General features: G+C 43.9%; 48 protein-coding genes. 30 read left to right on the top strand and 18 right to left on the bottom strand.

Annotated elements, in window-relative coordinates:
• The first annotated feature begins 37 nt into the window (after positions 1-37).
• The 8 genes from priA (at position 38) to G3569_RS14445 (ending at position 9922) form a co-directional block, all read left to right on the top strand.
• On the top strand, positions 38-2473 hold the full coding sequence (gene priA, locus G3569_RS14480) for a replication restart helicase PriA (RefSeq protein WP_165270442.1): 2436 nt from the start codon (positions 38-40) through the stop codon (positions 2471-2473).
• 91 nt (positions 2474-2564) lie between these two features.
• Entirely contained in the window at positions 2565-4511 is a 1947-nt protein-coding gene (locus tag G3569_RS14475) for a glutamate-cysteine ligase family protein (protein WP_165270440.1), read from the top strand.
• Positions 4501-5454 (top strand): succinylglutamate desuccinylase/aspartoacylase domain-containing protein, encoded by a 954-nt coding sequence (locus G3569_RS14470; protein ID WP_165270438.1) that lies wholly within the window; start codon positions 4501-4503, stop codon positions 5452-5454. The genes G3569_RS14475 and G3569_RS14470 overlap by 11 nt, the downstream gene beginning before the upstream one ends.
• Positions 5455-5531: 77 nt before the next feature.
• Positions 5532-6377, top strand: coding sequence for an SMC-Scp complex subunit ScpB (gene scpB / locus G3569_RS14465; protein WP_240894732.1), 846 nt, complete (start codon positions 5532-5534; stop codon positions 6375-6377).
• Entirely contained in the window at positions 6355-7158 is an 804-nt protein-coding gene (locus G3569_RS14460) for a pseudouridine synthase (RefSeq protein WP_165270434.1), read from the top strand. The genes scpB and G3569_RS14460 overlap by 23 nt, the downstream gene beginning before the upstream one ends.
• Positions 7159-7223: 65 nt before the next feature.
• Positions 7224-8099 (top strand): alpha/beta hydrolase family protein, encoded by an 876-nt coding sequence (locus tag G3569_RS14455; RefSeq protein WP_165270432.1) that lies wholly within the window; start codon positions 7224-7226, stop codon positions 8097-8099.
• Between the two features lie 36 nt (positions 8100-8135).
• Positions 8136-9293, top strand: coding sequence for a tetratricopeptide repeat protein (locus G3569_RS14450; protein WP_165270430.1), 1158 nt, complete (start codon positions 8136-8138; stop codon positions 9291-9293).
• Between the two features lie 137 nt (positions 9294-9430).
• The gene (locus G3569_RS14445; RefSeq protein ID WP_165270428.1) at positions 9431-9922 is read left to right on the top strand and encodes a metallophosphoesterase; all 492 of its coding nucleotides are present in this window, start codon (positions 9431-9433) and stop codon (positions 9920-9922) included.
• A 40-nt stretch (positions 9923-9962) separates the two neighbouring features.
• On the opposite strand, the gene G3569_RS14440 is transcribed toward G3569_RS14445, so the two are convergent.
• The 9 genes from G3569_RS14440 to G3569_RS14400 all read right to left on the bottom strand — a co-directional run bounded on the left by G3569_RS14440 (position 9963) and on the right by G3569_RS14400 (position 17518).
• Positions 9963-10964: an isocitrate/isopropylmalate dehydrogenase family protein gene (locus G3569_RS14440; protein ID WP_165270426.1), complete on the bottom strand. Its 1002-nt coding sequence runs from the start codon at positions 10962-10964 to the stop codon at positions 9963-9965.
• A 98-nt stretch (positions 10965-11062) separates the two neighbouring features.
• The gene (locus G3569_RS14435; RefSeq protein WP_165270424.1) at positions 11063-12055 is read right to left on the bottom strand and encodes a zinc-dependent alcohol dehydrogenase family protein; all 993 of its coding nucleotides are present in this window, start codon (positions 12053-12055) and stop codon (positions 11063-11065) included.
• A gap of 26 nt (positions 12056-12081) precedes the next feature.
• Positions 12082-12519 (bottom strand): DoxX family protein, encoded by a 438-nt coding sequence (locus tag G3569_RS14430; RefSeq protein ID WP_165270422.1) that lies wholly within the window; start codon positions 12517-12519, stop codon positions 12082-12084.
• Between the two features lie 13 nt (positions 12520-12532).
• Positions 12533-13672, bottom strand: coding sequence for a PQQ-dependent sugar dehydrogenase (locus G3569_RS14425; RefSeq protein ID WP_165270420.1), 1140 nt, complete (start codon positions 13670-13672; stop codon positions 12533-12535).
• A 260-nt stretch (positions 13673-13932) separates the two neighbouring features.
• Positions 13933-14532: a DJ-1/PfpI family protein gene (locus G3569_RS14420; protein WP_165270418.1), complete on the bottom strand. Its 600-nt coding sequence runs from the start codon at positions 14530-14532 to the stop codon at positions 13933-13935.
• Between the two features lie 68 nt (positions 14533-14600).
• Positions 14601-15071: an NUDIX hydrolase gene (locus tag G3569_RS14415; protein ID WP_165270416.1), complete on the bottom strand. Its 471-nt coding sequence runs from the start codon at positions 15069-15071 to the stop codon at positions 14601-14603.
• A 60-nt stretch (positions 15072-15131) separates the two neighbouring features.
• A complete protein-coding gene (locus G3569_RS14410) occupies positions 15132-15854 on the bottom strand; it encodes an SDR family NAD(P)-dependent oxidoreductase (protein WP_165270414.1) in 723 nt (240 codons plus the stop codon).
• Positions 15851-16798 (bottom strand): cobalamin-binding protein, encoded by a 948-nt coding sequence (locus G3569_RS14405; RefSeq protein ID WP_165270412.1) that lies wholly within the window; start codon positions 16796-16798, stop codon positions 15851-15853. The genes G3569_RS14410 and G3569_RS14405 overlap by 4 nt, the downstream gene beginning before the upstream one ends.
• 93 nt (positions 16799-16891) lie before the next feature.
• Positions 16892-17518: a YceI family protein gene (locus G3569_RS14400; RefSeq protein ID WP_165270410.1), complete on the bottom strand. Its 627-nt coding sequence runs from the start codon at positions 17516-17518 to the stop codon at positions 16892-16894.
• Between the two features lie 230 nt (positions 17519-17748).
• On the opposite strand from G3569_RS14400, the gene G3569_RS14395 reads away from it, so the two are divergent.
• Entirely contained in the window at positions 17749-18255 is a 507-nt protein-coding gene (locus tag G3569_RS14395) for a DUF4168 domain-containing protein (RefSeq protein ID WP_165270408.1), read from the top strand.
• A gap of 57 nt (positions 18256-18312) precedes the next feature.
• On the opposite strand, the gene G3569_RS14390 is transcribed toward G3569_RS14395, so the two are convergent.
• Positions 18313-18918 (bottom strand): DNA-3-methyladenine glycosylase, encoded by a 606-nt coding sequence (locus G3569_RS14390; RefSeq protein WP_165270406.1) that lies wholly within the window; start codon positions 18916-18918, stop codon positions 18313-18315.
• Between the two features lies 1 nt (position 18919).
• The gene (locus tag G3569_RS14385) at positions 18920-19825 is read right to left on the bottom strand and encodes a YihY/virulence factor BrkB family protein (RefSeq protein ID WP_165270404.1); all 906 of its coding nucleotides are present in this window, start codon (positions 19823-19825) and stop codon (positions 18920-18922) included.
• A 120-nt stretch (positions 19826-19945) separates the two neighbouring features.
• On the opposite strand from G3569_RS14385, the gene mutS reads away from it, so the two are divergent.
• From mutS to G3569_RS14340, 9 genes are all read left to right on the top strand, one after another.
• A complete protein-coding gene (gene mutS / locus G3569_RS14380; RefSeq protein WP_240894731.1) occupies positions 19946-22627 on the top strand; it encodes a DNA mismatch repair protein MutS in 2682 nt (893 codons plus the stop codon).
• A gap of 145 nt (positions 22628-22772) precedes the next feature.
• Complete coding sequence (locus G3569_RS14375) at positions 22773-23258, top strand: GbsR/MarR family transcriptional regulator (RefSeq protein WP_165270402.1); 486 nt, start codon at positions 22773-22775, stop codon at positions 23256-23258.
• Between the two features lie 57 nt (positions 23259-23315).
• Positions 23316-24269 carry an alpha/beta fold hydrolase gene (locus G3569_RS14370; RefSeq protein WP_165270400.1) on the top strand — a complete coding sequence of 318 codons (954 nt, stop codon included), beginning with the start codon at positions 23316-23318 and terminating at the stop codon, positions 24267-24269.
• A 15-nt stretch (positions 24270-24284) separates the two neighbouring features.
• Positions 24285-25028: a 3-oxoacyl-ACP reductase FabG gene (gene fabG / locus G3569_RS14365; protein WP_165270398.1), complete on the top strand. Its 744-nt coding sequence runs from the start codon at positions 24285-24287 to the stop codon at positions 25026-25028.
• Positions 25028-26017 carry a 3-oxoacyl-ACP synthase III family protein gene (locus G3569_RS14360; protein WP_165270396.1) on the top strand — a complete coding sequence of 330 codons (990 nt, stop codon included), beginning with the start codon at positions 25028-25030 and terminating at the stop codon, positions 26015-26017. Before fabG ends, G3569_RS14360 begins: the two co-directional genes overlap by 1 nt.
• Positions 26018-26069: 52 nt before the next feature.
• On the top strand, positions 26070-27620 hold the full coding sequence (locus tag G3569_RS14355; protein ID WP_165270394.1) for a sodium/pantothenate symporter: 1551 nt from the start codon (positions 26070-26072) through the stop codon (positions 27618-27620).
• Position 27621: 1 nt separating this feature from the next.
• Positions 27622-29139 carry a class I adenylate-forming enzyme family protein gene (locus G3569_RS14350; protein WP_165270392.1) on the top strand — a complete coding sequence of 506 codons (1518 nt, stop codon included), beginning with the start codon at positions 27622-27624 and terminating at the stop codon, positions 29137-29139.
• Positions 29132-30214 carry an alpha/beta hydrolase gene (locus G3569_RS14345; RefSeq protein WP_165270390.1) on the top strand — a complete coding sequence of 361 codons (1083 nt, stop codon included), beginning with the start codon at positions 29132-29134 and terminating at the stop codon, positions 30212-30214. Before G3569_RS14350 ends, G3569_RS14345 begins: the two co-directional genes overlap by 8 nt.
• A gap of 87 nt (positions 30215-30301) precedes the next feature.
• Complete coding sequence (locus tag G3569_RS14340; RefSeq protein ID WP_165270388.1) at positions 30302-32773, top strand: TonB-dependent receptor; 2472 nt, start codon at positions 30302-30304, stop codon at positions 32771-32773.
• A 91-nt stretch (positions 32774-32864) separates the two neighbouring features.
• Here the strand turns inward: G3569_RS14340 and G3569_RS14335 are convergent, their stop codons facing one another.
• Positions 32865-34157 (bottom strand): M48 family metalloprotease, encoded by a 1293-nt coding sequence (locus G3569_RS14335; protein WP_205720222.1) that lies wholly within the window; start codon positions 34155-34157, stop codon positions 32865-32867.
• Between the two features lie 10 nt (positions 34158-34167).
• The gene (locus G3569_RS14330) at positions 34168-36303 is read right to left on the bottom strand and encodes a CHASE2 domain-containing protein (RefSeq protein ID WP_240894733.1); all 2136 of its coding nucleotides are present in this window, start codon (positions 36301-36303) and stop codon (positions 34168-34170) included.
• A gap of 272 nt (positions 36304-36575) precedes the next feature.
• On the opposite strand from G3569_RS14330, the gene G3569_RS14325 reads away from it, so the two are divergent.
• The gene (locus G3569_RS14325) at positions 36576-37469 is read left to right on the top strand and encodes a GntR family transcriptional regulator (protein WP_165270379.1); all 894 of its coding nucleotides are present in this window, start codon (positions 36576-36578) and stop codon (positions 37467-37469) included.
• A gap of 137 nt (positions 37470-37606) precedes the next feature.
• Positions 37607-39586 (top strand): DEAD/DEAH box helicase, encoded by a 1980-nt coding sequence (locus G3569_RS14320; RefSeq protein ID WP_165270377.1) that lies wholly within the window; start codon positions 37607-37609, stop codon positions 39584-39586.
• Here the strand turns inward: G3569_RS14320 and mnmC2 are convergent.
• Together mnmC2 and G3569_RS14310 are read right to left on the bottom strand one after the other, a co-directional pair.
• Complete coding sequence (gene mnmC2 / locus G3569_RS14315) at positions 39583-40365, bottom strand: tRNA (5-methylaminomethyl-2-thiouridine)(34)-methyltransferase MnmC2 (protein ID WP_165270375.1); 783 nt, start codon at positions 40363-40365, stop codon at positions 39583-39585. The genes G3569_RS14320 and mnmC2 overlap by 4 nt on opposite strands.
• Positions 40365-41654 carry a DUF4097 family beta strand repeat-containing protein gene (locus G3569_RS14310; protein ID WP_165270373.1) on the bottom strand — a complete coding sequence of 430 codons (1290 nt, stop codon included), beginning with the start codon at positions 41652-41654 and terminating at the stop codon, positions 40365-40367. The genes mnmC2 and G3569_RS14310 overlap by 1 nt, the downstream gene beginning before the upstream one ends.
• Before the next feature lie 157 nt (positions 41655-41811).
• On the opposite strand from G3569_RS14310, the gene G3569_RS14305 reads away from it, so the two are divergent.
• From G3569_RS14305 to G3569_RS14295, 3 genes are all read left to right on the top strand, one after another.
• Complete coding sequence (locus G3569_RS14305) at positions 41812-43005, top strand: M20 metallopeptidase family protein (RefSeq protein WP_165270371.1); 1194 nt, start codon at positions 41812-41814, stop codon at positions 43003-43005.
• Positions 43006-43066: 61 nt separating this feature from the next.
• Complete coding sequence (locus tag G3569_RS14300) at positions 43067-44161, top strand: NAD(P)/FAD-dependent oxidoreductase (RefSeq protein ID WP_165270369.1); 1095 nt, start codon at positions 43067-43069, stop codon at positions 44159-44161.
• 28 nt (positions 44162-44189) lie between these two features.
• A complete protein-coding gene (locus G3569_RS14295; RefSeq protein WP_205720220.1) occupies positions 44190-45164 on the top strand; it encodes an isoaspartyl peptidase/L-asparaginase family protein in 975 nt (324 codons plus the stop codon).
• Between the two features lie 6 nt (positions 45165-45170).
• On the opposite strand, the gene G3569_RS14290 is transcribed toward G3569_RS14295, so the two are convergent.
• On the bottom strand, positions 45171-45842 hold the full coding sequence (locus G3569_RS14290) for a sulfite exporter TauE/SafE family protein (RefSeq protein WP_165270367.1): 672 nt from the start codon (positions 45840-45842) through the stop codon (positions 45171-45173).
• A 47-nt stretch (positions 45843-45889) separates the two neighbouring features.
• Positions 45890-46522, bottom strand: coding sequence for an NUDIX hydrolase (locus G3569_RS14285; protein ID WP_165270365.1), 633 nt, complete (start codon positions 46520-46522; stop codon positions 45890-45892).
• A gap of 390 nt (positions 46523-46912) precedes the next feature.
• Between G3569_RS14285 and G3569_RS14280 the strand changes: the two genes are divergently transcribed.
• The 5 genes from G3569_RS14280 (at position 46913) to G3569_RS14260 (ending at position 52755) form a co-directional block, all read left to right on the top strand.
• Positions 46913-48151 carry a S8 family peptidase gene (locus G3569_RS14280; RefSeq protein WP_165270363.1) on the top strand — a complete coding sequence of 413 codons (1239 nt, stop codon included), beginning with the start codon at positions 46913-46915 and terminating at the stop codon, positions 48149-48151.
• Between the two features lie 342 nt (positions 48152-48493).
• Positions 48494-49708: a S8 family peptidase gene (locus tag G3569_RS14275; protein WP_165270361.1), complete on the top strand. Its 1215-nt coding sequence runs from the start codon at positions 48494-48496 to the stop codon at positions 49706-49708.
• Positions 49709-49860: 152 nt separating this feature from the next.
• On the top strand, positions 49861-50865 hold the full coding sequence (locus tag G3569_RS14270; RefSeq protein ID WP_165270359.1) for an adenosine kinase: 1005 nt from the start codon (positions 49861-49863) through the stop codon (positions 50863-50865).
• An 8-nt stretch (positions 50866-50873) separates the two neighbouring features.
• Positions 50874-51467, top strand: coding sequence for an RdgB/HAM1 family non-canonical purine NTP pyrophosphatase (gene rdgB / locus G3569_RS14265; RefSeq protein ID WP_165270357.1), 594 nt, complete (start codon positions 50874-50876; stop codon positions 51465-51467).
• 151 nt (positions 51468-51618) lie between these two features.
• The gene (locus tag G3569_RS14260; protein ID WP_165270355.1) at positions 51619-52755 is read left to right on the top strand and encodes an acyltransferase family protein; all 1137 of its coding nucleotides are present in this window, start codon (positions 51619-51621) and stop codon (positions 52753-52755) included.
• A 2-nt stretch (positions 52756-52757) separates the two neighbouring features.
• Here G3569_RS14260 and G3569_RS14255 read toward each other — a convergent pair whose 3' ends face one another.
• Entirely contained in the window at positions 52758-53960 is a 1203-nt protein-coding gene (locus G3569_RS14255; RefSeq protein ID WP_165270353.1) for an anhydro-N-acetylmuramic acid kinase, read from the bottom strand.
• A gap of 189 nt (positions 53961-54149) precedes the next feature.
• On the opposite strand from G3569_RS14255, the gene G3569_RS14250 reads away from it, so the two are divergent.
• Together G3569_RS14250 and G3569_RS14245 are read left to right on the top strand one after the other, a co-directional pair.
• Positions 54150-55691: a sodium:solute symporter gene (locus tag G3569_RS14250; RefSeq protein ID WP_165270351.1), complete on the top strand. Its 1542-nt coding sequence runs from the start codon at positions 54150-54152 to the stop codon at positions 55689-55691.
• A gap of 289 nt (positions 55692-55980) precedes the next feature.
• Positions 55981-57219 (top strand): serine hydrolase domain-containing protein, encoded by a 1239-nt coding sequence (locus tag G3569_RS14245; protein WP_165270349.1) that lies wholly within the window; start codon positions 55981-55983, stop codon positions 57217-57219.
• The last annotated feature ends 452 nt before the right edge of the window (positions 57220-57671 follow it).

Genomic DNA, 57671 nt, shown 5'->3' with positions numbered 1-57671 from the left:
CAGCAATAGTTAATCATTTCCATATTGTTATTACGCATTGTCTACTTACGCTGATATCGTTTTCGCTACTGCTGTCCGACAGCCATTCACTTATAGCTTACCCGCAGATCTCCTGGAAAAAGCCCAGGTGGGTAAGAGAGTATGGGTGCCCCTGCAAAAGCATAAGGCAATCGGGATGATTGTCAACATCCATAACAAGGAACCGGAGTTTAACACTCGTAATGTACAGCAGGTATTGGATGAAAAGCCGGTACTATCCCAAGAAATGCTACAGCTTACACGTTGGATCTATCGGTTTTATTACTGTGGATGGGGCGAGGCAATTCAGGCCGCTCTTCCTCTGGGACTTAATTTTTATGCTGAAAAATATTTACGAGCAGTAACAGAAGCGGTGCCTGATTATTTGGATGACCACGAAAAGGAGATTATTGAAGAAATAACTGGACAGAGTTCCTACCAGTTAAAGGAAGCCCAAAAAAGATGGGGCGACAAGGTTATTGATAAATTGGTAGGTCAGAAACTACTAGAAATTCGTGAAGAGCCTGTAACTAAGATGGACCCCAGGACCGACAAGCTATGGAGCTGGACTGATAAGTTATCTGTTAAAGAGATCCATGAATTTATTAGTGAGCATAAAGAGTCCGATAAGTTTTATAAATGGATTCAAGCGCTGGAACTTCTTACAGAGCTTGGCCTGCCGGAATTTCAAAAAGAGCTTACAACTCATGAACTGCTAGAACATTATACGCTGCAGCGTATTGCAAAAGAGGAATTAATAGAAGCGAAAGAAGTAGAGGCCAATAACATTAGTTTAAAGCTGGATCATGATCCGACTCAAATAAATACGTTAAATGATGAGCAGCTCGATGCTTTTGCAGAAATTGAATCTGCCCTGGATAGGGATGCGTTTGCAAATTTTTTACTCTTTGGGGTAACGGGAAGCGGCAAAACAGAGGTGTATATCCATGCATTGAAAAAGGCGCTTGAGCAGGGCAAAGGCGGATTGGTATTGGTGCCTGAAATCGGATTGACTCCCCAAATTGTGAAACGGTTTTATACTATTTTTGGGGATGAAATAGCGGTACTGCACAGCCGGTTAACCAATCGTGAGCGCTATGATGCTTGGAGAGCATTACAAAAAGGGGAAAAACGCATAGCAATCGGTGCACGATCGGCCGTTTTTGCACCTATTCAGAATCTGGGAATTATCATAATTGACGAGGAGCACGACTCATCCTATAAACAGGAAGATCCGGCTCCGCGCTATCATGGCAGAGATGTAGCTATTATGCGTGCCCATATTAACGATGCTGTAGCGGTAATGGGATCTGCTACACCCAGTATGGTTACCCTGCATGGGGCAAAGAAAGAGAAGAGTACACTGTTAACATTAACGGAACGCCCGTTTGAAGCATCGATGCCAGAAGTTGAGGTACTTGACCTGAAGCAGTATCGTTCCGCTATGAAAGGGCCTGTCACGATACCCCTGTTTGAGGCAACAAAGGAAGCGGTAGAACGGGGAGAGCAAGCTATATTCTTATATAATAGGAGGGGCTTTTCATCATATATCCAGTGCGAAACATGTGGGGATATCCCGGAGTGCCCCAACTGCTCGGTCAGCCTCACATTTCATAAATCCAAAAAACAATTGCGTTGCCACTATTGTGGTTATTCGCAATACCAGCCGCGTCATTGCAGGGAATGTGGTAATGAATCGGTGGTCCCACAAGGGAGCGGAACGCAACAGCTGGAAGAAGAAGTGGCTGACCTCTTCCCCAATGCGGAGACGCTGCGCATGGATTTTGATACTACCTCGGGGAAGGATGCACATGCCAACATATTAAAAGCTTTTGGGCGTAAGGAAGCCGATATATTGGTGGGCACACAGATTGTGGGCAAGGGATTGGATTTTCCCGATGTTACGGTAGTGGGAGTGATAGATGCGGATACGGAACTGGCATTTCCATCTTTTAGATCCGGGGAACGGATGTATCAACTGCTGAGCCAGGTAGCAGGACGTTCGGGACGGGCAGGCAAAGCCGGCAAAGTATATTTTCAGACCTGGCAGCCCGATCATCCGGCTATACAGGCAGCACAAGAGCACGATTTTAAGTCATTCGCACGCCAAGAGCTGGCTTATCGAAAAATGTTGCAATATCCTCCATACTCCAGAATTATTCGCTTTGCTTTTAAAGGGAAAAAGGAATGGTTAGTACAAAAGGTTGCTGAGGCGTTTACTGAAAGTCTTATTACAACATTAGGGAAATCAGAAGCCGTACTGGGTCCTTCGCCTGCTGCAATTGCTAAAATGCAAAACCATTACAGATGGGAGACCTTTATTAAAATTTCACCGGATAATGGGGCTACAGCTATTGAACGACTTGTTGATGCTACTTTTGATCATTATGACCAACATAAGCCCAAGGGGGCAAGTTCAATACGCATCAACGTAAATGTAGATGCTTTGGAATAATGAGTAATGGAATGCTAGGGACTTGCATTCTGTATAATTAATTCGATTATTACAGGCATAACTAAGGTATCAATAACTTAATTAGATACTTATGGGTGAATCACGGGTAAAGTTAGCCGACAGCCAAGAAGAAGTGCAGCGCTTTATGAAGTATGTGCTCAAAGATTTACGAGCACTGGATCGAATGCTGGATGAAGGGGACTGGTTTGAGTCAGATACAATCAGGATAGGGGCCGAGCAGGAGCTCTGTTTGGTAGATCAGCAAGCAAAGGCGTGGCCTCGTTCTATGGAGATCATGGAAAAGTTGAGTGCTGATGATGCCGGAGATTTTACCACCGAGTTTGCCAAGTTTAACCTGGAGATTAACCTGAAGCCTCTTGAGTTTAAGGGCGATTGCCTGTCCCGGATGGAGGAGAATTTACAGAAGAAGGTAGACCAGGCCCGGGAAGTAACCGAAGAGCTCGGGGGAGAGATATTACTGACCGGCATTTTGCCAACGATCCGAAAGATGGATGTGGATCTGAAAAATATGACGCCTCTACAGCGGTATCGGGCACTTTCGGAAGCAATAATGTCGTTGCGAAGTGAGGATTTTGATCTCCGGATACAGGGGATGGATGAACTGCTAATGAAGTTTGATTCCCCTTTGTTAGAGGCCTGTAATACCGCATTCCAGGTGCACCTGCAGGTAACCCCCGAAGAATTTGTGCCCAAATATAATATATCTCAGCTTATAACGGCCCCGGTATTGGCAAGTACGGTGGGCTCGCCCATCCTGTTTGGAAAGCGCTTGTGGAATGAAACGCGTATCGCCCTTTTTCAACAATCGGTGGATACACGAACGGTAGGGGATCATCTCAGAGAAAGTAGTCCGCGCGTGACGTTTGGTAATGAATGGGTGAAAGAGAGTATTCTCGAGATCTTCCAGGAAGATACGGCGCGCTATCGGGTGATGCTCAGTTCGGAGGTTACCGAAGATGTGGGGAAGATGCTGGATGAAGGGACCCCTCCGGCTCTTAAAGCACTACAGGTACATAACGGTACGGTATATCGATGGAATCGTCCTTGTTATGGAGTCATTGATGGTAAAGCACATCTGCGTATTGAGAACAGGGTATTTCCCTCGGGCCCAACGGTAACGGATGAAATTGCCAATTCGGCTTTTTGGTTGGGATTGATGAATAAGATGGATGATTACTATCCTGATGTATCAGAGAAAATGGATTTTGATGATGCACGGATGAATTTTGTAGCAGCATCGAAGTTGGGATTGGATACCAAGTTTCGGTGGTTTGATGATCAGCGAATTAATGCCGTAGATCTTATTACCGAAGAGCTGCTGCCCATTGCCCGCGAGGGGTTGGAAAAAGTGGATATTGATGATGATGACATAACTGGCTATCTTGAGATTATTGAGAAGCGCGTAGAGTCAGGCCAAACGCCCTCATATTGGATGCTGAATAACTACGCCACGCTCAAGAAGGAAAACCAATCCAAGGAACAGACGCTTGCTGCTATTACCACGGCCATGATCAAGAATCAAAAGAAAGGAGAGCCCGTGCATAAATGGGGCCGGGCCCGGATGGAAGACCTGGAACATTGGCAGCCTTCCAATTTGATTGTGGAAGAATTTATGACCACCGATCTGTTTACCGTTCAAAAGGATGATATCCTGGAATTTACGGCCAACCTGATGGATTGGCGGCGTATCCGTTATGTTCCGGTAGAGGATGACAAAAAACAGCTGGTAGGATTGGTTACCATGCGGATGATTTTTAACGCCTACAGTAAATCAGTGAATCATGAGGAAGATGTGGTTAAATCGGTAGAAGATATCATGATCACGAATCCTATTACCATTCATCCGGAAGCTTCGATTATGGAGGCTATGGATATTATGGAGAGCCAACAAATTGGTTGTCTTCCGGTGGTTAAAAATAATCGACTGGTAGGCATTATAACAGAACAGAATTATATGGCAATAACAGGGCGGTTGCTTAAAGTACTACATTCGAACAACAACTCTGATGAACAATAGTAGCGTAGCAAAAGTAAAAACAGAAGATATCAATAAACGAATCATAGGTGCTGTTGAAGGGGACCCGGATGGTCCTACTGTGGTAGTCTTGGCTGGCATGCATGGCAATGAGCGCGCCGGAGTTGAGGCCGTGAAAAATGTTATTGGAACGCTCCATGGTATAGAACCGCCTATCGATGGACATTTGCTGGGGTTGCGTGCTAATATCAGTGCGTTGGAACAGAATATGCGCTATATCGATGAGGATATGAATCGTATCTGGTTTCCCTCGGTTATCAGTGAAGTTCGGGAGACGCCGGAAAAAGAGTTGGGCTCTAGCGAACGAGTGGAGATGAAGCGGTTATTAAGAATTCTTGATAACATTGAAAACAGGACCAACGGACCCGTGATATTGGCTGATGTCCACACCTTTTCTGCTGATGGATGGATGTTTACTATTACCAGCTCAGATCCCAAGCAGCGGAAGCTATTATCAAAGCTTCATGTACCTATGGTTTTTGGGATTGAAGAGTCATTGCTGGGTACCGCTCTCGGTTATTATCAAAAGCAGGGCTTTGTCTCTTTTGGATTGGAAGGTGGTCAGCACAGGCACCAGTTAACAGAGTATAATACGACTGCTTCACTGATGTTACTGTTGCAGGCGGTGGGTTGTATTGAACAGCAATATGTGGATCAAATAAAGAAGTATGAAAAGCATATGCGCTCGCACACCAAATACCTGCCGGTGGAAACCGAGCTGGTTTATCAGCATATTATTGAATCCGGTGATGAGTTTAGGATGCAGCCGGGTTACAAAAATTTCCAGCCGGTAAAGAAAGGTGAGTGGCTTGCATCAGATAAGGAAGGAAAAATTGTCGCACGTTGCGACGGTTACATTCTCATGCCCCTGTATCAGAGTCAGGGTAACGATGGATTCTTTATTATCAAAGAGCACGAGAGTTAACTTTTTTTGTTATTTTAATGTGCGCTTGGATTGGGTTACAAGCCAAAGAAGTGAATTCCCATCAATTAGAAAAGGTTATGGAAGATTACCAATTTGTTGACGGTACCCGCCTATCATCGGTGATTGAATCTCTTATTTTTGCCAGTCCGGAACCGATTTCGGAGGAAAAGATTTGTGAAATTATTGCCAAAGGGGAAGAGAATCTGGGGCTTGAAACGGATGCGATTGAGCCATTTGTAGATAAGCTGAATCAGCGGTACGAAGAAAATGGCTTGGCATTTAGAATTGATTACGTGGCAGGAGGCTATACTTTTGCCACTAAAAAACGATACGAGCCTTGGCTGAGTATTTTTCAGCATGAGAATGCGTACCGAAAACTCTCGCAGTCTGCTATTGAAACGTTGGCTATTGTAGCCTACAAACAACCGGTAACAAAGCCTGAGGTTGATGATATTCGTGGTGTTGATTCCGGCTATATTCTACGCCAGTTGCTAGAGAAAGTCCTTATTGAAGTCTCTGGACGGCTAGATGCTCCGGGTAAGCCATTGCTTTACCGAACCACAAAATATTTTTTAAAGCACTTTGGCATCAACAGTATTGATGAATTGCCCAAGCCGCGTGAGATTGAAGAAATCCTGAAAGATGATGATATGGCGGAACATCGCCAGTTCCTTTTTGATCGTCAATTGGAACTCAAAGAGCTTCAGGATAAGGTCGAGGATGACGATACGGCTGAAACGGCTCTCTCACTAATCGAAGCCGTAGAGAAGATTGATGAAGATGAAGTTGAAATCCCCAATTTGGAAGAATACACAGCAGAAGAACTTTTACTGGATGATGACGATGAAGGTGAAGAAGAATCAGAAGATGAAACTAATGAAACGGAAGAACAGGTAGATCATGAGTCGAAAGAAGAAGAATAGACCATCTGGTAATAAAAACGAACCCTTACACCAGGCTGAACAGAATTATGACAAGGATGAACTGATCCGGCTGAATAAGTATATCGCACACTGTGGCTTTACATCACGGAGAAAAGCGGATGATTACATTGCTGCCGGTAAAGTGAAAGTTAATGGTGAAGTAGTCACACAGATGGGTGTTAAGGTGCGCCGGACAGATGAGGTAGTGGTAGAAGGGCAAACACTCAGCCTGGAGAAGTTTGTTTATATCTTACTCAACAAACCCAAAGACACGATAACAACTACGGACGACCCGCGTGGCCGTGATACCGTGATGGATAAGATTGAAGATGCCACCGGCAAGCGTGTATACCCGGTAGGGCGGCTCGATCGCCATACTATGGGGTTGCTATTGTTGACCAATGATGGAGACCTTGCTAACCGCCTGATGCATCCCAGTTACCAGGTGCGAAAGACGTATGAGGTTGAAACATTGCCCGGTCTCAAAGATGATCAGATCCAGCAGCTGGCAGAAGGTATTGAGCTGGAAGATGGACCGGCCAAAGCGCATAAGATAAGTCGAACGCCCGATGGTTTTGTGATGTCCATTTTTGAGGGACGTAACCGGTTGGTTCGCCGAATGGTCGAATATTTTGATTCGGAAGTTACAAAGTTAAAACGTGTTGAGTATGCAGGGCTTACGTTGAAGGATGTAAAAATGAGTCGTTGGCGTTACCTCAGAAGAAAAGAAATTAATGCACTCCGAAAAATGGTAAAACTTGATCCTCTTAATTTTACCTAAAAAGAGGTTTTCGCTGTTTGCTGAATGTAAATAAATGAAGAAGAGCAATTTAATATTTGAGAGCAATGAGTTCATCAACAATTACAAAAGAATCGGGTTCTGTTTCTTCAAACGAAGGACTTCCAATTTATTATGATTGTTATCTGCCTCCGAACAGTGGGGCAGAGCCTTTGCCGGTAGTTATTTTTTTGCACGGCTTTAAGGGATTTAAAGACTGGGGGGCATTCCCCGAAGCTTGCGCTGCCATAAGTGAAGCCGGTTTTGCAGTGGCAGCAATGAACTTTTCGCTGAATGGAGTGGGCGAAAGTATGACTGAGTTTGACCAGCTGGATCTATTTGCCCGCGAAACATTGAGCCAGGATCTGGAAGATGTGCGATCGATGATCTCTGCTATACACAATGAACAGGTTTTTCCAGCGGGTTCCAGTGTTGATACCGGTAGTATAGGATTACTAGGTCACTCCCGGGGGGGACATACTGCAGTGGCTGCCGCAGCGGAATATGCCGAGGTCGCATCCGTTGTTACGTGGTCGGCAGTAGCCGATTATAATGCCCGTTGGAGTGAGGATATGATATCTGACTGGGAAAATAAGGGAGTAACCGAAATTATGAATGGTCGCACCGGCCAGGTTATGCCGGTTAAGGATGTGGTTTACAAGGATGCCCTGGAAAATGCGGATCGGTTGATGGCTGTAAAGCGTGCCCGTGAGCTGACCATACCGGCTCTGTTTATTCATTCCAAAGGTGATGAGGCAGCCTCCTATGATAATGCCGAACAGTTGTATAGGAATTGCGCTTCTGATCATAAAGACCTGAAACTTATTGAGGATTCCGGACATACTTTTGATACCGCTCATCCGTTTGATGAGGATGAATTTCCGGAAGCATTTCAGCAGGCATTGGACTATACTACTGCTTGGTTCCAAAAGCATCTGCAATAATTGAACAGCCGGTCGGTTAATGAAGAAAAAGCTATAATGCGTCGATTTATTTTTCTTATTACACTTCTTGTAAGTGTAACTGTTTCTACTTCTGGTCAGGTGCCGGAACTTATTAACGATCCCGAATTCCATCCCGATGCAAAAGCAGCTGTAGATTCTATTTACAATTTTAATTTTGATGGGGCCGATAGTCGACTTGCCCCATGGAAGAAAGTGTATCCCGAACATCCTATATGGACGCTACTGGAGGGGATGAAATACTGGTGGAAGGTCCTTTCTGACCTGCAGGATACTGCACATGACGAACGATTTATTAATATTATGAAGAGGGTGGATTACCAAGCCGGTAAACTACTTTACAAGCACCCCTCACATGCCGACGGTTTAATAATAAGGGCAATCAGTAATGGTTACCTGGCTCGCCATAATGCCAATCGCAGTAACTGGGTGACCAGTATGCGGTATGGTCGTAAAGCGATGAAGGCCCATCAATACCTGAAGCAGAAACAGCCCGATCTTGCAGATTTAAAACTGGCCGAGGGACTCAAACTTTATTATACCGCTTATCTGCCGGAAGCGTACCCCATTGTTAAAACTGTTTCTTGGGCATTACCCTCGGGGGATAAAACAAGGGGGCTGCAGCTTATTAGAGAAGCTTCGGATGAAGCAATATTTGCACGGGCGGAAGCTACCTACTTTTTGGGAAATATCAACTATAACTACGAGAAAAAGTACAAAATTGCTGTTCGAGAATTCGAAGAACTGTATAACAAATATCCCGATAATAATTACTATGCACGGATATTAATAAAGAGTTATTACAAGCAAGGTCGGTATAATGAGGCGTTTACCGCTATTAACGAGATTTTGAATCGCTGGAAAGAAAGAGAGCTTCCACATTTTGAGGTGATGGAGGAAGAGCTTCTGACATGGAAAGGGCGGATTTTTGAAAAGAAAGATGAAAGGGAGCAAGCAATTGAAGCATATAAAGAAGCTTTTGCTGCAAGTACCGAGTTACCTAACTCCACGGAGCGATCTTTTTATACAGCTGCCGGCTACCTTGCTGGTAAGTTGCTCTACAAGCAAAATAATGTCAATGCGGCCAAAAGCTATCTGAAAAAAGTAAGCAGAGCGGGCATAGATAATAAGTATAAAGACCGATCTGAGGATTTATTAGAACAAATAGGGAACTAAGTTTGCTTATATACTTATGATAAAGTAACAGTGATTGTTATAAGCTTATAAAGCATATTAATGTTATTGCGTATTGTGCTGATATTCGCTAATTAAATTACCCTTTTATTCTCACACAAAGTTCAAACTAAGATGCTATGTTATTAGGCTTATTATCAGACTCCCATGATCACGTGCCCCATATAGAGCAGGCAGTACATATTTTTAAAGAGGAGAATGTCGATTTAGTGTTACATTCCGGTGATTTTTGTAGTCCTTTTACGATTCCTCCTTTCGAGGGCTTACCGTTGAAAGGAGTTTTTGGTAATAATGACGGAGACCACTATTTGTTGATAGAAAAGTTCAAGGATATTGGAGCTGAGCATATGGGAAGCTTTGGAGAGCTGGAACTAAACGAGGAACGGATAGCTCTGTATCATGGTACTGATCTTCCTATCACAACAGCTCTTGAAGAGTGTGGGCGTTATGATATTGTGGTATCGGGGCATACCCATAAGAAGAAGGCAAAAATCATTAACGATACTCTTGCCATAAATCCGGGTACCGTGCACGGTTTCGGAGGTGAAGCAACCATCGCACTGGTTGATACCGAGACAATGAAGGTAGACTTTAAAGAATTAACAGGATAGAGATATACGCTTGTACATCTCCATCCTGTTTAGAAATGCTTTATTGTAGGTTATTACAAACAGCCTCAGTAAAGGTTTCGGTTGTTCCGCTGCCTCCAATATCGGGAGTACAGACAGATTTGTCTTCCAGTGTATAGTAAACAGCTTGCCTGATGCGGTCAGCCAATTTGTTTTCATCAATGTGATCTAAGAGCATTAACCCAGAGAGCAAGAATGCAATGGGGTTTGCTTTATTTTGGCCGGCGATATCAGGTGCAGAACCGTGTACTGCTTCAAACATTGCAGCATCGTCTCCGATATTAGCTGCCCCGGTAAGACCAAGTCCGCCAACAAGGCCCGATGCCAAGTCAGAGAGGATATCTCCAAAAAGATTGGTGGTTACAATCACGTCAAATTGCTCAGGACGCATAACCATCTGCATGGCCATATTATCTACGATAAGATCTTCATACTCAATATCGGGATAATCTTTGGCAATCTCTTCGCCAACTTCCATAAAGAGACCACAGGTATACTTTAGAATATTAGCTTTATGAACGAGCGTAACCTTGTCACGCCCTTTGTTTTTAGCATACTCAAAGGCAGCACGCACTACTTTTTCACTGGCATCCCGGGTAACAACCGCAATGCTTTCGGCGTGGCTGTCTTCTTCAACCCATTGTTCTTTACCGATGTAGAGTCCTTCGGTATTTTCACGGAACATGACCAGATCAACATCTTCAAATCGGCTGTGAATATGGGGCAAGGTTTTGGCAGGGCGAATATTGCTATACAGCGCAAACTTTTTTCGCATAGCAACATTAACAGATCGGAAGCCGGCACCCACTGGGGTCGTCAAAGGTCCCTTTAAGGCGATACGATGCTTCTCTATCGCCTCAATAGTTTCGTCGGGCAAGGGGTTGCCTAGCTCTTCTTGGGCGGTAAGACCGGCAATATGTTCTATCCAGTTGATGTCGGCACCTGCCTCATCAAAGATGGTTGTTACAGATTTAGTGATTTCGGGACCAATTCCGTCTCCGGGAATTAAAACTATATCATGCATGTGGAGGAGTACATTTAGAGAGGTTTCAAAAATATTTTGCAGAGTCCCGAAATATACAAATAATACTGCGTGATGTCAGCAGTTTTTTGGGATAGGAGTCAGTCTAAGTTGATCTCCAGTACAGCAGAGCCTTCAAAGTTTCCGTCACGCAGGTCGTTCAGGGCCTCATTTGCTTTAGTTAGCGGGTAGGTGGTTACGTTCGATTTAACAGGAATTTTTGGGGCGAGTTCCATAAAGTCGAGCCCATCTTGCCGGCTAAGGTTGGCAACAGATTCTATAGAGCGTTCTTCCCACAGATCGCTATAAGGGAAACTGGGAATATCACTCATGTGAATACCGGCGCATACTACTTTTCCTCCTTTTTTTACCGCTTTAAGTGCTTGAGGTACCAGCGGACCCACAGGAGCGAAGATGATAGCAGCATCTAATTTTTTGGGAGGCAGAGTATCAGATCCCCCCGCCCAAACGGCACCTAGAGAGCGGGCAAAATCTTGCCCCTCTGTATCGCCGGGCTTGGTAAAGGCGTATATTTCTTTTTGCTGGTATAAGCTCACCTGTGTTAGAATATGGGCCGCTGACCCAAATCCATAAAAGCCAAGTGTCTGGGCATTCCCTGTTTTGCGCAGTGATCGATAACCGATAAGGCCGGCACATAGCAGGGGCGCTGCTTGCAAGGCGGGGTATTCATCAGGGATGGGGAAACAGAAGTGAGCATCGGCAACGGTATATTCAGCAAATCCACCATTGATATTGTAACCGGTAAATCGGGCATTATCGCAGAGGTTTTCTTGACCGGCACGGCAAAATTCACAATGGCCGCAGGTATAGCCAAGCCAGGGTACTCCTACTTTATCACCTTTGGAAAATCCCGAAACAGAATCTCCTGTTTCTTCAACGATGCCTACTACCTGATGACCCAGAATAAGTGGCAGGTCAGGGTTATCAAGTTCGCCATCTACAATATGCAGATCTGTGCGGCAGATGCCACAGCTTTTTACTTGAAGAAGAAGTTGATTTTCATTGGGCTGGGGCGTGGGTACTTCTCTCAGCTCAAGGGGTTCCCAAACGGTATGTAAGACCATTGCTTGCATTGTCGGCTGGTACTAATGGTTAAGAATTAATAGCGATGGTGGCGCCTTTTTTCCTGGAGTTTTTTATCAAGGCTGTATGTTCCCGGACCAATGAAAATGAGACTCAGAAAAACGACGCCCATTTCTATACTGTGTGAATAGCTGGCAAAGCTGTCTCCGGCTCCTAGGTGTTGAGCGGCAGCAACAAGCATCACAACCAACAGGAAAAATACAGTTGGGCTAAAAAAGAGACCCAGTATCAAGAAAATGCCTCCAAAAAACTCAGTAACCCCTGCCATAAACCCAAAAAACATGGGGGCAAAATCAATACCGAGATATTGGACAGCTGTTCCAATTTCTGACCACACTTCAGGTCCGCCAAACATTTTGGGATAACCATGTATAATAAACATGATACCAAGACCGATACGAAGTATTAGTAATCCGACATCTCGAAATTCATTTCTTTTACGTTTATTGAGCATACAATTTTATAAATTATGAATTATAAGTAACGCGATAAATGGTGCCACTATGGTCATCGGAAATTAAAACAGAGCCATCGGAAAGTTGAAGCAGGTCTACCGGTCGTCCCCAAACTGCTTCGCCCCGTTGCAACCAACCATCGATGAAGGTTTGATAGGAGGTGGCTTTTCCATCTTTGAGCATAACCTTCGTTATACGATACCCAATTTTTTCACTTCTGTTCCAACTTCCGTGTTCAGCGATCAGTATTTGGTTTTTGTAGGAGTTGGGTAACATATCCCCGGTATAGAAGATCATTCCCAGGGGAGCAACATGTGGTCCAAGCTCCTGGGCCGGGGCCGTGAATTCGGTATCTATTTGTTCGGCTAATGTGCCAAACTCCGGGTCTTTGATATCATTTCCATGAATGTAAGGGTAACCGAAATGTTGGCCTTTTTCAGACAGGTTGTTGAGCTCGCAAGGCGGACGGTTATCACCTAACCAGTCGCGACCATTATCGGTGAACCAGAGATTCCCTGTTTGGGGATGCCAGTCGAAGCCCACGGTATTGCGTACGCCGTGAGCGATAATTTCTCGGCCGGTACCATCGGGATTAATCCGGCTAATGCTGGCAAAAATATCTTTATCAGGATTGCAGATATTACAAGGAGCACCAACGGGTACATAGAGTTTGCCATCCGGTCCAAAGTCGATGAACTTCCAGCCGTGATGCCCTTCTGTCGGGTAGCGGTTCGTTATGAGTGTTGGTTCGGGAGGGTTGTGAAGTTGCGAATCGATACTGTCAAGTTTCAGAATTTTACTAACAGCCCCGATATAAAGATCGCCGTTTCGATAGGCTATACCACTGGGGAGTCGTAAATTATCAGCTATCACAAAGACGCTGTCAGCCTTAAAATCTTTATTCTTATCGGTGATAGCATACACCTTTCCGGCATTACGACTGCCGGCATAGACGGTACCTTCTGCCCCAAGGGCAAGTTGACGGGCATTGGGGACATCTGCAGCAAAGATATCTACTGTAAAACCGGATGGGGCATCCAGTTTTTCTGTAATTTGTTGGCTCTTGTTTTGGGGAGAACACCCTGATAGCCACTGCAGTAGAAGTAAAGTAGATAGAAAATATACAATGATTGCAACCGCATGTGATTTCATAAGGAAACCATATTTATCCGCCTGTTTATTATTTAAGTATCAATCATGATACAATCCTTTATTATTAATATCGAATGAGGAGGGCTGTTTCTTATTTAAATAATTGTAAATAAATAGTTTGTGAAACTAAAAATCCGGTGTGGCTCTTGATACTATCGGGGAACAAAGCTAGGGGAGGGTATGTTAGATACGCTCTTTAAGGTGGGGTGCAAATATTAAAAGCGGGGAGTGATATCCTCCCCGCTCTTAGATTCGTAATATTAGGCAGTGGCCTTTTCTAGATGGGTGATTTTAGTTCCCAGAACATCAAGAAAAGCAGAAAGCCATTTTGGGTGGCCCGGCCAGGCTGGCGAAGTTACCAAGTTGCCATCAACTACAACTTCGGTTGGTTCTACCTCTTTGAAATTGGCTCCGGCTGCTTCCATTTCAGGCCCGCAGGCGGGATAGGCTGTAAGCGTTTTTCCATTGATAACATCTGCTGCTGAAAGGATTTGAAGTCCGTGACAGATAGCAGCTACTGGTTTCTCTTTCTCGAAGAAATGCTGCACCAGATTTAAGACGCCATCTTCAAGGCGCAGGTACTCCGGGGCTCGTCCCCCGGCGACGACCAATCCGTCATAGTCCGCAGGATCGACGTTATCAAAAGTTGCATTGAGAGCAAAGTTGTGACCTGGTTTTTCGGTATAGGTTTGATCTCCTTCGAAATCGTGAATTGCAGTTTTAACTACCTCTCCTTCTTTTTTGCCGGGGCAGACAGCATCAACGGAATGACCTACCATCTGCAGGGCCTGAAAGGGGACCATAATTTCATAATCTTCACCAAAATCTCCGACGAGCATTAATAATTTTTGTCCTGACATCTTGTTTACCTCATAGTTTACTTTATGATTACAATGCGCTGTATGTGTTTATAACTTTTGTTACTATTCTAGCGTTCTTCTTGGCTACAAATAGTAATAAGTTGACTGATAAAGGGACGTTGAGCAGGGTTAATCTTTTTTCGTGCTTCAAAAGGTCCGAAATATTCAATGCGATCGATCTCTGGAAACTCTTCAATTTTACCGGAATCCGGTGGCCATTCCAACTCAAAATAGTTGGGAGCAAAAATAAAGTCATCGGGAATTTGATATTCTACTGCCCATGCATGTACTGTTTTTCCGCCTTTTTGAGTGACGGTTCCCAGGTCCAGGAAATCACCCTCGGGGATAAAACCGAGCTCTTCTTGAAATTCTCTTTTTGCCGCATCCAGGGCAGACTCACCTTCTTCGATTTCTCCTTTGGGAATAGACCATGCTCCCTCATCTTTGTTCCACCAGTAAGGGCCACCGGGATGGGCCAGTAACAGTTGGAGATGAGGCTTGCGAGTAAACAGTACGATACCGGCGCTGGTTTTGGACACGTAGTTGGGGTAATTGGTTTTCAGGATTAATAAATACTTTAGCCAAAAGGTATAGGGAATTTACATTCTGTTCCATACCCAATGAGGGATGATTTTTAGGAGCCATGCTACCAATCTCCAGCGCTTAGTGATATAAGCACGATGTTTCTTCTTTTTGATAGCATCGGCAATTTGAGTTGCAGCCTTGTCTGTGTCAGCTATCCAAAACATTCCCCGTTTACCCTCTGTCATTTCGGATTCTACAAACCCCGGTATGATAGTGGTTACCGAGATATCGGCATCGCTGTGATTCGCCTTCTGCCGGTATCCCTGCAGGTAGGTATTCATAAATGCCTTTGATGCACTGTAAGGGGCACTTAATCCCCAGCCAAAGAACGAAGCCACCGATGAGATGCCGATAATATGACCATGGTCCTGACGGTGGAACATTGAGTAGCTGTAGGCAGCTAAGTTGGCAAACCCTCTGACATTTACATCAATTACGTGCATATCGCCCTCATGACTCACCCGTTTTTGAAAGTTGGAAACACCGGCATTGAGAACGATGCTGTCGATTCCATTCATCTGCTGTTTTAATAATTCCAGTTGGTCAATGGCATCATCAAACTCAGTAACATCCATGTAGGCTGTATGGATACGGGTACCCAGCTTCTGTTTTAATGATTCAAGTCGTTCAACACGACGTCCTGTTGCACCAATGGTATGCCCGCGGGCATGGAGTTCTTCTGCCAGGGCTTTGCCAATACCTGATGTTGCACCGATAATGGCTATTTTCTTGCTCATATTTTTTTAATGCTTTGATGAAATTGATGTTTCGCCAGGTTTATCCAACGCGAGGAATCGGAGTTTGATTTGCTAAAGAAACCGGGATGCATAATTTCCGCTAGTATACGAGTAGAGTCTACCAGCCGGGGTCCGGGGCGATTAAAATATTGATTCCCATCTGCTACATAAACCTGGTTGTTGCGTACAGCATCAAGGCCTTGCCACCCATCCTGCGAGGTAAGGTTAGAAAGTTCTGACAGGCTCTCTTCAATATCGTATCCACAGGGAATTATAGTTATGATATCGGGATTCCACCGCCGTATTGATTCCCATTCAAGCCATGGCGAATGTTTGCCTGCTTCGGCACCGAGGGGACGACCCCCTGCCAGCTGAATAAGCTCGGGTACCCAGTTGCCGGCTGCCATAAACGGGTCCAGCCATTCGATAGCTAAGATATCGGGATGGTGCAATTTAGCTGTCTTTTGCTGGATCTGCTGAAGATCTGATTTCATACTCTGCATCACCATTTCGGCTTGGTCCGATGCGTCAATGGCTTCGGCAATTGTTCGTATGGATGCTACTACCGAAGACAGATCAGTAGGGGAAACAGATACCACTTCCACGTGGTCGCCCACATAAGATCGAACAGCCTCTTTGACATCATCCAAAGACACTGCACATACCTCGCAATGATCTTGGGTGATAACAATATCCGGCTTTAGTGCTTCTAATTTCTCTTGGTCTACCCGATAGACCGATAGTCCTTCTTGTAGTAATGCTTTTACCCGCTGATCGATTTGGTAGCTCGTACCATCGGGATTGAATTTGGGTTCGGTACAAGCGGGAAGGTCGGAAATCCCCTCGGGGAAATCACACTCATGGGAACGCCCTACAAGTTGATCACTTTTTCCGAGAGCAGCAACAATCTCAGTGGTACTGGGTAAAAGAGAAACGATACGCATAACTTCAGGTATTCTGTGATAAAGGTTAGTACTTTAACATAAAAAAGGCAGTTCGGAAATTTCGAACTGCCACTAAAGTTAATGAAAAAGAGTCTATTTCTTAGAACTGTTCAGTTCTAAAGCTAATGAAACGTCAACTTCATCTCCGACAACAGCGGTTGCTGCCCAGTCGCCTACTCCTACACCATAGTCGGTACGGTTGAGAGTGAAATCAGATTTGATTCCTGCTACCCTGGTATTTTCGCGCATTGGGTTGTCACGAATGCCCAGTAATGTAAAAGGAAGTTTGAAGTCTGTGGTCGTATCTTTAATGGTCAATTTACCATGTGCGATGAATGTATTATCCCCTTTGCTGGTAATCTTATTACTCTTAAAAGTCATTGTCGGATATTTTTCAGCATTGAAAAAGTCGGGAGACTGTAAGTGCCCATCTCGTTTCTTCTTGTCGGTATCAACACTGTTTACCTGGATATCGACCGAAATGCTACTTTCTGTTAGATTATCAGGATCAAAATAGATTTCAGAAGAATATTCATGGAACTTACCGCTGATCGGCGTAAAGAAGTGTGTGATTTCAAAACTAACGCTGCTGTGAGCGGCATCAATTTTCCAGTTTGTTGCTTTTGTAGGCTCTCCGTTATGTATGGATGTAAAAGCCGTAATAACAAAGAATGAAGCAATTAAAAAAGTTAGTACTGTATTTCTTAAAATAGAATTCATCAAGTGTATTGGTTAATAGTTGGAATATTATTTTGAATGAGATGAAGATAAAGAATAATTTAGTTTAATGTTGAATTAATTTATAGCCCTACGGTATTCCATCAAGTTTGAGCCTATTAACAGTTTTAGCTGAGATTCATTCGTTTTATATCGGAACAAATAATCAATATATTCATTTGACTACTACCGAATAGATTTATTTAATCGCAATTTACTACCAAATATACTATATGAAGATTTTCAAACGATCCGCAGTATTCATTCTTGGCTTTTTTCTTGTTGCAGGTGTGGCATTTGCACAGGGACAACAGATGATGCAGCAGCAAACTGCCCAGCCCGACAGCATTTCTGACAAAGAGTTGAAGAAGTTTGCTACTGCCAACCAAAAAATGCAAAAGGTTCGTGGTGATATTCAAAAGAAGATGATGTCTGAAGTTAAGGCAGCACTCGAAGATAAAGAGATGGATGAGCAGCGTTTTCAGCAGATTATGATGAGTAAGCGTAATAAGAAAGCTGATTCTATAAATGTTACTCCTAAAGAGGAGCAAACAATTAAAGAGATTCAGCCTAAGTTAATGAAGGTCCAACAGGGCGCTCAGCAGCAGATGATGTCTGTCATTCAGGAAAGTGGACTTAACCCACAACGATTCCAGGTAATCATGCGTGCTGTACAGTCAAACCCTGAGGTAATGAAACGTTTTCAAAAGATTACTCAGGATACAATGAAGAAGAAGTAACCTTTTTCTTTTTAGTGTTTTATGAGTCCACTTTTGCTTTTGCAGAAGTGGACTTTTTTATTTCTTGCTTATCCATGAACTTTCTCTGGGATAAAATCGCCAGGGAAGTTGCGCATCTTCACCGGCGTAACCAACGCCAACACGGGTTGTTGCACACAACTGATCTGGTTGAAAGGAGAGGCCCCGGTCTTCGATCCAGATGCTATCACCGAGAAGAGAGGTGGCATCGTGGTTTGTTTTGATATTTAAAGCTTGAGTAAGCCGACCGGGACCGGCTGTCAGCGGGGGTGTGGATTTTTCAAAGCCCCGTCGCTTTAACATGGTATCGATGCCATCCATCGGTTTTATGGCTCGGATAAGTACGGCATCTGCTTTATCTTTTGTGTTGGTAACGACATTAAAAAGGTGGTGAATGCCATAACACAGGTATACATATGCAATGCCACCGTTCTGATACATCGTTTCGGTACGCTCTGTCCGGGTGCCATCATTAGCATGGCAGGCACGATCCCCCCGGCCACAATAGGCTTCAGTTTCTGTTATGATACCGCTCGTTATTGTATCACCAAAAGAGGTGCACAGAACTTTTCCTACCAGTTCTTTGGCAACAGTAACAACATCGTCTCGTCGATAAAATGAGGGGATAAGCTTTTGACCCGTCATATCAGGAGATAGTCGTATATGGATTTTCTGGTAAGGATGGTTGGTCCAAAAAATGTTCTTGGTAGGATCGGGCTATAATAGTACTGACAACAAATAGAACGGCAGAGTAAAATGCCCATATTCCAATTATAACTAAGATAGTATATCCTTGGTAAAAATAGCGGTATGCACTAAGGGCATACTCCAGATAGTAGCCAACTCCTAATTTAGCTGCTTCAAAAAGCAGGGTATAGATGCTGGCAGCCAGTAGGGCAACTTTAGGCTGCATGCGCTTTTCACTGATATATCGAAAAATGGTGTAGAATAGAATAAAGGTAAATACGATAGGGATGAGAACGTTCAGGAATTCATAAACCCAGCTAAGTTTAATCACCATTTCGGTAAAGGGCAGGTCAATTTGATTGATAGAAACCAGGGATAGCAGTGATATAATCAGGCTGAAGAACAAAAATACGCCTCCAACTAACCCAAAAGTAAAGAAGTTATATACCATCTCGAGAATGGGATGCCTTCGATCCTCATATTCAAAAATATCAAATACTACGTGTTTGAGGGTGTGGAAAAAGCCCTGTGAAAAGAAGACCAGAATTACTGTACCTACAATACCAAAAATGCGTCGGGCTCCCACGAGTGGTTTTAGCAGGGTTTCCAGGGTAATGGCACCGCGATATACATCACCGGATTGTGATTCATAGGTGAAGTTGGGAAACAGTTCGCGACCGTAACGAGTAATTTCTGCGAACGCATCTTCGTAGGAAAGGGCATAGCCGATAATTGAGATCATCAAAAGGATAAAGGGAATAGCACAAATGAATAGATTAAATGTAATTGCAGATGCACTAAAAAAGACATCTTTCTTTTTGATCAATTTTACGATGAGCCGCCAGAAATTCTTATACTTCTGCACTATAAATGAATACTAATTAATAAGTCAGCTTAGATTATTGGTCAGTACCTTACACCCAAACCGGCTGCTGTACCGCTCTAATAGTACTGAAAAAATTAAAAACAAAATAACTGCTTGTCGATGAGTACCAAAACAAAATCACTTACCCCGCTGATGCGCCAGTATCACGATATTAAGGATGAACATGAAGGGGCCATCTTACTTTTTCGGGTTGGTGACTTTTACGAAACGTTTGCTGATGACGCTGAATTGGTCAGTGAAGAGCTGGGTATTACATTAACCAAGCGGAATAATGGAAGCGATCAAACGCCCCTGGCCGGCTTTCCATATCACGCACTTGACACCTATCTGCCCAAGCTGGTAAAGAAAGGATACCGCGTTGCTGTGTGCGAGCAGGTCGAGAATCCCAAGCAAGCCAAAAAAGCGGGTCGTAAAATTGTTTCGCGAGAGGTGACGGAGATTACCACTCCCGGCGTCACCATGTCAGAGAAGTTGTTGGAGCATAAGCGTAATAACTATGCGGCCGCCATTTATTGGGAAGGTAAAAAGGCCGGGATCGGTTTTGCGGATGTGTCGACGGGAGAATTTGCGCTCAGTGAAGTGCCAAAAGAACAGCTGGGAGATCTGTTACAGTCGATAACCCCGGCCGAACTGCTACTGCCACAGAATCTCAAAAACAATGTGCCGGAATACCTGTTGGATTATAATATGACCTTTATTGAGGATTGGGTCTATGAAGGTGATTACGGGTACAATTTATTGACTGAACATTTTGAGACGCATTCTCTTAAGGGATTCGGTGTTGAAGATCAGGAGGTAGCCCATGTTGCCGCCGGGGCGTTGATGCATTATATACAGGAGACCCAAAAAGCATCGCTGGGACATATCAAGCGCCTGCACAAGTTCGAGAATAATGAATATATGGCCCTTGATGGCTCTACTAAACGGAACCTGGAGCTGATTACCTCTATCCAGGATGATGGCAATGAAGGGACTTTGATCTCCATTTTGGATGAAACCAATACGGCCATGGGGGGACGAATGCTGCGTAAGTGGATTATGCGTCCGCTCAAACGGATGGAGCCTATTCGGGAGCGTCTCAATGCCGTAGAGGCATTAAATGTAAACCATGAAGTGCGGGATAAGCTTCGCGGGGAGCTGGATCAAGTAGGAGATTTAGAGCGTCTTATATCACGAATATGTGTGGGGCGTGCCAACCCTCGTGATCTGGTAAGTCTGAAAGAATCGCTGGCCCAAGTGCCACGTATTAAGATGCAGTTCAATCAGCTTGAAGAGTCACTGCTGGTAGATATTTTAGAGCGTTTGAAGCTTTTGATTGAGGTGCAGGAGAAGATCGAAAACGCTATTGCTGAAGAGCCTCCCACCAGTGTGCGGGATGGTGATATTTTTAAGGATGGATACAACGAGGAGCTCGATGAGCTGCGCAATGTAGCTCGTAATGGGAAAGATTTTATTGCGGATACTCGGGACGAGCTGGCAGCGGAGACCGGTATCGATTCATTAAAGATTGGGTATAACAAGGTATATGGTTATTACATAGAAGTGACCAACACACACACCGATAAGGTGCCAGAACACTTTATTCGAAAGCAAACCCTGGTGAATTCCGAGCGGTATATTACGCCCGAGCTCAAAGAAGTGGAGGAGAAAATCCTGTCTTCCGAAGAGCAAAGTAAATCGCTTGAATATGATCTGTTTGAAGAGCTTCGTATTGAAATTGCGGGCTATGCCGAGGAAGTTCAGCAGGTTGCCGAAGCACTGGCCGAACTGGATTGCCTGCAGAGTTTTGCTGAGATCTCGTATCATAATAACTATTGCAAGCCGGCCATTGCCGATGACCAAAAGATTGATATCACAAAGGGGCGCCATCCGGTGGTGGAGAAAACACTTCCCCCGGGCGATCCTTTTATCCCCAATGATATCCACCTGGAAAATGAGGATGAGCAGATTCTAATTATTACTGGTCCCAATATGGCCGGTAAAAGTATTATCCTGCGACAAACGGGTCTGATTGTTTTACTGGCACAAATCGGTTGTTTTGTGCCGGCTGACGAAGCACATATCGGGCTGGTTGATAAAATATTTACTCGCGTAGGGGCTTCCGATAACCTTGCTGCCGGAGAAAGTACCTTTTTGGTTGAGATGAATGAGGCCGCTAATATTCTTAATAATGCGACACGGAACTCCCTGATTTTGTTAGATGAGGTAGGCCGTGGGACCAGTACTTTTGACGGTCTCAGCATCGCCTGGTCGCTGGCCGAATATTTGCATAACCAGCCTTCGGTAGCGGCAAAAACGCTCTTTGCTACGCATTACCACGAGCTTAATGAGCTCGAAAATATGTACGATCATATCGTCAATTATAATGTCTCTGTTAAAGAGCACGACGATAAGGTTATTTTCCTGCGCAAGCTTGTGCGTGGCGGAGCCGACCACAGTTATGGGATACAGGTGGCCGATATGGCGGGTTTGCCAACCATCGTCATAGAACGAGCCAAAGAGATCCTGAAGAACTTGGAGAGCCACAGTCTCGACGTTACCGATAGTAATGGAACGCTCGAGGAAGGGGCGAAGAAAAAGAAAGCAGCTGTTAAAAAAGCTGCCCAAGAGCTGGAGAAACAGGAGCAGATCGATCAGATGTCGCTGTTTCAGACGCAGCTTGATCCGCATGTAGAGCAGCTTATCGATAAGATTGAGGCATGTGATCCCAACCGGATGACCCCCATTGAATCGCTAATGCTGGTTTCAGAGCTGAAAAAGTTGGTGGATAAAACTAACTAATCAGAAAAGGTTGGCTGTCACGGTATTCTATCGCCATTTCTAAAAATGAGAAAAATAAGTTTGCAAATATTTGAAAAGTTTCAAATTATAGGGGCAGGTCGTTAATCAGTTCAGAATAAAAAAGCTATCCTTTACTACAATTAATATGTCGGATCATCCCAAACTTACCCAGCAAATAGTCGCAGATTTTGCGGAGGGGTATAGCAATTTTGGGCTTAACCCATTAATGGGACGCATTGTAGGGTTACTTATCATTTCGGAAGACCCTCAGTCGCTGGATGATTTTGTAGAAAAACTAGAGATGAGTAAAGGACCTATCTCACAAATATGCAGACGGCTTAAAGAACGCGGGCTAATTGAGAAGGTGTGGATTCCGGGGGATCGAAAAGATTACTATCAGGCGGCCGATGATATTTTTGGCAAAGCCTATGCAAATCAGATTAACAAGATGCAGAAGAATATTGAGATCGCTGAAAAATACCTGATGCAGGCTCAGTCAATGGATTCTTCAAGTGCAGCATTCATCAAAAAACAGATGAAGATTATGAAATCTTTTTATGAGCTGATGGATGAGTATAACGAAAAGTTCATGGATGCCTGGGAAGAGAAACATAAAGAGATAACGGAATAATTTTTTTTAAAATATAACGTTTGGAACTTTTCAAATATTTAATAAATTAGGATTAATATGGATATAAGGCACAGATATATAGCGCTAATATGTTTTTTGGGGATAGCTTTATTAATTCCTTCCTCTCTTCTTAAGGGCCAGACGGTACAATTTTCTGATCTCGATTATCCCTATACGGTTAAATACCAGCAGCTGAGTTCCGACCTTCGTGTTGCCTATTCGGATATAGGAGAAGGGCCCGCTGTTATTATGATTCATGGCCTTGGCAGTTATATTCCGGCATGGAAAAAGAATATCGAGGTGCTAAAGGAATCACATCGCATTATTGCCGTAGATCTACTTGGCTTTGGGAAAAGTTCAAAAAGTGCAGATCACTATAGCATTCCTTTTTTTGCTGAAACCGTAGCCGAACTTCAGGATTCGCTGGGTATTGCGAAAGCTACCTGGATGGGGCATTCGATGGGGGCACAAATTACACTGCGTGCAGCATTAGAGTACCCGGAAAAGATATCAAGTTTAGTATTGCTGGCACCGGCAGGCTTTGAGAGGTTTACCCAACAAGAAGGGCAAATACTGAGTAGCTTTGTAACTCCATCTTCTATTAAAGCGACGCCGGATTCATTGATTCGCCAAACGTTTAAGACTACATTTTTTGATTTTCCCGCCGAAGCAGAATTTATGATTGAAGATCGTATTACAATTCGACAAGCAGATCATTTTGATGGCTATGCCCGTGCCTATGCCTCTTCGGTGAAAGCGATGCTAGAAGACCCGGTGGCAGAGGAGTTGTCGAAGGTGGAACAGCCTACACTTATAGTTTTTGGCAAGCAGGATATGTTGATACCCAACCGCCAACTGCATCCGGATTTGACAACTCAAAAAGTGGCTCGGTTTGGCCACGAAAAGATACCAAAAAGTAAGCTGAAGATGATACCGGAAGCGGGGCATTTCGTCCACTTTGAGCAAGCGGGTACGGTTAATGAATTAATTTTGAATTTCTTAAATAAATAACAGTGGTAAGTGGTTATGATAGATTTTAAAAATAACGTTGTATTGATAACAGGTGGAGCCGGGGGTATTGGCCAGGAAACGGCTCAGCAGTTTATTGATCGCGGCGCGAAGGTAGAAATTTGGGATATGGCAGAGGAGGCCGCAAAGGAGTTGATGGAGTCATGGAAAACCGAAGGATATGAGGTCCATTTTGAAAAAGTAGATGTCACCAGTTATGATGCCGTTCAGCAGGCGATGTCTGGGCTGCACGAACGTTGGGGTAGGTTGGATGTGCTCGTCAACAATGCCGGTATTACGCGAGATGCCACACTAAAAAAAATGAGTGCTGATGAGTGGCAGCAAGTGATGGATGTTAACTTAAATGGAGTGTTTTACTGTGGTAAAGCGGCAGCTGAGTTGATGCGCGAGCAGGAGTCAGGGGTGATATTAAATGCCAGTTCAGTAGTAGGCTTGTATGGCAACTTTGGACAAAGTAATTATGTGGCAACAAAATCGGGGGTGGTGGGGCTTACCAAGACCTGGGCCCGTGAGTTGGGACGCAAGGGTATTCGTGTCAATGCAGTAGCCCCCGGCTTTATTGAAACACCCATGGTAGATACAGTGCCCGAAAAAGTACTAAATAAATTGAAAGAGCAGACTCCGCTGGGGCGCCTAGGCAAGCCAAAAGACATTGCAGCAGCCTATCTTTTTTTGGCTTCTGATCAGGCAGAATATATAACAGGAACGGTTATTCAGGTGGATGGGGGACTTGTCGTATAATGAGGCATTCAAAAATTGTAGCAAGTGGTTCGTATGCCCCGGACCGGGTTATTAAAAATGAATGGTTTAATGAGCAGTTGGGCGAAGATGTTGATACCTGGCTGCGAGAAAATCTTACTATCCGCGAACGCCGCTGGATGGAAGAAGATCAAACGACCAGTGATTTATGTGTGCAAGCAGGTAATAGTGCGTTGAAGATGGCCAACATGGGGGCAGAAGATATTGATCTGTTGATTATTGCAACGGATACTCCCGATTTTATTTCACCTTCAACAGCTTCGGTGGTACAGCATAAGATGGGGCTTGAAAATGCTACATCGCTGGATACCAATACAGCTTGTGCAGGGTTCCCTACTGCCTTAACAATGGCAAATAGCATGATGTCCACAGATCCCACTTACCAAAAGGTGATGGTGATGGGGGCTTATGGGATGAGCCGTTTTTTAAATCTCGATGACAAGAAAACGGTTACCCTCTTTGCCGATGGCGCCGGAGCGGTTATACTGGAACCGACCGACGAAGAGGGGGTTGGCTTTTTAGCTTCTGACCTGCGTACCAAGCCGGAGTATTATAAGCATATGGGGATATATGGAGGGGGCGCTGCTGCACCGGCGGCGCGCAGTGAAAGGCAGGGAGGCGCACAGTGCCTTCAGTTTGTTGAAAAGTTCCCCAAAGAGATAAACCCACGCATATGGACAGATATGATCCGTAGCCTGGCTGAAAAAGCCAAGTTTGATACCGATGAAATTTCAGGGGCCTATATGACCCAAATAAATATCAACCAAATTTGGGAGACCATGGATAATTTGTCGCTAAAAAGAGCTATTGCTCCTACGATCATGGACCGGTTTGGTTATACCGGATCGGCAGCAATTCCCATGGTTTTTGATTCCGCTCTACGAGACGGTGCGGTGAAGGATGGAGATCTATTGGTATTTGTAGGCTCGGGGGGAGGGCTTCATTTTGGAGCCTGTGCTTACCGATGGTAGTATGATGTTTATATAACACAATGAAGTCGTAATTATAAGGTGGGAAAAAGATATGGATCTAGCATCATCGACAATGGTAACAGCCGGTTGGGTTTTGATTCTCTGCTATGCAGCTATCATACTGTACTTTGTGGTTCGCGGAGCAGGGCAGACCAAGGAGATGGATGATTATGCGCTAGGTAGTGTCATGTTTTCGCCTACGGCTGTTGGGTTGTCATTGGCAGCTTCTATAACGAGTGCGGCTACCTTTATTATTAACCCGGGTTTTGTGGCCCTATATGGATTTAGTGGAGTGATTGCGTTGGGGTTAGCACTGCCGTTGGCAACATTGGGTTCGTTGATCCTTTTTACCAAAGGATTTAGAAACTATGGAACTACCGTGAAAGCTTTGAGTATGGCCGATTGGATCCGTAAAAAATACAAAAGCAGGCGATTCGGTATCTTTTTTGGCTTCCTGTCTTTACTCCTTATCACCTTTATTGTACTTATTTGCGTTGGGCTTACTAAAGTACTTTCCAGTACGCTCAATTTGCCTGAACTCTATGTTCTAACAGCTATTGTTGTTTTCATATTTGGATATATGATGTTCGGTGGGGCTAACTCGATGGTTTATACCAATACCATTCAAGCTATTTTAATGGTGATAGTGGCATTTGTATTACTGGGATCGGGCTATGAGCATTTTAGCAACGGGGTGACAGGCTTTTTGGATACCCTTAATGCTATAGATCCCAAATTAACACAGATTACCAACGAGAGCAGTTTCTTGTTTCGGGGTTATTTCGAAATTTTTATTGCTCCATTTATCGTAGGGATTGCGATCGTATGTCAGCCGCATATTCTTACAAAATCGTTGTTATTGAAACGAGAAGAAGATGTGAATCGATATCTATTAGTCGGTATATCGGCTCAATTTCTATTTTTCTTGGTTGTTATTGCGGGATTATATGCACGAATAAGTTTTTCGGATCTCACCATTAATGGTGAACCTCTGGCTATGGATGGAATTGTATCGGCCTATGTGGTGAAAGAGTTTACCGTGGCTGTGGCACTTCTCATTGTAATGGGATTAATTTCGGCAGGTATTTCAACACTTGAGAGTTTAATACAGTCTCTGTCTACTTCTATTACCAACGATATTATACAACCGTTGACAAACGATTCATTTTTTGAAAACGACCTGTTGGGTTTGCCCGCCAAACTAGTGTACAATCGACTGGTTATTGTACTGATGGGAGCGGTAACGATATTTCTTTCCTGGCAGCAGTTGGTCAATCCAAAGCTGAGTGTTGGTATCTTTGCTCAAAATGGAGTGTATGCATATTTCTCAGCGGCTTTCGTGCCTATTCTTTTGGGTACGTTCTTCAAGGAGGTACCCAAGCTTGCACCTATTGCAGCATCCGTTACGGCGGTGATAGTACATTTCACCGTTTATTATGCGCAGTTAGGTGTTCCATTTTTTAAAGCAGATGGAGAAAATCCAGGTGTCGCCGCTTCACTGGCAATTATCAGTGCGGTAATTGTTGGATTTTCAATTTATGCAGCTAAAAGTAAGAGTATTCAATTGCGAAGTGCGAAAACAGAACCAACAGCATTGAAATAATATGAATTATAACAACTGGCTTACGAAAAGGGATCGCCACAGCCCGCATAAAGAAGCGGTCATCGACAGTACTACGGGCAACCGTTATACGTATCGTGATCTCAATGAATTGGCAACTCAGCTGGCAGGTTACCTGCAGCATAGGGAGGGGTTAGAAGCGGGTAATAGGGTGGCGGTTGTATCCCCAAATAGTATATCGTACCTGGTGTTGTTTTTTGCCTGTGCCAAAATTGGAGCCGTTTTGGTACCATTGAACTATCGCTTGCCCAAGGCAGGGTTGAAGGAGCAGGTGTCAGATTGTGATCCCCATCTGTTGGTGAGTGCTGAAGAATTTTCAGAAGTAGTGACCGATATTGCAGAGTGCAATAGCTGTTCTTATCAAATGCTGGATGAGGGGGAGCGTGCTGTTGCAGCCGTTATGCAAACAGAACAGCCCGAGGTACTCCCTTACGAGAGCTCCGCCAACGATATTGCAATGATTTTGTATACCTCGGGAACAACGGGAAAAGCCAAGGGGGCGATGATATCATGGCAGCAGATTCATTGGAATTCGCTCAATACTGAAATCAGTTTAGGACTTACTGGGGATGATTCTTCTTTTGTCAATACGCCCTTCTATCATACCGGTGGCTGGCATGTACTTCTCACGCCTTTGATACATCATGGAGGCAAGCTGATACTACAGCCCAAATTTGATGCTGCAGAGTGTAATCGGCTGGTAGATCAAGAAGAGATCAGCATCTTGTTTGGTATTCCTACGATGCTTCGAATGATGATGGAGGAAGATAACTTTGAAGAAACTGATTTTAGCAGTGTTAGGTTTGCAATCTGTGGCGGCGAATCGTGTCCCATTCCTATCATTAAGGGGTATCAGGAAAAAGGGGTGCCTATAAGGCAAGGCTATGGATTAACCGAAGCAGGTCCCAATTGTTATTCACTGCCTGCAGAAGATGCAATCCGAAAAAAAGGATCGGTAGGGTTCCCCAATTTTCATATCGGGGTTAAAATTGTAGATGAACAAAATAAAGAGCTTCCGCAGGGCGAAGTGGGAGAGCTTCTGATGAAAGGGCCCCATGTTTTTAAGGGCTATTGGAACAATCCTGATGCAACAGAACAAGCCTTCGATGATGGTTGGGTCCATACCGGCGATCTGTTTCGATGTGACGATGAAGGGTACTACTACATGGTAGGACGTAAAAAAGAGATGTATATCAGCGGAGGTGAAAATGTGTATCCGGTGCAGGTCGAAAAGGTAATATATCAACATGAGGCGGTAGCACAAGTGGCTGTAATCGGGGTGCCCGACGATCAGTGGGGAGAAACCGGTTGTGCCTACATTGTCTTGCATAAGGAGGCAAGTTTATCAAAAGAAGAGCTGTTGGAGTATTGCCGGGATTACCTGGCCGGATACCAGTTGCCTAAGCATGTGATACTTAGAGAAGAGTTACCTGTTGGGGATTCAAATAAAATTCAGAAAAAGGATCTGGAAGAAGAATTTAACAACCGCCATCATGGATAAAATAAGGCATCTTGATGGTATAGAAGTTCAGCATGTTGATACCAGTCGGCTACGCATGCACCTGTTAACGGCCGGGAAAGAAGAAAATCCGACTATGCTTTTTCTTCACGGAAATACCAGTTGTTCCACTATCTGGGAAGGGTTTATGCTGGAGATGTCTGAAAACTACTATTGTGTAGCCCCCGACCTGAGGGGATTTGGGAAAACTGAAGATAAGCTAATTGATGCTACTGAAGGAACACAGGATTGGATAGATGATTTAGGTGCTCTAATTGCAGCTATGGAGCTAGGTCCCTTTCACCTGATAGGTCATTCACTTGGCGGTTTTATATGCTGGAGAATGATAGCAGAGTTTGCTGGCCAAATACGTACAGCAACATTAATGGCGCCGGGTCCGCCCATGGGATTTGGAGGTATTCATGGTGCCAAAGGAATTGCAAATAACGAGGACTTTTCTGGTTCAGGCGGGGGTATTGTAGTATCCGAGTTTGTGGAGCGTATTGAGGAGCAAGACCGTTCGGAATCTGACACGATGTTTTCACCCCGGAACACAATGAACCGGCTTTTTTGGAAAAATGGGTTCCGGGCAATGCGCGAGGAGGATATTTTGTCAGCTATGTTCCAGATACATACAGGTCCACAACAGTATCCGGGAGATTACAAGAAGTCTGATTATTGGCCGGGGGTAGCCCCCGGAAGTTATGGCCCGGTGAATGCGCTTTCACCAAAGTATAATATAGCATTGCTATCGCAATTTGTTGAGGCCAGCCCGAAGCCCCCTCTGCTCTGGATCCATGGGACAGATGATCGAATTATTGCTGAACAGTCTTATTCAGATCCGGGGTACCAGGGAAGGTTGAAGCTACGGGAAGGTTGGCCGGGTCAAGATCGCTATCCGCCCCAACCGATGATTTCTCAAATTGAGTATGCCCTGGAGAAATATAAAGGAGAAGGGGGCGAAGTAGCTGTACGATATATCGATGATTGTGGGCATACTCCCTTCATCGAAAAACCCCAAAAGGTATTTAGCGCCATGTTAAGGCATATAGAAGGCGGTAATAAAAAAATAAAGTAATTAGTGTTTGAAATTTTCCAAAACTTTGATAAACATGAAAAGTGTTATAAAGGTAAACGGCAACATAAACTGTAAATGGGGATTATTATGAAAAAACTAGCAACTATTACATTGTTGTGTGCCTTGATGGGCATAGCATCAAGTGGATGGGCTCAAAATGGTGGTGCCATAAAGGGTACGGTTACAGATCAGGAATCGGGAAAGGTAATGCCCGGAGTAAATGTATCGTTAGTTGGTACGACCAGAGGAGCCGCAACAGATGGTTCAGGCGTGTACGAAATTACCAATGTAGCAGAAGGGCAATATCGCATAAAAGCAACGTATTTAGGCTTTGCTACTTTTGAAAGTGAGCCTGTTTCTGTTGTGGCAGGTAAAACCACAACGGTCGATATTCAGCTTGAGAAGACCGTTTGGTCTGGGGATGAAGTAGTGGTGTCTGGATCTAAGCAGCCAGAAAAGCTATTAGAGTCGCCAACTACTATAGAACGTATTTCCAGTGAAGAGCTTGCAACTTCAGGTGGAAATACGTTTATGTCTTCCATAGCGAACTTAAAGGGGATTAATTTCTCAAATGCCGGGGTGAATACACAGCTGGTTTCTGCCCGTGGTTTTAACAGTAGTTTTAATACGCGCATGTTATTTTTAATTGACGGACGTATAGCTACCCTTGGAGGTACAGGTTTGCCGCAGGGTAACTTTTTACCTTCCAGCAAGATTGATTTAAAAAGTATCGAGGTTGTATTGGGGCCTGCTGCTGCATTGTACGGACCTAATGCAGGATCAGGTGTTATTAATGTTACAACCAAAGATCCGTGGGATCAGTCGGGAGTAACGGTTGCCGCCAAAGCAGGTAATCAAAAGCTTCGAGATATCACTTATCGCGTAGCCGGTACCGTAAATAATAGTTTTGGATGGAAGGTTACCGGACAGTATATGAAAGCCGTTGATTTTAAGCCAAAACGTGAAGACAGCTTGCACTTTTACCAGACGGCCGGTACTAAGCCAACGTCGGCTAATACAGTGTTTGAGTCGGATGTAGTAGAAAATTATGATGTAGGAGCTACCAAAATTAATGGGTCCTTATATTATAAAATGGGTGATTGGAAAGTTTCCGGTACTTATGGATGGTCATCAACAGATCAGTTTTCTCTTACTTCAAATGGCCGAAACCGAATCAAAGATTGGGAGGTAGACTATCAGACATTGCAAGTAAGTGGCAGCCATTGGTATGCGCAGTTTAGCCGAACAGGAAATAAGGCCGGCAGTTATCAGCTTAACCAGGTGGTACCAGCAGTACAGGCAGCGGTAAATGCCGGGGCATCACTGGATCAGGTAGATATTGAGAGTATTCGCGAAAGTGTCTCCTTTATTGATGATACCCAAATTTATGATTCAGAACTCCAGTATAACAATACCTTCGGAGCTCTCTCATTGGTTACCGGTGTGCAATACCGAAAGTTTATGCCAGAATCCAAGGGTACCTATCTACAAGATGGTTCCGGACAAGATATTAGTCGTGAGTTAATGGGCGGCTATCTTCAGGTTGACTATGATGTAATCCCTGATCAGTTGCAGTTAGTTGCTGCGGCTCGGTTGGATGGAAACAGTGATTATGATATGCAGTTTAGTCCCAAGGGATCTTTAGTTTTTACAGCTGCACCTGGACATAATATCCGGGCTACCTATAACCGGGCATATACTACTCCTACAATATTACAAAGCCATGCTTATATACCGGTTCCGGATCTTTTTGCTCCAAATTATGATTTCCTGATCAAAGGAAATAATGAGGGATATACAATAAAAGATGCCGGCGGAAATGTTGTTAACACCATTGACCCCACAAATCCGGAAGAGGTTAATTCAGTGGAACTTGGATACAAAGGGATTTTTGGTGAAAAACTTTTTGTAGATGTAGTAGGATATATCTCTTGGTATAAAAACTTCATTGGGACAGATGTTGTAGCAGATGGGGCCAATACCATAGCATATCAAAATGGAAGTCCGGTTATGGTTCAAGGAAGTAATTTTACGGCTTTACAAACGTATATCAACTTTGGTGAAGCAACAGTGCAAGGTTTTGATATAGGCTTAAACTACTATTTTAATGATAACTACAGCATTTCAGCTAGCATGTCTACTATTAAGCTTACTGATTTTACCAATGAAACTACTGATGCTACGTTGCCATTGAATACACCACCATTAAAAGTAAAAGGGGGAATAACGGCAAAGAATATCTTTGACAGTTCGTCTTTACAGGCTCCGTTTTTCAAAATAAAAGGCCGCTGGCAAGACAGCTACCAGTACAATTCAGGATACTGGAATACGAATGTACTGTTAGATGATGACGGAGATCTGACTGATAAAGAAGAGCTGCCTGCAAAGTTTCAATTGGATCTGTCTACCGGCTTTGATATTGCTGATACCGGACTTTCTGTTCAGGGGAGTGTAAATAATGTATTTGATAATGAAAAGGTAGATCTTCTTGGAGCTGCTCCTCAGGGCCGTACGTATTGGCTTTCAGTCAAGTATAACTTTGATGGTCTCAGACTTTAAGCGATCTAATAACTGCTTTTCTCACCAACAAAAAGCCCTTCCGGTTTAGGAAAGGGCTTTTGTTGTTTAATGTGGTAGTGAAATATACCTATTAAAGCTCTTGAATTTTTCTGGTAAAGAATTCAGGGTGGCGGCTTCCAAAGCCTCTGGGAATATCAAAATCTGCGATATGGTTTCTGATCTTAGAAATTCTCTTTTGCAAAGAGGTACCTTGCCACTTAACAAGTCCGATACCGCGTTCAAAATCACCTTGTCGCTTATAAATACGTGTTAGTAAGTCAAGTGCTGCGGTAGCATCATATCCCGCGCGATAGGTATAGACGAGTCCCCAGTAGTCTGCTTCATGTTCATATTTATTGAGTCGATCTTTGACCGTATATTCATAAACCTGATTTGCCCATTCGGTAAGCTCGGCTTCTGTTTTGATATATTTTTCGTTCCGTTCTTTGTCTATCTCTTGATTTAACTCCTCGAATGCCTCATCAGCCTTGATTTTTGTTTCTCGTTTTTTGCTTTCTTTAACCCCATGATTGAAAACGATATGAGCCAATTCGTGAGCAACGAAAAACGCAAATTCTGCTTCGTTTTTCATTAGCTTAAGGGCACCTTTAGAAACAAAGATAATGCCATTGGGTGAGGCATAACCAGTTACATCCTCAGAGTCGAGAATATAAACTTGAACCGAAGTCTCGTATCGATGAGAGTTTTCAGCAATAATCAGTGCAATATGAGTTAAGTACTGTTGCAGATCGTCATTTTTTATTAGTCCTTGTTGCGCAATTACATTTGCGATTCCCCATCCTGCTTTTTCCCTCAGGGGATTAAACTTTGGAGCTTTATTGGGATCAATAGAAAATCGTGATTGGGCTTTAGCCCAGCTCCAATTGTGCAACCGTTGTTCTCTAAATTGCTTATAATCAGATGCATTGACCAGACCATCAAAGTTTTGAAGGAGATTTTCTTCCTGAGAGGAACCCTTTTGAGATGTGAAATCTTTTGCAAATCCTTTTACGGCAGCAGCAACTTGGGCACGCGAGGCATAGGGATCATCGGCAGTATCAGCTTTATCTCCCCCGGATAGTTCATCAAAAGCATTTTGGGCGTTTGATTGTAGATCATCGTCCGGTTTAGATTCTTTATTTTGTTCTTGGTGATGGACAGAACGTTCAGGTATCCACCCTGTTTGTTCTTGGGCTTTAACTTTGATCCACTGTTGTTGTTGGTCCAGCTGGTCTACTTCTGCTCCCGGTTTTAGTCGCAATAATAGTTTATAGTACGAGCCTGGGCCGTTACGCATATCAACACTGTTTTTAATGCTGATCGTATCCAGTATGAGTGTTGCAACTAGTGCTAGGAACAAAGAAATGATGAACTTACGAACCATAGTGATCTCTTTATTTTGTTTTAAGATGGAAGACCCCATCCCAGTCTTTGGCGGGTGGATTGTTTTTGAATTTCTGACATCTCTCAATATACAGTTGTGAGGGGCCGTCGTCAGGTAATAGTTCTGTTACATCTTGAAAGGTACTGATAGCATCATCCCAATTTCGTTGATAGTAACTATCGAGGCCTTTCTGGTAAATTTGTGCTGCTTTTTCGAGTTTTTTAAAATCTTTTGAAGATTCCTTGTCAGCCATTAACTCGTACACCTTTACGGGTTTGGTTTTACCCTTAACAACAAGCATATCGAGCTGGCGGCATAAAAATTTGTCTTTTACTTGACGGTAGGTGTGTTCGGAGATCATGGCGCGACTTCCGTAATTTTTATTAGCCGCTTCCATGCGGGCAGCAAGATTTACCGTATCGCCGAGCACAGTATAATTGAATCTATTATAGGATCCGATATTCCCAACAATCATCTCCCCGCTTGCAATACCAAAACGAGCATGGGTATCGGTATTTTGGGGAGTCATTTGATTTACTTTTTCAAGCATCTGTATGGTACTGCGACAAGCAAGTTCCGCATGATTCTTTTGGCTGATAGGAGCACCCCAAAAAGCCATGACAGCATCCCCGATATACTTATCAACGGTGCCTGAGTGTTCAAAAATGATATTCGTCATTGCCCCCAGGTATTCATTGAGGAATGATACAAGCTCTTCGGGTGGTTTGGATTCTGAAATGGTGGTAAAACCGGCCAGATCTGAAAACATAACAGTCAGGTACTTCTTTTCACCTCCCAACTTTAGCAGGTTGGGTTGGGCAATCAGTTGTTTTACAAATTCTGGCTGTACATACTGACCAAAGGCCGATCTGATCTTTTTCTTCTGTTTTTCTTCGGCGAAGTATTTATATGCTGCTGAACCACTATAAGCAATAACCCCCATCACAAAAAACATACCCGTGGGAAACCAAATTCTGTTGTAGCTAAAAAGTGCGAGCCCGGTAAACAAAATTATCAACAAGAAACTAACTATTACTGCCGCGCCATTCGTAGGCCGGGTATAGGCGATGGCAAAAGGAATTCCTGAACAAAGTAGCAGTAGAAAAGTAACTTTTAGCCAGAATGGGAGTTCAGTAATAAAGTTATCCCCAATAAGGTTATTCAAAATTGTAGCCTGAATTTCCATTCCTGGAAAGGGCTCGAGCGAACTCATCGGTGTGCTTTTTATGTCTCCGAGGCCGGCTGCAGAAGCTCCAATAATTACGATCTTGTCTTTGAATGTGGATGGGGGTATTGATACCGTGGCCGTGGAGTCACGCATTTTCTTAATGGCACTTTGAACGATGGCATGAAAAGAGTAATAGGGAAATGTCCCCTTCTGTACGCCCCCCTTTTGGTACCAGTTGATAAGGTAGTCGCCATTTTCTTGGAGCGGAATATTTGTATTTCCAACTTGCAATCCTTTGTCGGTCCATGCCAGTTTGTGCTCCTCATTTTGTAGCTCCAGGTAGGCGGCCATCGATAGAGTGGGTACAAATCCTTTGTGAGCCAAACTGTCAAAAAGGTGGACCGATCGGATGAGGCCATCTTCGTCGCCAGACATGACTGTATTTCCCAGCCCTTGTGCAACGTTGCCAAACTTGTTTATCGGACGAGAGGTGAGTAGATGTGGTTGATGATAGGGGGCTTCATGAGCTATTTGATGGTGTTTCAGCGATGGGTAGCGGGTTACGGCTGTCGCCACAGAATCTTGGATTGCCGTAGATTTGAAAGCAAGAATACTGTTGTTGGCCCTTTTGAGTGATTGCATAAATCGTTTATCACTGAGTGTGCCCGAAATGTTACGACGATCAAAGTCCGGGGTGTCAAAAAGGATGTCATAGACAATAAGGTCAGCCCCCGACTTCTTGAGATAGTCGGTTGTTATTTGATAGAACTCCCGCGGCCAGGGCCAATACATACCATTTTGGTTAAAGTATGAGAGGCTTTTTTCGTCTATGGTAACCAACACTATTTTTTTGTTGGGATCTTCTTGCTGGAGATAGCGAAACTTATAGTCAAGGATTTGTCGGTCTACGGCCTCAAAAATTCCAGTGGAAAGACCAACTGCTCCAAGAAGAAAAAACCCTAAAGCAAGTAGTGCCAGATGTATTTTTTTTGAAAAGTTGAGAATGTGTACCCCAATTGATTATACAGTAATAAAACTCGCTTGATTGAAAACCATTTGTAATTTGAAGTAATATGATTGAAAAAGCAACATCCTTTTAAAAGAGCGTGTGTCGGCACCGTGTTAACCTCGCCAAGAGCAATTCCAGATACAGTCACAGGGATCATATTTTAATTTAAATCGATCTGTGAGAATGATCATCCTAACACCTATCTTTAGTGCTGTAAACAAAAAAAGAGCATTACGTACTTTTGAAGACATCTGCCAAATATATTGCCGATCGCATTCGCCTGATGATTGCAACCAAACAGTTTCGCGTGGGGGAGACCCTGCCGTCTACCCGTCAGTTGGGGCAACAGCTTGAATCCAGTTTTCATACCGTTCGCAAGGCGTACCACATATTAGCTGACGAAGGTCTAATTCGTGGCGAACGGGGAAAGGGTTTTATCGTTGAGCGCCAAAATACGAACCTGGATAAAGCTGATCGGCTCGAAGTGGGAGCCGAAAAAATGCGTAAATTACTAGAGGAACTGATTGGTTATGGCCTGGATGAGACAGAGATCGATGAACTATTCCAGGAACAGCTGAGCTTTATGGACTGGCCCGACCGTATTGAGAGTTGTGCCAGTATCGGGGAAACCAAAGAGCTGGGCCGTATGGTAGCGGATGCGATCAAAGATGAGGTCGGGGTTCGGAGTCGTATCCTCAATGCCAACCAGTATAATGAGACCGTGAAATATGACGCACTTTTTGTGCCTATACAGCTGGTGAATAAATTCCGCGACTTTTCTGAGAAAGGGCGGTTGTTGCCTATCGTATATGGTATTGATCCGGATACCCTGTTGTCGCTGGTAGACCGTGCGGCTATTGATACCATTGGGCTTGTGACTGCCGAAGATCAGACCATCCCCAAAATTATTGATGAGCTGAAAGTAAGCATTAATTTCAGTGGATCTTTTGTGGCAGGAGCTACCTATGGGGAGTCGTTGCCTCTTTTTGTTAGAGAAACAGACTTGATTTTATACACCTCCGAAAGTGCGAAGCTTGTAGAGAAGAAAATCCCTGAACGACGTCGCATCCTATTGAAGTATCGCATTTCTGACCAGAGTGCCAAGACGATCCGTGCCGAACTTTGGGATCAATGATTAATTAGAAATAAAAAATCAGGAATTAAAATTAAGAGGGCTTTGACTTTTGATGGTCATCATTCATTTTCCAGTAACCAGTAACCAGTAACCAGTNACCAGTAACCAGTAACCAGTAACCAGTAACCAGTAACCAGTTGTCAGATAAGAAACTAAAAAAATTATTAGAAAGGGCCCTTGAGGCGATTAATGCCGAGATTGAAACCGTTCGGGAACGGCCGGCCCAAGATGTGCTCTTTGATGGCAGGCGCCTGGAAGATCATCCTCCCAACACCTTCTACTATGAATTTGAATCTCGCAATAAATCGCTTCGATTTGCTGAAGTTATACAGGGAGAGTTAGAAGATCACGAGGATGAGCTGGAGTTGTATCCTGTGGAAGTGGGCGATAAGAAGGTGGTGCTGCATTTTCCGCAAAACTACGGTTCGGTAGTTCCCAAGGTAAGTGTAGAGTGGGAGAACGATTTTGTGCTTCGTAAACTTCGCAGCGAGCTGGAGCGGCTGCTTAGTGATGATAAGGAAGAAGAGCGTCAACGGGTAGGAAGTTTGTTTTATCCCGATGCCGATGCACACCATACGGATGATGAAAGTACACGCGTTCTGGATGATAGTCGCCGAAACGATTCGCAACACGAGTCGCTCATTAAGTCACTGCAAAATGAAGTGCTCTATGTATGGGGTCCGCCGGGAACGGGGAAAACCTCAACACTGGGATTTATGATTGCAAACTACCTTATAAAAGGGAAGCGAGTGCTCTTTGCGGCGAACACCAACCGTGCTGTTGATGTCGGGTTGTTAAGTGCTTTAAAAGCACTGACCTCGGTAGAAAAAGATCACCTGCAGGAGGAGGTGACCCGGTTTGGGGAGATGGCCTTGGACAGTGAACGATTGGAGTCGGTACTTTTTGAGCAGCACATTGAGAAGAAAAAGCAGGAACAGCAGCAGAAGGCGGCAACCTTAGATAACCTGCTCGGGAAATACCAGAAGCTGCAAAAGGAGATCGATAACCTGATGGAGCATGGCGAAGAGGTGCCCCAAGAGCTTGATGAGGAGATTGAAAGGTTGGGAGACCGCGTTGATAAGCACGGGGGTGAAGTAGCGCTTGAAGAGAAGATCGATAGCTTGATTACCGTAAATGAGCGGTTTGAGCTGAAGAAAAAACAGCTGGTGGCCACAACCTTGGCTAAGGTCTGTACCTCCGATCTGTTTGACGGTCAACATTTTGATGCGGTGGTAATTGATGAGGCTTCAATGGCAAATTTACCTTACCTGATGGTGCTTGCTGCAAAGGCTAAGAAGCATATTGTTGTGGTTGGAGATCCCATGCAGCTGCCGCCTATAGCACTGACTGATGATAAAGATGCCCGGAATTTTCTGGAAGAAGATATTTTTACGTTTGCCTCTGATGCAGATACTACCGAAGACCTGTTTGCATGGCACGATAAAAACCGTCCCCTGACAACGTTTTATGATACCCAGTATCGTTTGAATGAAGACTTGGCAGAAGTGCTTAGTACCGTTTTTTATGAGGGGCGACTGAAAACAGCCCAGCCGGAAGAAGAGCTTGACCCGATGATTACGCCCCAGGAAAGCAGTAATACAACAGTAAATGTGATCGACAGCCAGAAGTATGGCCCAAGGCTTACCCAAAAAGAGGAGGGAAAGGGATTTCAGCCGGTAAATGAGGTGCACAACCATATTATCATAAAAATGGTAAAGCGATTGGTGCTGAGAAACCAGGTGCCGGTTGAGGAAGTGGGTATTATTGTGCCTTTCCGAAGTACGGTATATGATATTCGGAATTCACTCTATGAAAACGACCTGGGGGTTGTAGAAGTAGGAACCATTCATACGTTCCAGGGACGCGAAAAAGATGTGATTATTTTTGATACGGTGATGAGCGGGGAGCAGCAGTATGGTCGTCGCCGTCATTATTCGGTACGTCCGTTTGATGAAGAAAAGAATGGATTGGCGGTCCCCCGGTTATTGAATGTTGCTTTTTCGCGCAGTAAAGAACGTCTGGTAATTTTGGCAGATATGAGTCATATCAATAAGATCTATGCCAATAAATTTTTGGGACGATTGCTGCATCGCTTTCAACAGCAAGAAAGTGGTTAATTAAAGTCTCCTTCTTCGTATCGGCGCGCGTAGCGTTCTTCATTCACTCGTTTGAGCCCTTCCAATTTGGAAGGATTCAGGGCACCAAGAATCATTTCTCTTTTGCCCAGTGCGCCTTGGGTTTTGGCAATGTTCCATCCGGCCCAAGCCATAGCTCCTTGCACTTTTGAGGCAGCACAGTAGGTCGAGAGGATAACCTCATCTTTACTGATTTCGCGAATCTTTTTAAAAACCTGTCCGGTCCATAGGTCGGGATTGGTATCCGGAGAAAAAGCATCATGGAAAATATATTCAGCACCAATGGGGGTATCCGGGAAATCAGAAAACATCCCGTTAAAAAGGTGAGCCGTGATATTATCCAGGGGAGAAAACCGGTTCATCCCTTTATCAAGGTTACCAAAAATATTAAGTATTTTTTTGCCCACTTGGGGATTCTCAAGGTGCTTGTGGTAATTGAGGCTTTTGGCTGTTTCGGCCTTGAGCGGAAATCCTTCAATGGAGTAATAGTTGATCTGGCTGGTTGATTCTGCAGATAAATAGTAATCCAGCAAGAGCATGAGGTTCAAGCCGGTACCAAAGCCGATCTCAAGAATTGTGATCTCATCATTGCCCTTCAGAGCATCAAGCAATCCCGGTTGTTGGAAAAAGACGTACCGGCTTTCGGCAACTGCACCATTAGGGTTATGATAATGTTGGTCAAATTGAGAAGAGTAAACAGTATGTGAGCCGTCACGAGTAACAACAAGCTCATTTTCGTCCTCAGGAGTATTTTCGTTCATTACTTTTTATAAATATCAATATTCACATTCCCATATCCGCAACTTGCGACCACCTCAGTACCTCCGCCATTGATAGTGCCGGTGATGTTACCGTTGTTTTTAGTGCCGTCGAAGTTGAATAGTTCTGCCATATTTATGGCTGAACCCGAAATATCGAGGTTTGCTTTGATATTTTCAGCTAATAAAAGAGAAATATTACCTGCAGAGCTTTGCAATTTAATGGGACCATTGGCCTTTTTTATAGATGCCGTAATATTACCCCCGGACGTTTTAGCATTTGCTTCACCATCTAGATGTTGAATTTCTATATGTCCACCGCCTGTTTCGGCTTTCAATTTCCCCTTAATATGGGCTGTCTTAATATGCCCACCACCGGTAGTAAGCTGCATAGTACCTGATAAGTGTTCACCCGTGATATGGCCCCCTCCGGTTTTTGCTTCGAAGCTTCCGTCAATATGGTTGAGTTCTATATGTCCACCGTTGGTCGTAAACTGTTGATCGCCTTTTAGATCATTAGCCTTTATATGGCCCCCGGAAGTTTGCGCCTTGATATGCGTATTCTCAGGTATAGAGATTGTGGCTTCAAGGTTTAATTTATTGGTCAGATTGGAATTTTCGGTGGTCGTTCTAAAATAGGCATCACGGGCGGTTAGCTTATTTTGGATCACGAGGCTCCGGGATAATGCTGCAGGATCTTCGAGGGCACCCGTTGCTTGCAGGTTTATTTTGCCTGTACTTTTTTGAGTCCCTACAATATTGATATTTCCAAAAGCGAGGTTCAGGTCCAAAGATTTTAGCTTTGAAACTGGAAACGTTTTTTCAAAGGCATAGACGCCGGGTTTAACTTCTGTCCATGTCGTTTCATCAATGTCGTAATCCTTATTTATATAAACTTTTTTGTCTTGTAGTTTAATATTAAAATCAGCTTTTTCTACTTTGCGGAGCTCTTTTTTAAGCTTCTCCAGACTTGCCTGCACATCCTTCTCACTTAACTGTTGATTAATTATTTTGTCAATGTTTTTGAGATCAATCTTCAGATGGTCAAGTTTTTCTAACTTTTTGAGTTCTTTTAGTTTATCATGATTTTTAAGGTCATTCAGGTCAATAACGAAGGAGCCGGGTAGGTCATCGGGCTGTTTGGTCTTTGGCAATGTGGTGGGCTGGGCCTCATGCAGGCCGCTTGATTTTGGAGCATCAGATGAGCTGGAGTTATCGGCCAGATAAATGCCGATCACTACAAATGCTAAACCGGCTACTACTATTTCCCAAGTTATATTTCGTCTGTTCATGATCTGGTTTTCAGTGATATTAATACCTACCTAACGTATACAATGAATCTATACGCAATGATTTATAAGATGTTACAGAAATAGACCTATAGACTTATAATATAATTCGTATAATTCACACCCTTATTACAAAGTAAGAAAAATATAATATCCAGATATGGAATTCAGTAAGTTTAAAAAGCAGGCAGAAGCACATCAGGGTGAGATGGTTGACATCCGTCGTCACCTGCATCGTAATCCGGAGTTAAGTTACCAAGAGCATGAAACAACTTCGTTTATTGTGGAAAAGTTGAAAGAGCTCGATATCACGGTTGATCAACCGCTGAGTACGGGCTGTGTGGGTGTGCTTGAGGGAGGTAAAGACTCTGATAAGGTTATCGCTTTGCGGGCTGATATCGATGCTTTGCCTATAACCGAGGAGGGGAAGCACAAAGAAGAATTTCTGTCAGATAATCCCGGGATAGCCCATTGTTGCGGGCATGATGCCCACACGGCCAATATGTTGGGAGCAGTGCGCCTGCTTTCCGAAGTAAGAGATCAAATTGAAGGTATCGTTTTATTTATTTTTCAGCCCGGAGAAGAGAAATTGCCCGGAGGCGGACGCTTGTTATGCGAAACCGGTTACTTACAGGAAAAGGGGGTTGATGTTATTTATGGACTGCATTCCTACCCTGGGCTGGAGCCCGGACAGATTGCTATCCGGAAAGGTGCACTAATGGCGCGGCCGGATGAGTTTGCTATTGAACTTATTGGCAAGGGCGGTCATGCAGCATCCCCTCACGAGGCTGTTGATCCTATTGTGATGGCGTCTCAGGTTATTAGCCAGATTCAAACAATAGTCAGCCGTAGTGTTAATCCCACTGAACCGGCCGTAGTAACGGTCGGGAAGATAAATGGTGGATCAGCCCATAACGTGATACCTGCCAAGGTTGAGATGTTGGGGACGGTACGTACTTTTGCAAAAGAAACCGCAGATATGATTAGAGATCGTATCGAAGCTATTACAAAAGGGGTGGCTGAGGCTTCTGGCGGTGCTTATACTTTTGATTTTGATTACGGATATCCCGCCGTTATAAATACTGAATGGGCAGCAGAAAATGTCATGGATACTGCAGATGAGTTGCTCGGTAAGCAGAATGTAAAACTGCTGGATGAACCGATTATGGCTGGCGAAGATTTTGCCTTTTATCAGCAGGAGTTCCCGGGCGCATTTTTCTTTTTAGGAAGTGGTAGAGAAGAAACCGGGTCGACCTATTCTTGGCATCATCCCCAGTATAATATTGATGAAGATTGCTTTGCAACGGGTGCTGCACTAATGGCTTCGCTTGTATTTCAGCCCATTCCTGAATAGAAGTCGTGGAAAAGGGAACGCATGAAAAGAGGCAGATGATTATCAAAGGAATAAAAATGATATGAGCTATAATAATTCTTTTTGGGAGCAGGGTTCTTTTTTAGACCCATATGATCTTATTATTGTTGGTGCGGGCATTGTAGGATTATCATCAGCATTGTTCTACAAACGAGCCCATCCGGCTGCCCGGGTTATGGTGTTAGAGCGTGGCTTTTTACCGAAAGGAGCCAGTACCCGTAATGCCGGTTTTGCTTGTGTGGGATCTATAGGTGAACACCAGGCAGATATCAAAAAAGAGTCTGAGGATATTGTAAAAGAACGCATCGTTCGACGATATAGGGGACTCGAACGTTTGAAAGAGGTGCTGGGCGAGGAGGCTATCGGTTATCGGCACTGCGGGGGATATGAGTTTTTTACCTCTGAAGAGGCCTTTAAAGAGGTGTCCTCAGAAGTTGGCCGATTTAACAAATGGATGGAAGAGCTTATTGGAGAAGAACAGGTTTATAGCCTGGATAGAAAGGAAGGGTATCCCGTAATTTGTAATCGGTTGGAAGGAGCCCTCCATCCCGGTAAGATGATGCAGTATTTGGCTCAAAAAGTTGCTGCTACCGGTATCGATATAAAGTGGAATACCGAGGTGGAACAGACAACGGAAGATGGAACGGTACATGTTGCAGGTGGACCAACTTTAAAAGCTAAGCAGATATTGCATGCGGCCAACGGCTTTGTAGCTCGGCTGGTCCCGTCCCTTACTGTTAGCCCGGCTCGCGGGTTGGTGTTCGTTACCAATGAACAGAAAGAGCTCCCGTGGAAAGGAATTTTTCATCATGACCGGGGCTATATCTATTTCCGGAATGTAGGACAACGGCTTCTTATTGGGGGTGCTCGTAATGTGGATAAAAAACAGGAAGAGACGGATCAATTTGGGGCGAATTCTAAAATAAAGAACCACTTAGTGGATTTTGTAGATGAGGAATTACGCCTGCAAGAAGGTTGGACCATTCAGCATCAGTGGTCAGGTATTATGGGATTTACAACTACAAAGTCACCCATTGTAGAACAGGTAGATCAATATCGTTATGTGGCGGCCGGTCTCAGCGGTATGGGTATTGCTATCGGAATGGATGTGGCAGAACAAGCAGTGGAAATGTTATAACAAGTATTCTTAAAAAAAGAAATAGATTATGATCAGTAGAAAAAATTTTTTAAAAATGACGGCTCTGGGTGGTTTGGCTCCTTTTCAGAACTGGACTTCTTCCCCTTCATCGTCTCTATCATTTTCCGGACAAGTTAAAAAGCCGGTGGTTATCTCTACCTGGAATCACGGTATTGCAGCGAATGAGGCCGCTTGGGAAGTACTCGCTGAGGGTGGCTCTGCTCTAGATGCGGTAGAAGCCGGCGTACGAGTAACGGAGGCCGATCCTGAAGTGCGGACGGTAGGATATGGCGGGCGCCCGGACCGGGATGGCTATGTGACCCTTGATGCCTGTATTATGGATGAGCAGCAACAGGGTGGTTCGGTGGGAGCCTTGCAGCATATTATGCACCCTATATCGGTAGCCCGTAAGGTGAAAGAAGATTCACCCCATGTAATGTTGGTGGGAGACGGGGCCCTGGACTTTGCATTGGATCAAGGGTTTGAAAAGAAAAACTTGCTCACAGATCAATCGAAAAAGGATTGGGAGCAATGGAAAAAGGATGCTGAATATAAGCCTGAGGTAAATATCGAGAACCATGACACTATTGGGTTGCTGGCTCTGGATAGCAATGGAAATTTGTCGGGAGCTTGTACGACCAGTGGAATGGCCTGGAAAATGCACGGGCGTATTGGTGATTCGCCTTTAATAGGTAGTGGGCTGTTTGTAGATAATGAGGTGGGAGCTGCATCTGGGACCGGAGTAGGGGAAGAGATTATTCGCGTGTGTGGAAGCCATCTTGTAGTTGAAAATATGCGGCGCGGTGATAGCCCGGAACAGGCCTGCAAAAATACTGTTGAACGAATCGTAGCGAATAAAGACTCCCTTGAAAATATCCAGGTTGGATTTATTGCAATTAATAAGCAGGGCCAGGTGGGCGGATACAGTATTCAGCAAGGCTTCAATTATGCGGTACACGATGAGACGGATAACCAGCTTATTGATTCAAAACACTTAATTTAGGAAGCCTTAAAGGGCTGGGCTAATGAAAGGAATCCCTAAGCCCAGTCCACGCAGTATAAGGATGATACCAACGACTGCGATAAAATAAGGGGAGAGGTTTTTTAGTTTTTGGCGGAGGTTGGTTGAAACAAGTCCTCCGGTCAAACTGATACCCAGCATGGCGGGTACGGTCCCAAATCCAAAACCTGCCATAAACAAGCTGCTGCTGTAGATGCTTCCAAACGTAATAGCCGTGGCCAATCCCATATATACAAAACCACAGGGCAGCAGCCCGTTTAGTAATCCAATAGTGTAAAGCGAGCTCAGTCCTCCATTATTAAATAAGCGTTTAAACTGATGGGTCATTTTACTGATAAATCGGCTGGGCAGTGCTTCCATACGCTGGAGTAGGCGTTGTACCTTATTCCAGGCGAGAGCTAGCAACATGAGTGCTCCAATGGTGATGGATAGGCCTTGTTGGTATCCACCAATGGCAATGATACGACTAAAAAAGCCCGCAATTGAGCCCAAAATAATATAGGTGGTGATTCGTCCAGCATTGTAAATAATGCGTGAAAAAATATAGTGGACTTGTTCTTTTGACTTGCGAGGTAAGGCCAGTGCAATGGGCCCACACATGCCAATACAGTGAAAGCTTCCTAAAAATCCGAATGTTAAGCCTGCTATAATCCACTCCATCTATTATTATGTAAGCTTGGAATATTTGAAAGTATTTTAAAAGAGTTTTACTGTTTACAATAATCCTGGTAGATATCGAGAAACTCATGAAGCATCATGGCAGTAGCTCCCCATAGGGGTACTTGGTGTATGTCCCAATAGGGAACTTTGTAGCGGTGCTTTCCCAGTTCCCAGTTTTCAACCGTCAAATTTTTCTTATGCAACAGGGAGTTAAGCTCCACGGCAAATACTTCTTCCACTTCAGAAGGATTAATCTTGAAGTTAGGCTTCTTTTTCACCACGCCAACCACAGGGGTAACAAGATTGTTAGAATTATTGATGTAAAGGTCGCTGAGTTGCCCTATGATGGTTATAGATTCAGGTGGAATGCCAATCTCCTCTTCAGCCTCACGCAGGGCAGTTTCAGCAGCGCTTTCTCCTTGTTCGGCTCTTCCGCCTGGAAAACTTATTTGTCCGCCATGATCTATATCGCGACTTCGCAGGGTAAGGGTTAGTTCGGGTTTATTTTCTTCATTGGGGAATAATAATATCAGTACGCTGCTATCATTGGCATGATCGGGCGGCTCCATTTTTCTTAGGCTGCCACTTGATACTGGCCTGGGGGCCATTTTGAGTTGGGCTTTGCGCCCGGGCAACTCTTTTTGCAGTCGATTTTTTAAAAACCTGGTAAACTCTTTCATTAATGTATAACAATAGCTTTGGGTTTAAACGCGCTTTCGGGTATATGCTTTGCTATCTGTTCATCTGTTCGAACAAAATGTATCTAAATATAACATACCCACTACTAAAATGAGGGGTATTTTCAGTCTGTCAGAAAATTAATTGGTGTTAAAAAAACTTACTATACGGCCTATAGACAGTTTTTTTAGGGGAAAAGAAAATTTTCCTAAAAAAATCTGTAACAATATATCATTTGTTAACTCTTGTAAATGAAAATGGCAAAGGTCCTTTAAAAAATAAGCCAATGGTATTGGTAAAACATAATGAGAAATGACTATTTCGGATCTTTGTCAAGATTAGCACACCACGAAAAACGTGGGTTAAATTCTAACAAAAAGGGATAAACTATAATGTTATCTAATATCGTAAAAAAGTTAATCGCATTTTCTGTTGTTGCTCTTCTCGTAATGACAGCTTGTGATAATCCAACCAACACAAAAAAAGAAAAAGAACAAATCACCAATGAGGATATCCAGGAAATAATGGATAAACAGGGCCAGCCAATAGATGGCCAGTACATTGTCGTCTTTGATACGGACGCTGATGTGAGTCAGTCAAAAGCTAAGCTGCGCTCTCAGAAAATAAACTCAATGGTGTCGAAGTATAAGATCGGCAGCGATGCTCTTAAGCATAAGTTTACCAATGCAATTGGAGGATTCGCCGCCCAGCTTTCTGATGATCAGCTCACCAAGTTACGTAACGAAAAAGGTGTTGAATATGTAGAGCAAGATCGTATTGCCATACTTTCGCCACCTAAAATTAATAATCATTATCCGTGGTGGTACTGCTACTTCTATGGTATCGGATGCCATGATGACGGCGGTGGCCAACAAGAGACCCCCTGGGGTATTGATCGCGTAGGTGGTGCCACAGCCAGTTCCGGTACGGCCTGGGTTATTGATACGGGTGTAGATTTAGATCATGATGACCTGAATGTAAATACCAGCCTCAGTACTTCTTTTGTATCTGGTGAGCCATCTGCTGACGATGGAAATGGTCATGGTACACATGTTGCCGGTACAATTGCGGCCAAAGACAACGATATTGACGTTATCGGTGTTGCAGCAGGAGCTACCGTGGTAGGTGTAAAAGTACTTGGTAGCAATGGAAGTGGAACGTACTCCGGAATTATAAACGGGATTGACTATGTAGCAGCAAATGCCTCAGCAGGTGATGTTGCGAATATGAGTCTCGGGGGCAGTACGTCTCAATCTGTAGACAACGCGGTACGCAATGCTGCAGATCAAGGCATCTATTTTGCAATAGCTGCGGGTAATAGCAGTACCCATGCCAACAACTCTTCACCAGCTCGTGTAGAGTATAATAACGTTTGGACTATTTCTGCTATCAATTCCAATGATTACTTTGCCTCATTCTCAAACTATGGAAATCCGCCTATTGAGTATGCCGCTCCGGGTGTGAGTGTTAAATCGCTGTGGAAAAATAATGGTACCAACACTATTGACGGTACTTCTATGGCAAGTCCACACGCAGCAGGGGTATTACTTGTAACGGGAGGTAATCCCAGCAGTAATGGTACTGCAAATGGAGACCCCGACGGGAATCCAGATCCCATTATTCATCAATAGAAACAGTAAGGTTAAATAACTTTACTCGAAGCACCTGCTTTAACGGGCAGGTGCTTTTATTATAGGGCAGTATATTTATAAAACATAAACAACAGAAGGATAAGCAAAGTGAAGCCTAAGGTAGTTAGGTTTTATATCATTTTTAGTTTAATGATTAATAATTAATTGTCAACTAAGTTTGTAATCTTCGGAACAATTATTGTTATTAACCCTTCTTAATAATTGTAACAGAAATTTTACAAATGCTTTCTTCCAAAATTCTTTAGGGCATTTGGAGCTATAAATTTCTGTCTTTCAATATTCGCTCAGGCGAATACAATATTAAATTAAAGATAGATAACTATGCGAAATATATTCTCTAAGTTAACTTTATCGGCGATTTTAGTCGTTTTTGCCTTTACGGCCTGCGATCAGCCGACTACCAACCTTAACCAAGAAGAAAACCAAGAGGTTACCGAAACTAATCAGGATATCGGTGATCGGTATATCGTGGTGTTTAATGGTAAAAATTCAAAAGGAAAAGCGGTCGGTTCTGATATTGACAAAGTAAAAGCCGTTCGTTCTAATATGCTTTCTAATTATAGCATTGCCGAGAAAGCAGTGACAAATAAGTATAATGTAGCTATCAAAGGGTTTGCTGCTAATTTTACTGACAAACAGTTAAAAGATCTTCGCAGTGATGATCGTGTAGCATATGTTGAAAAAGATCGAATGGTCACATTGGCCCCTCCGGGAAAATGTAGTCCATGGCCTTCATGCAAAGATGGTGATGACGGTGGTTCAGGATCGCAAACCACACCATGGGGCATTAGTCGTGTAGGTGGTGCTACTGCAAGTTCTGGGACAGCATGGGTAATTGATACCGGTGTTGATTTGGATCATCCCGACTTAAATGTAGACCAATCTCGAAGTGTTACCTTTATCACTAAGGGGAAAGACTCAAAGAGTGCGGATGACGGAAATGGTCACGGTACTCACGTAGCAGGTACTATTGCTGCACTCGATAATGATATCGATGTGGTAGGTGTTGCTGCCGGTGCTACGGTGGTAGGGGTCAAAGTTCTTGACAGTCGCGGAAGTGGTTCCTATTCCGGTATTATTAACGGTATCGACTATGTAGCTGCAAATGCTGCACCGGGAGATGTTGCTAATATGAGTCTTGGCGGTGGTGCTTCACAATCAGTGGATGATGCGGTGCGAAATGCTGCTGACCAAGGGGTCTTGTTTGCTATAGCTGCGGGTAACGACAGCGATGATGCCAATAATTATTCGCCGGCACGCGTAGAATACAATAATGTGTGGACCGTATCTGCTATTGATGATACAGATACCTTTGCTTCATTCTCTAACTATGGAAATCCACCCATTGAGTATGCTGCGCCGGGTGTTGATATACATTCACTTTGGTTAGACGGTGGAACCGATACTATTAGTGGCACCTCAATGGCTAGCCCACATGTTGCTGGTTTATTACTGGTTACTAACGGCAGTCCAACAACAGATGGAAATGCCATTAATGATCCCGATGGAACAGCCGATCCTATTGCTCATAATTAAGGGTTAAATAGTTAATAAGGGCGAATGACAAAAAGGACCTGTTCAAAAGAGCAGGTACTTTTTTATTTGTTGTCGGTTTTTCTTTGTTCAGCCCTTCATAGTTCGTATTTTCCGCACTTTAATATTCTAATTACAGATCTTTTATCATTCCTATGAAAAAGAAGTACAATGTATACGGTATCGGAAATGCGCTGGTGGATATGGAGTTTGAAGTTACAAACTCATTTCTCGAGAAGCACGAGGTTACCAAAGGGGTTATGACCCTTGTAGATGAAGATACCCAGTTTAACCTGATTGATGATATCAACAGAGAGGAAACGGTTGAAAAGCCGGGTGGATCAGCTGCAAATACCATTTTTGCCGTAAGTCAATTTGGGGGTAAAGCTTTCTATTCTTGTAAAGTAGCGAATGATAAGTTCGGTGACCTTTATATAGAGGAGATGGAAGAAGCAGGTATTAATACCAACTTTAATCGACAGGAACGCGAAGAGGGAATCACCGGTAAGTGCCTGGTCATGGTTACGGATGACGCTGAGCGAACAATGAATACCTATCTCGGTATTACTTCAGAGTTATCTCCACACGAAATTGATGAGCTGGCGATCAAAGACTCGGAGTATGTTTATATCGAAGGGTATCTGGTAGCTGCTGATGGTGGATTTGAGGCCATGAAAGAGACAAAGAGTATTGCCCAGGAAAACGATGTAAAGACGGCACTTACGTTATCGGATCCGTCGATAGTGGAAGCATTTAAAGAGCGTTTTGAGGAAGTAATTGGAGCATCGGTAGATCTGCTCTTTTGTAATGAAGAGGAAGCAAAAATTTATACCGGCAAGGATGATATCCTGGAAGCGCGAGAGGCCCTCAAGAAAGAGGCCAAGCGTTTTGTGATTACACAGGGCAAAAACGGAGCAATGATTTATGATGGCGATACCTTTATTGATATTGAACCTTACGAGGTAAAAGCAGTGGATACTAATGGAGCCGGAGATATGTATGCCGGAGCTTTTTTGTATGGTATAACCAATGGTTTGGGATATGCGGGCGCTGGTAAATTAGCAAGTTTAGCGGGTTCTAAAATCGTATCACAATTTGGGCCGCGATTGAAATGGCACGAAGTGCAAGAGATCCTGAAAAAATCCCAAGCTACTGATTAACTACTCCGATGTTTGATACTATTGTTCTAGCCTCCGCTAATAAAGATAAAATTAAAGAACTGTGTTCAACCCTTGCACCTTTGGGAATTACGCTTAAATCTACCTACGATTTTCCGGAGTTAGAAGAAGTTATTGAGGATAAGCCCACTCTTGAAGGTAATGCTCTTAAAAAGGCAAAATACGTCTATCGAGAGACTGGGTTACCCTCTCTTTCTGATGATACCGGTCTCGAAGTAGATGCCCTTGATGGAGCTCCGGGCGTATATTCGGCGCGGTATGCCGGTGACTCAGTTACCTACCAAGATAATACTGATAAATTGTTAGATGAATTGTCAGAGGTACCATCGGAGGAGCGCAAAGCTCAATTTCGAACGGTCGTGGCTTTTGTTACTGATGAGGGGCAATATACCTTTGAAGGAATCTGTCGCGGAGTAATCCTCAATGAAGAGCGTGGGAGTCAGGGGTTTGGGTATGATCCGGTTTTTAAGCCCGACGATTATGAGCAAACTTTTGCTGAGCTTGATGCGGAAGAGAAAAATAAAATCAGTCATCGGGGAAAAGCAATTCAAAAGTTTTATGATTGGCTAAAGGAACAATCGTAAAATTTTGTGAATGCAAAATAATTGCACATAAAATTGCATGAAGAGTGAGTAAAAATTAATGTTGGAGCGTTGAATCTGTCACGCATTTCAATTAACTAGTGTTTTGATGATTAATATTATCACAATCGCTAGCTAAGCTGAGTGCGGAATTATGGTTCAACGTCGAGAACGTTTAGTATCGTTAGATGTATTCCGGGGCATCACTATTGCAGGGATGATTCTGGTTAATAACCCGGGCAGCTGGTCCCACGTATATGCTCCTTTGCTACATGCCGAATGGCACGGGTGGACCCCGACCGATCTCATCTTTCCTTTCTTTTTATTTATCGTTGGAGTTGCAATGACCTATTCCTTCGGAAAATTGTTTGAGCGAGACATACCAAAGTCAGAAATTTACAAGAAAGTATTTAAACGGTCGGTAATGCTTTTTGGTATCGGGTTGTTTATGGCCGTTTTCCCATTCGTCCGTTTTGATCCCCTGCAGCTCTATGATTTTTCTTCAATTCGTATTATGGGCGTACTCCAGCGCATTGCGCTTTGCTACTTATTTGCATCCATTATTTTTATGGAGTTCCGAAAAGTAAAATCCCTAGTTCTGTGGACGGCTGGTATTCTCATCGGCTATTGGGTGTTGATGATGGCTGTGCCCGTACCGGGACATGGAGCCGGGGTGTTGACAAAAGAAGGAAATCTGGCTACCTACCTCGATCAGCTTTTGTTGGGCGGTCACCTTTGGCAGCCGGGCTGGGAGCCTGAAGGATTGCTTAGTACCATACCAGCTGTTGCCACCGTATTAATTGGATTATTGACTGGTAAATTGTTGCGGTCCCAGAAATCAGACAAAGAAAAAGTAATACGAATGTTCCTGTATGGAAATGCGGGGTTGGTGCTGGGACTCATTATGGATGCGTGGTTCCCCATAAATAAAGGGTTATGGACCAGTAGTTATGTGCTCTTCACCGGTGGATTTGCCCTGCATTTCTTAGCAATTTGTTATTGGATCATAGATATGAAAGGGTATAAAAAATGGGCTAAGCCCTTTAAAATATATGGCCTTAATGCACTGGCCGTTTACGTGCTATCTTCTTTGATGGCAAAGCTGCTATATCTTATCCCCATATCTGTCGGTGAGGGCACAAGCCCACTTAAAAGGGTGATCTATGAGAGTCTTCTGCTCCCGATTGCAAGTCCTATAAATGCTTCCCTGATATTTGCGGTGGGTTACATACTCTTTTGGCTGTGGATTATGTGGATGTTCTACAAGCGAGAGATCTTTATTAAGATCTAATTTTAAGAAGGGAGAGATATTTTTCCGAAATTTATAGTCGGGCTATCGGGATCATTGGCATCCAGGGAGAAGCCTTTTCCTGATAGGGTCTCGTTGGCCAATATTGCAAACAGTACAGCTTCTTTGGCATCGGGATCGAATCCTATTTCTCCAAAACTCTTAATTGGGTATTCTGGTAACAACTCATCAATCCAGTTGCGAACAACAGGGTTATGGATGCCCCCCCCGCTTATATAAACAGCAGGTTTTGCTTCCTTTTCCAGCACCAATTCTATCGTTTCGGCAATAGTTTCGGCCGTAAGTTTGCTCAGGGTAGAAATCAAATCCTCCGGCTTTATATCGGCAACACCAGCTTTAAAAAGGAGGCGATCTACCCATTTTAAATTAAAGAGTTCCGGCCCGGTAGTTTTGGGCAGGGGCTTTTTAAAATAGGGATCAGCCTTGAGCGCATTGAGTGCTTTTCGATTTACGGTTCCCCGTTTGGCTATAGCACCATCTTTATCGTAATCAGCAGAAAAATATTGCCGGGTGGCCATATCAATGAGCGTATTGCCGGGCCCGGTGTCGGTAGTTATGGTTTGGGTTTGGCTGTTATTGCGGGCCGGCAAGTAGGTAAAGTTTGCAATGCCTCCAATATTAAGCAGGATACGCTCTTCGGAATCATGGGTATATAGTAGGCGATCCACAAAAGAAACCATGGGCGCCCCTTCGCCGCCAGCAGCCGTATGCTTTTGGCGAAAATCTCCAATTGTTAAAATACCGGTGGTTCGGGCTATATGATCGGAATCCCCGATTTGCAGGGTAGCGTTGGGCATGTTTTCCTGACGATGCTGAATCTTCGGTAAATGGTAAATCGTTTGTCCGTGACTGGCAATGCAGTCTACCTCTGAAGGGGCAATCTCCCAATCCCGGAGTGCTTCATTGATCAGTTGCCCATGATAGTTTCCGAGCCAGGAATGAAGCAGGCAAACTTCCTCCATTGAGGTCTCATTAATCGAGGAGATAGCACTCAGCCGCTTTTTGTTCTCAGTGGTATAGGGCTTGGTGACAAACTCTTTGAGTTCAATCTCAGTATTCGGACCGGCTCCATGAATCTCACAAAGTGCGATATCCAGCCCATCCAGGGAAGTTCCTGACATGAGCCCAATAATCGTTTTGGTATCTTTTTTCGCAATTTCGCCCAGCTTTTTAATGGAAGGATTCATTCAGTATGAGTGTGTTTTTTTAGGTCAACTACGCAGTTAGAGCAACGTTATAAAAGTTTTCAAAAAAATGCAGAACTGCCAATATATAGAACTCCTGTAATGGTAAAAATAATTTACTATAATGTTCTTCGCTCAATAATTGAATGTTAAGCAAGCTAAGAATTTACTCTAATCTAATACGAGGTACTTTTGGGCTTCACCATCATCGATTATATCGTGATCATTGTCTATCTCATTGGCGTTGCAGCACTCGGAATTTATGCTGCCGGGCGTCAATCTTCTACTTCTGATTACTTTATGGGTGGCCGGGGATTACCCTGGTGGGCCGTCATGTTTTCGGTGGTAGCAACAGAGACAAGTACCCTTACGTTTATCAGTATCCCTGCAGTAGCTTATGGAGGAAACCTTACTTTTATACAGATCACCTTGGGTTATATTGTTGGTCGTTTTTTAGTGAGCGTGCTGTTGCTGCCGGCTTATTTTGAGGGTAAACAGACGACCGCCTACCAGTTTTTGGCGAACCGTTTTGGCCCCTCCATGCGAAATGCAGCCAGTACTACTTTTATGGTTACCCGTTTATTGGCTGATGGAGTTCGCCTTTTTGCAACGGCAATACCACTGGCGATCATCTTACGCTTGGGCGGCGCCTTTACCGGTTGGGGAGATATCGAGCTCTACCTGTTGTCAATAACCGCTATTTCTGTTATTACTCTCATTTATACCCTCATAGGGGGTATTAAAGCGGTGGTTTGGATGGATGTAATGCAGATGGCGGTGTATATCGGCGGTGCACTTTTGGCCATTGGGATTATGTTTGGAGACCTGCCCAACGGTATATCAGGAGCTATTGCCATTGCGGCTGATGCTGGAAAAACGCAGATTCTGGACTTCGGTTTCGGGCAGCCCTTTACCGAGTTTATAGCCCAACCCTACACCTTTTTTACGGCCCTGATCGGGGGAGCCATCTTTTCGATCGCCTCCCACGGTACCGATCAGCTTATCGTACAACGCCTGCTTACCACCCGAAATGTTAAAGACAGCCAGCGTGCACTGGTATGGAGTGGGGTAGTAGTAGCCCTGCAGTTTGGGTTATTTTTATTCATCGGTTTGTTGTTATACGCTTTTTATGATGCGCAAACTGCCCAACAGCTGGGACTTGCCACGACCGATGAAATCTTTGCCAAATTTATTGTTGAGCAGCTTCCGGTAGGCCTGTCGGGACTTATTATTGCTTCGCTGTTTGCAGCGGCGATGAGTAGTCTCAGCTCTTCGCTTAACTCGTTGGCATCTTCAACAACCCTGGATCTGTATAAGCCATATTTGGGACAAGATAACACACCCGAAGAAGATCTTAGGATATCTCGTATTATTACCATGGTATGGGCCTTTATTTTAACAGGGTCGGCATTCTTTTTTGCCTATTTGCAGCTGCAGGAGGGCGAACGTCCCGCTGTGGTTGAGCTGGGGCTGGGAATTGCCTCATATACCTACGGAGGGTTATTGGGAGCCTTTATGTTGGGCCGTTTATTTTCGAGCCCGGATAAAACCGATGCAATGATTGGCTTTTTTGTGGGATTAGTTTCGCTGCTGTTTATGGTAGAAGGTCCTATTCAAAACATACTGCCGGGCGAGCCTTTAGCTATTGCCTGGCCGTTATACACGGTCGTAGGGAGTTTGATTGTAATAGCCGTCGGAAACATCTCAAGATGGATTCGAAAGATTAGTAAATAATAGTTGGAATGTTTTAATCACCAATGCGTATGTTTCTTTTTATTAACGCGTTTGTAAGAACTGGAGTTGCTGGGTTATTTTATCCGGCATAAGAATGCTAGGTCCGAGTGTTTTGCGATGGGTGATAATTTCATACCGGTGTGTTCCTCAGAAACAAGCAGAGTCGTAATGGACCATTGAAATTATCTTCGCAGGACATTCAGAGCTGTTCAGCATTCGCAGCCGGTGATTTTTTTGATTCGTTTTTTCATCATTGAAAAAATGAATGGATAAATAAAAGAGAATAGCAATGAACATAGTTAAAGTATTTATTATTTGTCTCTTGGGAATAGGGTTTGTCTCATGTTCTCATGAAAAAGAAACTATTCAAACTAAAGCCGGGCAGATTATAGCTATTGATAGTCTCATCCAACAAGAGATAGCTGCCAAGCATATTCCCGGCGCGGTGGTACAGGTAAAAAAGGGCGATTCTATTTTACATCAGGCGGCCTACGGTTATGCTAAAAAATATGATTTTAACTTGGAGCCGCTCGAGAATCCACAAGAAATGATCGTCGAGCATCTTTTTGATTTGGCATCGCTCACCAAGGTTTGTGCTACCACCTTTGGGATTATGAAGCTGGTGGATGAGGGTAAAGTTTCCCTTGATGATCCTATCCAACGATATTTACCGGAGTTTGATAGCGGAGATAAAGCGGATATCACTGTACGGCACCTGCTCACCCATACATCGGGACTGGCCCAGTGGAAGCCCACCTACTATCATGCATCGAATAAGCGAGAACGGTGTCATCATATTTCGGAGTTACCCTTAAAATGGAAGGTAGGTAAAGAGCGTCATTACAGTGATCTGGGATTTATGCTGCTGGGTGATCTCATCGAAAAGGTTTCGGGCCACCCAATGGATCAGTATTTGCAGCAAAAATTATATGAACCATTGGGTCTTGAACATATTGCGTTTAATCCCTTGCAGAAGGATTTGGCGCCCATTGCGGCCACCTCGCACGGAAATCCCTTTGAAAAACAGATGGTTTATGACGATGACTTTGGCTACCGGGTAGAGGTAGAGCCGGGAAAGTGGGATGGTTGGCGGCAATATACGCTGCAGGGAGAAGTGAACGATGGTAATGCCTGGTATGCGAACGGGGGAGTAGCCGGACATGCGGGATTGTTTTCGACGGTGAATGACTTGCAGGTCCTAGTGGATCTGTTGTTGCAAGATGGCCGTTATAACGGCAGTCAGTTTATATCACCAGCAGTCGTGGATACTTTTTTGACTGAAGATGAGTTTGGGAATGGTCTCGGATGGGCGATGGATAAAAATTTTATTGATGCGGAGGGAAGTCCCGTCGGTACATTTGGGCACATCGGTTTTACTGGGACTCATATTGTGGTAGCACCTAGCGATTCCCTGTCGATTATTTTGTTAACCAACAGGCAGCATGTAGGGCGCCAAGAGAATGGATACTATTTTAATCTGGGTCCGCTACGACAGGCTATCTTTGATACGGTGAAAGCGGCTCTCTGAGCTCAACTAGCTAGTGGTGAAGTTGCAATTCCAGTTTGGCAACCACCCCTAACCCCTCCTTGATAAGGAAGGGAATTTTGTAGCTGAGATGTAAAACTAATAGCACAATACAGTTAAAGCAGGTGCTATATTTTATTGTTGCTGTAACCCAAGAAGATGGCACATTTATTTCTCCTCCTTATGAAGCAGGAGACCAAGAGGTGGTTGGAAATAATGGGGAATTAGGCTACTCAAAGGTCAAAAATTCTAAGCCTTTACTACCGGCGTGCTGACCCACTCTTGGCCTCTCCCTACTGCTCGCAGGGAGAGGGACTCCTTTCTGTTATTTTTGCTGATTTTTTTAAACATATATTCTTTCAGAGAATCCCAGGAATATGTTCAGCTAACTACTCCTTACAAAAGTCTCTTCCCCTAGGGGTCTGTCGGACTAAGCAGTTCTAAAATTACTAAAT

The sequence above is a fragment of the Fodinibius halophilus genome (assembly GCF_011059105.1).
Lineage (GTDB): Bacteria > Bacteroidota > Rhodothermia > Balneolales > Balneolaceae > Fodinibius > Fodinibius halophilus.
Note: the sequence above shows the minus strand (reverse complement) of the source record. Positions and strands in the feature narration are given on the sequence as shown.

Coding starts and splice junctions, on each gene's coding strand:
- mutS (WP_240894731.1), top strand. CDS start 19,946: ATGAGTACCAAAACAAAATCACTTACCCCGCTGATGCGCCAGTATCAC.
- G3569_RS14430 (WP_165270422.1), bottom strand. CDS start 12,519: ATGCTCAATAAACGTAAAAGAAATGAATTTCGAGATGTCGGATTACTA.
- G3569_RS14470 (WP_165270438.1), top strand. CDS start 4,501: ATGAACAATAGTAGCGTAGCAAAAGTAAAAACAGAAGATATCAATAAA.
- G3569_RS14375 (WP_165270402.1), top strand. CDS start 22,773: ATGTCGGATCATCCCAAACTTACCCAGCAAATAGTCGCAGATTTTGCG.
- G3569_RS14455 (WP_165270432.1), top strand. CDS start 7,224: ATGAGTTCATCAACAATTACAAAAGAATCGGGTTCTGTTTCTTCAAAC.
- rdgB (WP_165270357.1), top strand. CDS start 50,874: ATGTTTGATACTATTGTTCTAGCCTCCGCTAATAAAGATAAAATTAAA.
- G3569_RS14295 (WP_205720220.1), top strand. CDS start 44,190: ATGATCAGTAGAAAAAATTTTTTAAAAATGACGGCTCTGGGTGGTTTG.
- G3569_RS14410 (WP_165270414.1), bottom strand. CDS start 15,854: ATGAGCAAGAAAATAGCCATTATCGGTGCAACATCAGGTATTGGCAAA.
- G3569_RS14310 (WP_165270373.1), bottom strand. CDS start 41,654: ATGAACAGACGAAATATAACTTGGGAAATAGTAGTAGCCGGTTTAGCA.
- G3569_RS14300 (WP_165270369.1), top strand. CDS start 43,067: ATGAGCTATAATAATTCTTTTTGGGAGCAGGGTTCTTTTTTAGACCCA.
- G3569_RS14285 (WP_165270365.1), bottom strand. CDS start 46,522: ATGAAAGAGTTTACCAGGTTTTTAAAAAATCGACTGCAAAAAGAGTTG.
- G3569_RS14245 (WP_165270349.1), top strand. CDS start 55,981: ATGAACATAGTTAAAGTATTTATTATTTGTCTCTTGGGAATAGGGTTT.
- G3569_RS14270 (WP_165270359.1), top strand. CDS start 49,861: ATGAAAAAGAAGTACAATGTATACGGTATCGGAAATGCGCTGGTGGAT.
- G3569_RS14360 (WP_165270396.1), top strand. CDS start 25,028: ATGAGGCATTCAAAAATTGTAGCAAGTGGTTCGTATGCCCCGGACCGG.
- G3569_RS14280 (WP_165270363.1), top strand. CDS start 46,913: ATGTTATCTAATATCGTAAAAAAGTTAATCGCATTTTCTGTTGTTGCT.
- G3569_RS14340 (WP_165270388.1), top strand. CDS start 30,302: ATGAAAAAACTAGCAACTATTACATTGTTGTGTGCCTTGATGGGCATA.
- G3569_RS14390 (WP_165270406.1), bottom strand. CDS start 18,918: ATGACGGGTCAAAAGCTTATCCCCTCATTTTATCGACGAGACGATGTT.
- G3569_RS14305 (WP_165270371.1), top strand. CDS start 41,812: ATGGAATTCAGTAAGTTTAAAAAGCAGGCAGAAGCACATCAGGGTGAG.
- G3569_RS14290 (WP_165270367.1), bottom strand. CDS start 45,842: ATGGAGTGGATTATAGCAGGCTTAACATTCGGATTTTTAGGAAGCTTT.
- G3569_RS14440 (WP_165270426.1), bottom strand. CDS start 10,964: ATGCATGATATAGTTTTAATTCCCGGAGACGGAATTGGTCCCGAAATC.
- G3569_RS14355 (WP_165270394.1), top strand. CDS start 26,070: ATGGATCTAGCATCATCGACAATGGTAACAGCCGGTTGGGTTTTGATT.
- G3569_RS14345 (WP_165270390.1), top strand. CDS start 29,132: ATGGATAAAATAAGGCATCTTGATGGTATAGAAGTTCAGCATGTTGAT.
- G3569_RS14450 (WP_165270430.1), top strand. CDS start 8,136: ATGCGTCGATTTATTTTTCTTATTACACTTCTTGTAAGTGTAACTGTT.
- G3569_RS14275 (WP_165270361.1), top strand. CDS start 48,494: ATGCGAAATATATTCTCTAAGTTAACTTTATCGGCGATTTTAGTCGTT.
- G3569_RS14475 (WP_165270440.1), top strand. CDS start 2,565: ATGGGTGAATCACGGGTAAAGTTAGCCGACAGCCAAGAAGAAGTGCAG.
- G3569_RS14335 (WP_205720222.1), bottom strand. CDS start 34,157: ATGGTTCGTAAGTTCATCATTTCTTTGTTCCTAGCACTAGTTGCAACA.
- fabG (WP_165270398.1), top strand. CDS start 24,285: ATGATAGATTTTAAAAATAACGTTGTATTGATAACAGGTGGAGCCGGG.
- G3569_RS14425 (WP_165270420.1), bottom strand. CDS start 13,672: ATGAAATCACATGCGGTTGCAATCATTGTATATTTTCTATCTACTTTA.
- G3569_RS14370 (WP_165270400.1), top strand. CDS start 23,316: ATGGATATAAGGCACAGATATATAGCGCTAATATGTTTTTTGGGGATA.
- scpB (WP_240894732.1), top strand. CDS start 5,532: ATGGAAGATTACCAATTTGTTGACGGTACCCGCCTATCATCGGTGATT.
- G3569_RS14395 (WP_165270408.1), top strand. CDS start 17,749: ATGAAGATTTTCAAACGATCCGCAGTATTCATTCTTGGCTTTTTTCTT.
- G3569_RS14255 (WP_165270353.1), bottom strand. CDS start 53,960: ATGAATCCTTCCATTAAAAAGCTGGGCGAAATTGCGAAAAAAGATACC.
- G3569_RS14260 (WP_165270355.1), top strand. CDS start 51,619: ATGGTTCAACGTCGAGAACGTTTAGTATCGTTAGATGTATTCCGGGGC.
- G3569_RS14460 (WP_165270434.1), top strand. CDS start 6,355: ATGAGTCGAAAGAAGAAGAATAGACCATCTGGTAATAAAAACGAACCC.
- G3569_RS14400 (WP_165270410.1), bottom strand. CDS start 17,518: ATGAATTCTATTTTAAGAAATACAGTACTAACTTTTTTAATTGCTTCA.
- G3569_RS14445 (WP_165270428.1), top strand. CDS start 9,431: ATGTTATTAGGCTTATTATCAGACTCCCATGATCACGTGCCCCATATA.
- G3569_RS14405 (WP_165270412.1), bottom strand. CDS start 16,798: ATGCGTATCGTTTCTCTTTTACCCAGTACCACTGAGATTGTTGCTGCT.
- G3569_RS14435 (WP_165270424.1), bottom strand. CDS start 12,055: ATGCAAGCAATGGTCTTACATACCGTTTGGGAACCCCTTGAGCTGAGA.
- G3569_RS14350 (WP_165270392.1), top strand. CDS start 27,622: ATGAATTATAACAACTGGCTTACGAAAAGGGATCGCCACAGCCCGCAT.
- mnmC2 (WP_165270375.1), bottom strand. CDS start 40,365: ATGAACGAAAATACTCCTGAGGACGAAAATGAGCTTGTTGTTACTCGT.
- G3569_RS14420 (WP_165270418.1), bottom strand. CDS start 14,532: ATGTCAGGACAAAAATTATTAATGCTCGTCGGAGATTTTGGTGAAGAT.